Annotated in this window: 44 protein-coding genes; 21 read left to right on the forward strand and 23 right to left on the reverse strand. The window is 51.7% G+C overall.

The annotated features are described in order from the left end of the window. Positions 1–87 precede the first annotated feature (87 nt). The 5 genes from ACFMKP_RS23910 to ACFMKP_RS23930 all read right to left on the reverse strand — a co-directional run bounded on the left by ACFMKP_RS23910 (position 88) and on the right by ACFMKP_RS23930 (position 7,969). Positions 88–1,170: a M20/M25/M40 family metallo-hydrolase gene (locus ACFMKP_RS23910; protein ID WP_382296151.1), complete on the reverse strand. Its 1,083-nt coding sequence runs from the start codon at positions 1,168–1,170 to the stop codon at positions 88–90. Between the two features lie 21 nt (positions 1,171–1,191). Further along, positions 1,192–2,931 (reverse strand): peptidoglycan D,D-transpeptidase FtsI family protein, encoded by a 1,740-nt coding sequence (locus tag ACFMKP_RS23915; RefSeq protein ID WP_382296153.1) that lies wholly within the window; start codon positions 2,929–2,931, stop codon positions 1,192–1,194. 369 nt (positions 2,932–3,300) lie between these two features. Then, entirely contained in the window at positions 3,301–4,686 is a 1,386-nt protein-coding gene (locus ACFMKP_RS23920) for an MATE family efflux transporter (protein ID WP_382296156.1), read from the reverse strand. A gap of 503 nt (positions 4,687–5,189) precedes the next feature. Beyond that, complete coding sequence (malZ, locus tag ACFMKP_RS23925) at positions 5,190–7,043, reverse strand: maltodextrin glucosidase (protein WP_382296159.1); 1,854 nt, start codon at positions 7,041–7,043, stop codon at positions 5,190–5,192. Between the two features lie 320 nt (positions 7,044–7,363). Continuing rightward, complete coding sequence (locus ACFMKP_RS23930) at positions 7,364–7,969, reverse strand: MBL fold metallo-hydrolase (protein WP_382296291.1); 606 nt, start codon at positions 7,967–7,969, stop codon at positions 7,364–7,366. A 129-nt stretch (positions 7,970–8,098) separates the two neighbouring features. On the opposite strand from ACFMKP_RS23930, the gene ACFMKP_RS23935 reads away from it, so the two are divergent. Further along, the gene (locus ACFMKP_RS23935) at positions 8,099–9,655 is read left to right on the forward strand and encodes a choice-of-anchor Q domain-containing protein (protein WP_382296162.1); all 1,557 of its coding nucleotides are present in this window, start codon (positions 8,099–8,101) and stop codon (positions 9,653–9,655) included. Positions 9,656–9,708: 53 nt separating this feature from the next. Here ACFMKP_RS23935 and ACFMKP_RS23940 read toward each other — a convergent pair whose 3' ends face one another. The 7 genes from ACFMKP_RS23940 to ACFMKP_RS23970 all read right to left on the reverse strand — a co-directional run bounded on the left by ACFMKP_RS23940 (position 9,709) and on the right by ACFMKP_RS23970 (position 19,658). Beyond that, on the reverse strand, positions 9,709–11,040 hold the full coding sequence (locus ACFMKP_RS23940) for a heme o synthase (protein ID WP_382296165.1): 1,332 nt from the start codon (positions 11,038–11,040) through the stop codon (positions 9,709–9,711). Between the two features lie 558 nt (positions 11,041–11,598). Beyond that, the gene (locus tag ACFMKP_RS23945; protein WP_382296168.1) at positions 11,599–12,972 is read right to left on the reverse strand and encodes a glycosyltransferase family 39 protein; all 1,374 of its coding nucleotides are present in this window, start codon (positions 12,970–12,972) and stop codon (positions 11,599–11,601) included. Then, the gene (gene asnB, locus ACFMKP_RS23950) at positions 12,950–14,839 is read right to left on the reverse strand and encodes an asparagine synthase (glutamine-hydrolyzing) (RefSeq protein WP_382296171.1); all 1,890 of its coding nucleotides are present in this window, start codon (positions 14,837–14,839) and stop codon (positions 12,950–12,952) included. The genes ACFMKP_RS23945 and asnB overlap by 23 nt, the downstream gene beginning before the upstream one ends. After that, on the reverse strand, positions 14,803–15,918 hold the full coding sequence (locus ACFMKP_RS23955; RefSeq protein ID WP_382296173.1) for a glycosyltransferase family 4 protein: 1,116 nt from the start codon (positions 15,916–15,918) through the stop codon (positions 14,803–14,805). The genes asnB and ACFMKP_RS23955 overlap by 37 nt, the downstream gene beginning before the upstream one ends. Continuing rightward, positions 15,915–17,129, reverse strand: coding sequence for a glycosyltransferase (locus tag ACFMKP_RS23960; protein WP_382296176.1), 1,215 nt, complete (start codon positions 17,127–17,129; stop codon positions 15,915–15,917). The genes ACFMKP_RS23955 and ACFMKP_RS23960 overlap by 4 nt, the downstream gene beginning before the upstream one ends. 575 nt (positions 17,130–17,704) lie before the next feature. Next, a complete protein-coding gene (locus tag ACFMKP_RS23965) occupies positions 17,705–18,916 on the reverse strand; it encodes a 30S ribosomal protein S1 (protein WP_204753348.1) in 1,212 nt (403 codons plus the stop codon). Between the two features lie 496 nt (positions 18,917–19,412). Then, the gene (locus tag ACFMKP_RS23970; protein ID WP_152976684.1) at positions 19,413–19,658 is read right to left on the reverse strand and encodes a hypothetical protein; all 246 of its coding nucleotides are present in this window, start codon (positions 19,656–19,658) and stop codon (positions 19,413–19,415) included. 212 nt (positions 19,659–19,870) lie between these two features. Here ACFMKP_RS23970 and ACFMKP_RS23975 point away from each other — a divergent pair, with 212 nt between their 5' ends. Further along, the gene (locus ACFMKP_RS23975; protein WP_382296179.1) at positions 19,871–21,412 is read left to right on the forward strand and encodes an FG-GAP repeat domain-containing protein; all 1,542 of its coding nucleotides are present in this window, start codon (positions 19,871–19,873) and stop codon (positions 21,410–21,412) included. A 146-nt stretch (positions 21,413–21,558) separates the two neighbouring features. Here ACFMKP_RS23975 and ACFMKP_RS23980 read toward each other — a convergent pair whose 3' ends face one another. From ACFMKP_RS23980 to ACFMKP_RS23990, 3 genes are all read right to left on the reverse strand, one after another. Continuing rightward, on the reverse strand, positions 21,559–22,686 hold the full coding sequence (locus ACFMKP_RS23980; protein ID WP_382296182.1) for a hypothetical protein: 1,128 nt from the start codon (positions 22,684–22,686) through the stop codon (positions 21,559–21,561). Positions 22,687–22,961: 275 nt separating this feature from the next. Next, the gene (gene galK, locus ACFMKP_RS23985) at positions 22,962–24,092 is read right to left on the reverse strand and encodes a galactokinase (protein WP_382296185.1); all 1,131 of its coding nucleotides are present in this window, start codon (positions 24,090–24,092) and stop codon (positions 22,962–22,964) included. A gap of 193 nt (positions 24,093–24,285) precedes the next feature. Then, positions 24,286–25,677, reverse strand: a complete 1,392-nt coding sequence (locus ACFMKP_RS23990; RefSeq protein ID WP_204753596.1) for a cystathionine beta-synthase — start codon at positions 25,675–25,677, stop codon at positions 24,286–24,288. Positions 25,678–26,499: 822 nt separating this feature from the next. On the opposite strand from ACFMKP_RS23990, the gene ACFMKP_RS23995 reads away from it, so the two are divergent. From ACFMKP_RS23995 to ACFMKP_RS24005, 3 genes are all read left to right on the forward strand, one after another. Continuing rightward, entirely contained in the window at positions 26,500–27,408 is a 909-nt protein-coding gene (locus ACFMKP_RS23995) for a DMT family transporter (RefSeq protein ID WP_382296188.1), read from the forward strand. A gap of 115 nt (positions 27,409–27,523) precedes the next feature. After that, positions 27,524–28,474, forward strand: coding sequence for a thioredoxin-disulfide reductase (gene trxB, locus ACFMKP_RS24000; RefSeq protein WP_382296191.1), 951 nt, complete (start codon positions 27,524–27,526; stop codon positions 28,472–28,474). Between the two features lie 281 nt (positions 28,475–28,755). Beyond that, complete coding sequence (locus tag ACFMKP_RS24005; protein ID WP_382296294.1) at positions 28,756–31,137, forward strand: aldehyde dehydrogenase family protein; 2,382 nt, start codon at positions 28,756–28,758, stop codon at positions 31,135–31,137. A gap of 56 nt (positions 31,138–31,193) precedes the next feature. On the opposite strand, the gene ACFMKP_RS24010 is transcribed toward ACFMKP_RS24005, so the two are convergent. Both ACFMKP_RS24010 and ACFMKP_RS24015 read right to left on the reverse strand, forming a co-directional pair. Further along, on the reverse strand, positions 31,194–31,610 hold the full coding sequence (locus ACFMKP_RS24010; protein WP_382296194.1) for a hypothetical protein: 417 nt from the start codon (positions 31,608–31,610) through the stop codon (positions 31,194–31,196). A 17-nt stretch (positions 31,611–31,627) separates the two neighbouring features. Next, positions 31,628–32,836 carry a S1 family peptidase gene (locus ACFMKP_RS24015; protein WP_382296197.1) on the reverse strand — a complete coding sequence of 403 codons (1,209 nt, stop codon included), beginning with the start codon at positions 32,834–32,836 and terminating at the stop codon, positions 31,628–31,630. Positions 32,837–33,091: 255 nt separating this feature from the next. On the opposite strand from ACFMKP_RS24015, the gene ACFMKP_RS24020 reads away from it, so the two are divergent. Then, entirely contained in the window at positions 33,092–34,009 is a 918-nt protein-coding gene (locus ACFMKP_RS24020) for an NAD(P)/FAD-dependent oxidoreductase (protein ID WP_382296200.1), read from the forward strand. Here ACFMKP_RS24020 and msrA read toward each other — a convergent pair. Next, positions 33,996–34,451, reverse strand: a complete 456-nt coding sequence (gene msrA / locus ACFMKP_RS24025; RefSeq protein WP_382296203.1) for a peptide-methionine (S)-S-oxide reductase MsrA — start codon at positions 34,449–34,451, stop codon at positions 33,996–33,998. The genes ACFMKP_RS24020 and msrA overlap by 14 nt on opposite strands. Before the next feature lie 22 nt (positions 34,452–34,473). Next, positions 34,474–35,022, reverse strand: a complete 549-nt coding sequence (locus ACFMKP_RS24030) for a DUF1697 domain-containing protein (protein ID WP_382296205.1) — start codon at positions 35,020–35,022, stop codon at positions 34,474–34,476. A 632-nt stretch (positions 35,023–35,654) separates the two neighbouring features. Here ACFMKP_RS24030 and ACFMKP_RS24035 point away from each other — a divergent pair. The 11 genes from ACFMKP_RS24035 to ACFMKP_RS24085 all read left to right on the forward strand — a co-directional run bounded on the left by ACFMKP_RS24035 (position 35,655) and on the right by ACFMKP_RS24085 (position 47,805). Beyond that, the gene (locus tag ACFMKP_RS24035) at positions 35,655–36,926 is read left to right on the forward strand and encodes a BTAD domain-containing putative transcriptional regulator (protein WP_382296208.1); all 1,272 of its coding nucleotides are present in this window, start codon (positions 35,655–35,657) and stop codon (positions 36,924–36,926) included. 75 nt (positions 36,927–37,001) lie between these two features. Further along, positions 37,002–38,351 carry a substrate-binding domain-containing protein gene (locus tag ACFMKP_RS24040; RefSeq protein WP_382296211.1) on the forward strand — a complete coding sequence of 450 codons (1,350 nt, stop codon included), beginning with the start codon at positions 37,002–37,004 and terminating at the stop codon, positions 38,349–38,351. Between the two features lie 113 nt (positions 38,352–38,464). Further along, positions 38,465–39,268, forward strand: coding sequence for an ABC transporter ATP-binding protein (locus ACFMKP_RS24045; RefSeq protein ID WP_382296214.1), 804 nt, complete (start codon positions 38,465–38,467; stop codon positions 39,266–39,268). Beyond that, a complete protein-coding gene (locus ACFMKP_RS24050; RefSeq protein WP_382296216.1) occupies positions 39,252–39,956 on the forward strand; it encodes an ABC transporter ATP-binding protein in 705 nt (234 codons plus the stop codon). Before ACFMKP_RS24045 ends, ACFMKP_RS24050 begins: the two co-directional genes overlap by 17 nt. Positions 39,957–39,967: 11 nt before the next feature. Further along, positions 39,968–41,020 (forward strand): branched-chain amino acid ABC transporter permease, encoded by a 1,053-nt coding sequence (locus ACFMKP_RS24055; protein ID WP_382296219.1) that lies wholly within the window; start codon positions 39,968–39,970, stop codon positions 41,018–41,020. A 523-nt stretch (positions 41,021–41,543) separates the two neighbouring features. Continuing rightward, complete coding sequence (locus ACFMKP_RS24060) at positions 41,544–42,599, forward strand: alpha/beta fold hydrolase (protein WP_382296222.1); 1,056 nt, start codon at positions 41,544–41,546, stop codon at positions 42,597–42,599. A gap of 12 nt (positions 42,600–42,611) precedes the next feature. Further along, positions 42,612–43,643 carry a branched-chain amino acid ABC transporter permease gene (locus ACFMKP_RS24065; RefSeq protein ID WP_382296225.1) on the forward strand — a complete coding sequence of 344 codons (1,032 nt, stop codon included), beginning with the start codon at positions 42,612–42,614 and terminating at the stop codon, positions 43,641–43,643. Continuing rightward, positions 43,640–44,662 carry a 3-oxoacyl-ACP synthase gene (locus ACFMKP_RS24070; RefSeq protein ID WP_382296228.1) on the forward strand — a complete coding sequence of 341 codons (1,023 nt, stop codon included), beginning with the start codon at positions 43,640–43,642 and terminating at the stop codon, positions 44,660–44,662. Before ACFMKP_RS24065 ends, ACFMKP_RS24070 begins: the two co-directional genes overlap by 4 nt. 348 nt (positions 44,663–45,010) lie before the next feature. After that, positions 45,011–46,510, forward strand: coding sequence for a long-chain fatty acid--CoA ligase (locus tag ACFMKP_RS24075; RefSeq protein WP_382296231.1), 1,500 nt, complete (start codon positions 45,011–45,013; stop codon positions 46,508–46,510). Positions 46,511–46,731: 221 nt separating this feature from the next. After that, the gene (locus tag ACFMKP_RS24080; RefSeq protein WP_382296234.1) at positions 46,732–47,130 is read left to right on the forward strand and encodes a MaoC family dehydratase; all 399 of its coding nucleotides are present in this window, start codon (positions 46,732–46,734) and stop codon (positions 47,128–47,130) included. Positions 47,131–47,253: 123 nt separating this feature from the next. Continuing rightward, positions 47,254–47,805, forward strand: coding sequence for a hypothetical protein (locus tag ACFMKP_RS24085; RefSeq protein WP_382296237.1), 552 nt, complete (start codon positions 47,254–47,256; stop codon positions 47,803–47,805). 54 nt (positions 47,806–47,859) lie between these two features. Here ACFMKP_RS24085 and ACFMKP_RS24090 read toward each other — a convergent pair whose 3' ends face one another. Further along, a complete protein-coding gene (locus tag ACFMKP_RS24090) occupies positions 47,860–48,354 on the reverse strand; it encodes a ferritin (protein ID WP_382296240.1) in 495 nt (164 codons plus the stop codon). A gap of 452 nt (positions 48,355–48,806) precedes the next feature. Between ACFMKP_RS24090 and ACFMKP_RS24095 the strand changes: the two genes are divergently transcribed. The 4 genes from ACFMKP_RS24095 (at position 48,807) to ACFMKP_RS24110 (ending at position 54,026) form a co-directional block, all read left to right on the forward strand. Beyond that, a complete protein-coding gene (locus ACFMKP_RS24095) occupies positions 48,807–50,366 on the forward strand; it encodes a Gmad2 immunoglobulin-like domain-containing protein (RefSeq protein ID WP_382296243.1) in 1,560 nt (519 codons plus the stop codon). A 424-nt stretch (positions 50,367–50,790) separates the two neighbouring features. Continuing rightward, positions 50,791–51,912: a hypothetical protein gene (locus tag ACFMKP_RS24100; protein WP_382296246.1), complete on the forward strand. Its 1,122-nt coding sequence runs from the start codon at positions 50,791–50,793 to the stop codon at positions 51,910–51,912. A 62-nt stretch (positions 51,913–51,974) separates the two neighbouring features. Then, complete coding sequence (locus tag ACFMKP_RS24105; protein WP_382296297.1) at positions 51,975–53,117, forward strand: cytochrome P450; 1,143 nt, start codon at positions 51,975–51,977, stop codon at positions 53,115–53,117. Between the two features lie 297 nt (positions 53,118–53,414). Continuing rightward, positions 53,415–54,026, forward strand: a complete 612-nt coding sequence (locus tag ACFMKP_RS24110) for a hypothetical protein (protein ID WP_382296249.1) — start codon at positions 53,415–53,417, stop codon at positions 54,024–54,026. A 36-nt stretch (positions 54,027–54,062) separates the two neighbouring features. Here ACFMKP_RS24110 and ACFMKP_RS24115 read toward each other — a convergent pair whose 3' ends face one another. The 3 genes from ACFMKP_RS24115 to ACFMKP_RS24125 all read right to left on the reverse strand — a co-directional run bounded on the left by ACFMKP_RS24115 (position 54,063) and on the right by ACFMKP_RS24125 (position 57,386). Next, positions 54,063–54,626: a cob(I)yrinic acid a,c-diamide adenosyltransferase gene (locus ACFMKP_RS24115; protein ID WP_054535880.1), complete on the reverse strand. Its 564-nt coding sequence runs from the start codon at positions 54,624–54,626 to the stop codon at positions 54,063–54,065. Positions 54,627–54,635: 9 nt separating this feature from the next. Further along, complete coding sequence (locus tag ACFMKP_RS24120; protein ID WP_382296254.1) at positions 54,636–55,637, reverse strand: hypothetical protein; 1,002 nt, start codon at positions 55,635–55,637, stop codon at positions 54,636–54,638. 216 nt (positions 55,638–55,853) lie between these two features. Further along, on the reverse strand, positions 55,854–57,386 hold the full coding sequence (locus tag ACFMKP_RS24125; protein WP_382296256.1) for an aldehyde dehydrogenase family protein: 1,533 nt from the start codon (positions 57,384–57,386) through the stop codon (positions 55,854–55,856). Positions 57,387–57,671 lie beyond the last annotated feature (285 nt).

A 57,671-nucleotide genomic window follows, 5' to 3' on the forward strand; every position in this document is an offset into this window, starting at 1 on the left:
AAGAGCATTTGTTCGACGATTTGAGCCGCCCGTTGCAATTGCACAACCGGAATAAACTCATCGACTGAGTGAATATTAACGATCGATTTAGATCATCAAGAGCATTTGTTCGACGATTTGAGCCGCCCGTTGCAATTGCACAACCGGAATAAACTCATCGACTGAGTGAATATTTTCGTAGCCAATCGCCAAGTTGGCAGTTTCGATGCCGTTGTTGCTGATGATGCTGACATCGCTACCGCCGCCTGTCACCACCAACGAAGGCTCAAGGCCAATCGCCCGAATTGCTTGATTGAGTAATTGCACAATGGCAGCATCGGGGGCCAGTACGCTCGGGCCATAATGTTGTTTATGTTCAATTTCAACCGTTGCGCCAAATTTGGCTGCTGCTTGCTCCAAGGCGTTGCGCATGATTTGCCATTGAGCATCGAGCTTGGCTTGGTTGCGCGAACGGGCCTCGCCTTTGATCACCACCACATCAGGCACGATATTGTTGGCCTTGCCGCCCTGAATCGAGCCAATATTGGCGGTTGTTTCATCGTCGAGTCGGCCCAAAGGCATTGCGGCAATCGCATGCGCCGCCACTTCAATCGCGCTAATGCCTTTTTCGGGAGCAACGCCAGCGTGGGCCGAAACCCCAGTAATCGTGGCAGTAAACGAATCGTGGGCTGGCGAACCAACACAGATCGCGCCAACATCGCCATTTAAATCAAAGGCCAAGCCTTGTTTCGCTTGCAGCTTGCTATAATCGAGGGCACGTGCTCCATTTAAGCCAGTTTCTTCTTGCACCGTAAAAACTAATTCGATTGCGCGGTGCTGCTTGCCCGATTCAATCACTGTTTGAACACCTTCCAAGAAGGCGGTCACGCCAGCCAAATCATCGGCTCCAAGCACCGTATCGCCAGCGCTATAGATATTGCCATCGCGCAGAACTGGCTCTTTGCCATGACATGGAGCGACGCTATCCATGTGGGCGTTCAGCAATAACGGAGCGCCAGCCCCAGCCAAACGGGCAATCACATTGCCAATTGCATCTTGCTCGCAACTTAAGCCCAGTGCTTGGCAGCGCTCGATCAAATGCGCAGCCATGGCGGCTTCGCCACCAGATGGATTATCGATTCGAACCAAAGTAAAAAAGGTATCGAGCAGACGCTCTTGATTGATAGCCATGAAAAATCCTTCAAAAAACGCTTACGGATTGATTTCCAATGCAGCGGTCATGACAATGCCTGCCAACGAGCCGCCAACACTGGTGCCTTCGCCACCATTCTCAACCATCACCGCCACCGCGTATTTGGGGTCGTCGAGCGGAGCCAACGAGATAAACCAAGCGTGCGGTGCGCCCAGCGGATTTTCGGCAGTACCCGATTTGCCGCCAACGCTATAGCCTGGCACGCCAGCCACGGTTGCGCCCGACCAGCCTTGTTCAACGACAGCCTTCATCGAAACCCGAATTCGCTGCGAAACTTCGACGCTCATTGGATCGCCGATTTTGCGCGGGCGGGCTTGATACAACTCGCCGCCTTGAGGCGTGGTCACCCGTTCTACCAAATAGGGCTTCATCATATCGCCGTTGTTGCCAATCGATTGGGTGATCATCGCCATTTCAAGCGGCGTAACCAACAAGCGGCCTTGGCCATAGGCCGTGTCGGCAACTGCCACCGGCTGGCTCCACCACTCATCGCCGTCTTCGCCGCCATACAGTTGGCTTGGCGCTGATGGCAAGTCGGTCAAATCGCCAGTATCGGGCAATTCATCGGCGGGGTAAATATGGAAGCGCCGCGCTTGATCTTCAAGCAAATTGCGGCCCTCGCTTTGCAAGCGAATGCCATATTGGGCAAAGGCGGTGTTGCACGAAAAGGCATACACACCATCAAGCCCAAACTTTTGGCCAAATTTTTGAGCAATATAGCCAGCTTCGTCATCAACTGCATTGACCACGGGCACGCTTACGCCTTCTTGTGGGAACAACTCGTTGGGGCAGGTAATTTCCTCAGGCTTGCCAACATCGGGATTATTCAAAACCCCAATTGCCGTGACCGTTTTGAAGGTCGAGCCTGGTGGATATTGGCCTTGGGTCGAGCGAAATACTAAGGGCCGCGATTCATCGCTAATCAACGAGTTCCAATAATTAACCACCCGATCGCTTTCAGCAGCATAATCTTCTGCATCAAGCCGCAAGGTCAATTGCGAAGGATCGAAACTGGGCGTGCTAACCATAGCCCGAATTGCGCCGGTTTTAACATCCATTACCACGACCGAGCCAACCCGCCCATCGAGCGCCTTGAAAGCGCGGTCTTGCAATTGGGCATTGATTGTCAGCTGTACGTTATTGCCTTCGCGGGGGCGGCTAAACAGCTGATTTTGCAAATTCTGCCAGCTATTGCCCTTGCCACCAGCCAAATATTCGTTATAGCTACTTTCCAATCCATACAAGCCATAGATGCTGCTAACGTAGCCCAAGGTATGGCCAAACGCACGCATATCGTATTGATTGGCGATTGGATAGGTACGATACGAGCGATTATCCGAAACGATCACATTTTCGGCCATGGTTACGCCTTGCGAATCGAAAATCGCGCCGCGCTTAATTCGGTTGGTGCTACGCACAAGCCGAATATTGCTGGTAACATTGCCATCGTCCTCGGCCACGACCCGATTATAAATTTCATCGGCACGAATAACTTGCGTCCGCAGCAATTGCAGCGTCAACATCGTAAAGCCAATGATCATAAACAAGGCTAAGTTTTGGGTTGCAGTATAAATTCCGGTGGCACGTTGGGTGCGAATCGGCCAAATTGCAAAACCACCAAGCAACGTGGCAGCCCATAAACATGGCAGCCAATGCTCTTCTTTTGACCACGGCACCATGCCATAGATGATCAAGCCAACCGCGATTAACCCAGCTACTGATTTCAAGAAACGCTGCATGCGACCGCTCTCCTGTAACCAAAACGTAGTTCCATTATAAAGCTAAATGGATCAGCCGCAATGAAAGCAGGATGAAAAGGCAGTAGCAAAGGCAAAAATCAAAAGCCGAATTTGGCTACAGGCTATGGGCTATAGGCTATTGGATTGGCATGCCCTCACCCCCAGCCCCTCTCCCACTGCACGCGGGCGAGGGGAGTACCGACTCCGTGATTCCCCCTCGCCCGTCGAACGGGCGAGGGGGCTGGGGGTGAGGGGATCAATCCATGGTTAACGCAATGAACCAGTACATCTCTGTTCTATGTTCTTACGCTTCATCCTTCATCCTTCATCGTTTGCTCTCTGTTCTATGTTCTTACGCTTCATCCTTTGCTAGACTTTGGCACTTTGCCATTTGCCTTGGCGGAAGCGCCACCAAGCCAAGGTTCCTTGCACAGCAAAATCGGTGCACATCGCTAGCCAAATGCCATTCAAGCCAAGATCGAAGTGTTTGACCAGCAGCCAAGCCAAGGGCAAACGCACGCACCAAACACTCAGCATTTTGCTAATCAAAGGCCATTTTGGCTCGCCGCCGCCGCGCAAACTGCCGCTGAAGATAAAATTGGCCGCTAAGGCTGGCTGGGCAAAACCAACCATGCGCAAGGGCAAGGCCGCCAAACGCACAACTTCTTCATCGGCAACGAAAAAGCGCAAAAAGACTTCGGGCGCAATCACAAACAGCAAGCCAATCGCGCTCATAAAAATTGCGCCTAAACGAAAGGCTTCGAAGCCACTTTCACTGGCTGCTTGGGGCTGATTTGCGCCCATATGTTGGCCAACCAAGGTCGTTGCCGCCACCGCCATGCCCATGCCAGGCAAAAACGAGATGCTCTCAATCGTGATAATCGTGTTGTGGGCAGCGTAGGCCGCCGTGCCAATATCGTTGATCAAATGGATGAAAATCAACAATGCTGCTTGAAAGATAAATTGTTCAGCACCATACGGCAGGCCTTGGCGTAAAATCCGCCACATCAAACTGCGATTAGGCCGCGGGATTTGATTGAGTTGCAAACCTGAGCGCCCGCGAATCAAGGTTGCGAGCACGATTAAGCCGCCGACTCCTTGCCCGCTCATGGCCGCAAAGGCTGCGCCATTGATGCCGAGCGCCGGAAACCCAAGGTAGCCATTGACCAAGAGCAACGATAACACTGCATTGATGCCGTTGACCACCAGCATCACTTTGAGCGGCGTGCGGGTATCGCCCGAGCCACGCAAGGCGGCGTTGCCAACATAGAGCATCGCCATCAGCGGCATTGATAAGGATGAAATGCGCAAATAGCCAGCACCATAACGTCGCACTTGCTCGTTCGCACCAAGCAAATCCATCAGTTGCGGCGCAAAGGCGTAGGCTAAAAATAGGCCAAGCAAGCCCATTGCCAGCCCAATAATCAAGCCTTGGCGCAAGGTTTGGTTGGCTTGTTCACGCTCGCCAGCCCCTATAAAGCGCGCAATTACCACCGTGCTGCCAAGCGCAACTGCCATAAAAAAGGTAATTAATGTCCATGTAACTTGGCTCGAAATGCCAGTTGCCGCCAACGCAACTTGGCGGTCGTAGCCATTCGCAGTAGCAACTTCAAGGCTTAAGTGACCTACCACATAGGTATCCACCAAGCCCACCATCAAGCTCAATAATTGCTCGCCAACTGCTGGCAAGCCCAACTTTAATACAGCGCTGCGTTGGCTGCTGCGCCCCCGAGTCGCGCCTACTGGAATTGCCATGATTTGTCCGTTACCTCATGCAATATGTCGATATATGCATAATAGCAGAAGTCACGTAAAGTCAAAAGGCAGAAGGCAAAAATCAAAAGAGCTGAGCAGAGAGCATAGAGATCAGAGATTGGGAATCGGGGACGTTTAACGCAGAGGCGCAGAGGATGCATGGCTATTGGCTATTGGCTATCGGGGAGCAGGAACATAATCCCAAAATCTGTGTCAATCTGTGGCAAAAAATCGTGCTTCGTGTCCTTCGCGCTCTTCGTGGTTTCATGCTTCGTGCGCTTCGTGCCCTTCGTGGATCAATTACTAACGCAGCGGTGCAGAGATTCAAAAATATGAAGGATGAGGGATGAAGGATGAAATGCACAGACGAGGGAATGAGAAACCTTCGCGACCTTCGCGCTCTTCGTGGTTTCATACTTCGTGCCCTTCGTGAATCAATGCTGCCCCAATCCCCAACAACCGATCGCAAGATCTCTATGTTCTATGCTCTTTGTTCTCTGTTCTTACTTCATGCGCCAAATGCTTGCACCGATGCCAGTTTGCGGCAGTTGCAACCCGCCAGCCTCAATGGTAATTTCGTTTGCCTCGTCAACCTGCGCAAAAACAGTTCCATCGGCGAGGCCGGTTGCCAGCATGGGAATTGATGGAATGTTGGCGGCGGCTCGCTGCGCAACAATCAACAAACATTCATCAGCACTACGCCGCACAAACGCCACCGTATCGCCCTCGGCCTGCAATAATTGAAACCCGCCAACGCTTAGCGCACTCGAATTTCGCCGCAATGCAATCAAGCGCCGATAAAATCCGAGCAATTCGTGATCCCAAGCTTGAGCATCCCACGGCATACAGCCACGGCAATAGGGATCGCCGCCGCCTTGCAGCCCAATTTCATCGCCATAATAAATACACGGCACGCCAGGAAAGCTCATTTGCAAGGTTACCGCAACTTGGTGCAAGGCTCGGTTGCCGCCAACAATCGTCAGCAAGCGCGGCGTATCATGCGAATCGAGCAAATTAAATTGTTGTAAGGCGATTTGCCACGGAATAACCGCCAAGAATGCTAACCATTGCTCGCCCAAAGCTTCGCTTGGCAATAAGGCCCGATCTTCCCACGCCAAATTCCAGACCGAAGCCATATCGAAGCCAACCAACCACTGCAAAGTTGGAAAGGTAAAACCGCGATAATTCATGCTGGCATCGAGTTCGTCGCCCTGCAAGTGATTGCTGCCATCGTAGAAATGTTCGCCGAGCAAATAGGCCTCTGGGGCTTCGGCTTTGACCGCACGGCGCAAGGCGCGACCAATTTTATGCCCCAATTGGCTTGGGCCTTGGCGGGCCAACATATTTGCCACATCGATGCGCCAGCCATCAATTGCATATGGTTGGCGCAACCAATGGCGCACAATCGATTGCTCGTCGCCATAAATTGCATGCCGCAAGCCTTGGCTGGCATAATTGAGTTTGGGCAACGAACGATGACCAAGCCACGATTGATACTCGTTGGGATGCTCGATCCACGAAAAATAATCGGTGCTTGGCGCGTTGGCATCAGCTTGAGCTGCCGTAAACCAATGATGGGTATAGCCACAGTGATTGAGCACAATATCAAGCATTAATTTCATCTGGTAGCGCTGGCTAATTTGGCGCAACTCCACCAAGGCCGCTTCGCCACCAAAATGAGCATCGATCTGCAAATAATCGGCAGTATCGTATTTGTGGTTCGATGGCGCAGTAAAAATCGGCGTAAGATACAGCGCATTAATTCCCAGCTGATCAAGATAATCGAGCTTTTGGGTAATGCCCTGTAAATCGCCACCAAAAAACTCCACCCCACCAGTTGCTTTCTGCGGCGTTTCGCCCCATTGCCGGGCGATAGCTGGCACGCCATACACGTTGTACTCGCCAGCAACCACATTATTGCTCGGCTCGCCATCACAAAAACGATCGGGAAAAATTTGGTAGAACACTGCCGAATGCACCCAAGTTGGGGCGTGATACTCGGCCAACAGCTTAAAATCTGTCGCATCGGTTGGCGTTGAGCGTTGCATACCCGCTGCCGAAAGCCACCAACCGCCATGCTCAGTCATCAGCCAAAAGCGATAGCCAGTGCGCGGCATTGAGAGCGTAATACTGCCCTGCCACCATTGCTCTGTTGCCGTGCGTTCGGCAAGTTGCATCAGCACAAAAGTTTGCTCACCATCGGGGCAAAGCCGAATAAAGGCTTGGCTAATGGGTGCATCGAGCGAGCTGCGCAACCGCACTGTCACCGTTTGACCAAGTTGATAGGGCTGGCTTGGTTGAAGATAGAGCGCCGAACCATCGTGGTAGACAGCGCGTGTCCAAGTTGGATAGTGCATCGGTGTTTCTCGTTACTAATGGGAATCGGTTGTTAGGGGTTGGGGATCGGAGAGCATAAACGTAATGGTTCATTGGATGGCCAATCAATGACATGCCCTCACCCCCAGCCCCTCTCCCACTGAACGCGGGCGAGGGGAGCAGACTCTTTTTTTTACCACCCATTGCGGCAGAACCACGGCATTAAAGCCCCTCGCCCGCGCAATGAGAGAGGGGTTGGGGTGAGGGCATCAGGCCGTTGCTAATGCAATAAACTAATACATCTCTGTTCTATGCTCTTATAATTCCCGATCCCCAACAACCAATCCCCGACCCCCAGCTTTTACCACTCAGCGTCGCCGTAGAATTCGCCGTGATCGCGGGCAAGGAAGGCTTCGATTTTGGGCCGAATTGAGCCTAGGCTAAATTCTGGGCCATGGCCAGCATAACAAATCAGCTGATCATCCCAGCTGAGGATGATATTGCGCAGAGTTTGTAAGGTCGTTTGAAAATCGGCAGCCGACCACGTGCGGCCCGGCCCGCCAGCAAAAATCGTATCGCCAACAATCGCAATTGGGCTATCAGCGACCAAAAAACTGACCATATCGCCAGTATGCCCAGGCGTGTAGACGGCCTTGATCGTGTGGTGACCAACTGTCAAAAGCTGACCATCGTTGATGCCAGCATCAAGCGGCACTGGCCGAGTTTGCGGCCCGGGATGGCCGAGCACGGGCACATTCAGGCGTTGGCGAATGCTGGCAACTTCGCCAATATGGTCGTTGTGGGTGTGGGTTAGCCAAATTGCAATCGGCGTGGTGTTGTTGAGCATCACCTGCAAACGTGCTGGGTCAGCACCCGGATCGATCAACACACTTTCGTTAGTGTGGGGGCAAACCAAGGCATAGCTGTTCATAGGCCATGGCCCAACAGCGCGGTGGCGTAATTCCATCACAAATTTCCTCCTTGCTTCATTATAGATTCAAATTGGCTCAATGGTGATGATTGCACCAAAAAGCATTGTTTTGGTATGGTGCAGTATCATAAGCCATTGAATTAATTCATTATTAAGGAGTGTTCGATGGTTTTGTTATTTGGACGAATTCTCTTGCTGATTGGGTTACTGGCTGGAGTATGGCCGAGCAATTCTCAAGCCAGCAGCCCGCTTGTCGATTGTAATTCGGCAGCGGTTAGCGCAGCAATCAACGCAGGCGGCATCATCAATATGAATTGTAGCAACCCAACCGTGCTTATATTTAGCAACGAACTTGTACTTAACCAACATACCGAAATCAATGGCAATAACAACGCAATTTTTGATGGCCAGAATACGCGGCGCTTGCTGCGCAGTGCCAATCACCTCAACATTACGCTGCGCAACTTAACGATTCGCAATGGCCATACGAGCGATCAAGGCGCAGGCCTCAAAATTGGCTTTTGGAACACGCTGAGCATCAGCAATCTGCGATTTGAAAATAATCAAGCGACGAAAGATAGTGCAGCCTGCGATGGTGGTGGGGCAATCTTCATTGGTGGCGGCAGCCGGGCAACAATTGATCAGAGCATGTTTATCAACAATCGGGCTAATAATGGCGGCGCAATTAATAGTTTGCGCACAAATTTAGTTGTTAGTAATAGCAATTTTGAGCAAAATAGCGCCATGCATACTGCTGCAATCAATCAGCATGGCGATTGTGGCGGCGGTGGCGCAATCTACATCGATGGAACACGATCACCCGCCGATGGAGGCCCCGATGGCATTATGCTACAGAACAATAGCTATACGAGCAATACAAGCAACAATCATGGCGGCGCGATTTTTATTGGCTTGTATAGCAACGAAACCGCCACAATTGAGCGTTCGAGTTTCACCAATAATAGCGTAACCTACGCTCCATCAGCCGATTGGTCAGGCACTGGAGGCGCAATTTGGTATGGTTTTGCCGCAACTGTTGTAAGCAACGAACGCCTCATTATCAACAATTCGACGCTCGAAGGCAACAAAGCCATTCGTCAAGGCGGTGGATTGTGGGTTGATGCCCCAGCAACGATTCGCAACACAACCTTTTATGCCAATGATGCAACCGATCCGCGTAGTTATCCTGATGGCGAAGAATGGAAAAAAGGCAATGGCGGAGCCTTGGCAGTGAATAATAACGCAGCGGTGGATATTACTAACGCAACATTTGCCCAGAACCATGCTGGTTTCAATGGCGGCGCAATCGCAGGCCAAACGATCACAATTCGCAATACGCTATTTGCCCACAACTCAACCGATTGGAACATCAAGATTATGCAACATTGTACCAACGCATTGATTGATGGCGGCAATAATATGCAATATCCGCCCAAGAATCCCAACCCTAATTTCTGGAACGAAACCAACTGTACGAGCGGCATCCGCACTCCCGAGTTGAACCTTGTAGGCCTTGCAAATAACGGTGGCGCGACCAAAACAGCAGCCTTGCCTGCTGGGAGTCCAGCGATCAATGCAGGCAATCCGGCAACCTGTATTGGGCTTGATCAGCGTGGGTATACACGGGCGGGAACCTGTGACATTGGCGCATTTGAATATAATGGCGCTCCATTTAACCCAAGCCATACTATTTATCTGCCGCTGGCGCGCAAACCCAGCTAAAATGCAAAACCCGCTTGACTCGCTAAAAGCCAAGCGGGTTGCTTACGCATAATTTAGCCAAGCAAAGCGCGGTCGATGCCCATGGCCACAAATAAAAGCGCCAGATAGAGCAACGAATAGCGATAGAGCTTCCAAGCGGCGGCATGCGAATGGTCGCGCATCATGTTGGCAGCGTAATACAAGAAAATTGCACCCAGCACCATGGCCAAGCCAAGGTACAACAAGCCAACCACTTGCAACGAAACCAACATAAACGAAAGCGCAATCATAATGAACGAATAGAGCACAATTTGGCGACGGGTTTCGGCCTCGCCTTTGACAACTGGCAACATTGGCACGCCAGCTTTGGCATAATCTTCGCGCCGAATAATTGCCAAGGCCCAAAAGTGTGGTGGAGTCCAGTAGAAGACGATGGCAAACAGAAACACTGCGGGCAGCCACTTAATTGGGCTATCCACAAACAAGTTAATATCAGTGCCAGCTGCCCAACCAACCATTGGCGGAATCGCGCCAGCTGCGCCGCCAATCACAATATTTTGTACCGTGGTTCGCTTCAGCCACATGGTATAAATCACCACGTAGTAGAAAATGCCGCTCACCGCCAAAATTGCGGTTAACAAATTAACTGGCAAGAGCACCAAAAACGATAACACGCTGAGCGTCAGGCCAAAGCCCAACACTTCCCATTGGGTCAAGCGATTATTGGGCAAGGGCCGTTTTTTGGTGCGACTCATCACTGCATCAATATCGCGATCGTAGAACATATTGATCGCATTGGCCCCGCCTGCGGCCAACGTGCCACCAAGCAAAGTCAACACCACAATATAGAATTTAGGCCACTCGCCGCCATTCGCCAAATACATGGGAATCAGGGTCGTCAGCAAGAGCAGCGAAATAATCCGAAATTTCATCAAGACCCGAAAATCGGCCAATTTGCTGTTAGTTTGATTTTTAGGTGTGCTGATTTCGCTGTGATAGGCCAAATACGTAATCAAGCCAGTGACGATGGTGGTTGCCACGGCACACGCCAAATTGGCCCAACCAACCCAATCGGCGTAGGTGGTATTGACCAAGGCAATTACGGCAATGCCCAAGGGCTGGGCAATCCAGGTGAGCCATTGAATTGGCCGATGTTCAGCTCGCGCTGAGCCGACCACCGAGATCAAGCCCAACAAGCCACAAACCAACAACCAACCGAATACGACCGGAGCCAGCGTATGCTGTGGACTCAAAACCCACCATAGGCTATTGACGGTTGTTAATGCACTAAAAACCGCCGTCAAGGCTGCGGTCGGACGAAACGAATCGCGAGGCTTTGCAGGCAAGCGTTCACTGATTGCTGCACTGACCTCTTTTTTTTGTTCAGGGGTGGCAAGAGCCGGCATAGGCCTCGGTTCCTTTGTACGCGCTAACAAACAGACCGTTCCGCTTGAACGGTTGCTCGCTATGATACCATTGATTATGTTCTCTCAAAGATATAGCATAGCCAATTCGGAGTGTCAAACGCTTAGCAGATTTTAGGGGTCAGGGATCAGGGGTAAGAGCATAGCTGTACTAGTTCATTAGGTTAACCACGGCTTGATCCCCTCACCCCCCAACCCCCTCTCCCACGTGGCGGGCGAGGGGCTTTAAACGTGTGGTTCTCCCGCAATTGCTTGGCGAACAATGGTCGGCTCCCCCTCGCCCGCGTTCAGTGGGAGAGGGGGTTGGGGGGTGAGGGAACATGGTAGCCAACCCAATGAACTAGTACACATAGAGCATAGAGCGTAGAACATAATTCCACGAATCTGGGCAATCCGTGGCAAAAAATCATCATTCGTGTAATTCGTGGCTAAAAAATAATCGTGCTTCGTGTCCTTCGTGCCCTTCGTGGATCAAATCTTCGCGTGCTTCGCGGTTTCGGTTATTCTCGCCCCCGATCCCCGACCCCTGATCCCCCGCCCCTATGTTCTTTGCTCTATACTCGGCCCATAGTGCACGGTTCTTGCTTGGCGTTGCGCCACCTGAGCATCGCGCCAACGATACCAACAATAGCCAGCAAACAAAAAGAAGATTGGCCACAATTGCACCCGATGACGATAGGCCGTGCCAAAATTGCCATATTGCGGTGCGGCAGCAGCACTGCCAGCCAACAAATATAACCACAGCAACATCGTTTCGCGCCAACGGCTACGCCACGCCAACAGCATTCCAACCATCGCCAAAATCCACAACGGATACCACAGCAAGGCCGCTTCGGGAATCGTCAGCAACTGGGCGGTGCTTTTGGTTGCTTCCCAAGGCCAAGGCCGCAACCAAAAATTAATCAAAGCAATTGGCAAATAACGGGCAAAGCCAAGCGGCGTAGTCGTATCAATCGTATTTTCAATTGTGCCTGTGCCGGTCGAATTGGCCTCGCGCTTTTCGGCAATTGCACTCAGCGAAAGTCGCTCTTGCAAATAATTACTGCCCAAAAAGCCATAGCCACTGCTCGAAAGCACCAAACCGAGGGCCACAATCGTCACGGCGCTGAGGCTCAAGCGGATCAGCCAATGGCGAGTTTGCTGAAAGCCAATCGTCAAAGCGATCATCAAACCAATGCCAATCGAGGTTTCGCGGCGCACGCTCATCAAAGCCCCAATCAGCACCACCAACAAGGGAATTTGCCAGAGCGACGAGCGCAAACCTTGGCTGGCTACATACAAAACCCAGACCGAAAGCAGCACCACCGCGCTATCTTTGAGATTTTGCGAAGTCCAGAGCACCAGTGAGGGCATAAACAGCATCCAAATTGCGGCAAAACGCCCAACTCGCTGGTCGAAAAAGTGGTTGCCTAATTTGGCAGTGTAGACCGCCGCCATGCCTGCAAACAAGCCATTGGCCAATTTCACCAGTAAGGTATTTGGCTCGAACAGCCAAAAAAGCACTGCCGAAAAATAGACATAGCCAGGCGCACCAACTGGCATAGTCACCACTGCTTCGTAGCTGGCAAAATAATTAAGTCGCCACGCTTGGGCAATCGCCATGGCATGCGGGCCATAGGCTGCGCCATCGCTCAGCGATTCAAAACTGGGCCACAGAAACTCCAGCGCAAAGCTGGCTCCCCAACGCAAGCCCATCGCTGCAAAACACAACACAAGCATGCTACGCAACTCGGCTGGCTTGCTAATCAGCCAAACCCAGCCATACGCCAGCGCGGTTAGGCCAAGGCAAAATGCCATCCCAGCCAAATAACGCAGCGGCATCAAGCCCGCCACGCCGCCTAAGCCAAAGCAAAGGCAGGCAACCAACAATGAGCTAAGCCAACGATGATTCTTAATCCACATAATTGTGCGCATCTGGCCTCATTTGGTGATGAGTTTGCAGCCATAGTTCTAAACTGAGCAATGTCCAGAGTTGATGTCCTGCGTTGATTGTACCAGCCCAATGGGCTTTGCAGAGTTGTTCAAGCTTGGGTTTGGCCAACCATTGATGAAGTTTACTCGTATCAGCCAGCAAATAATCGTGCAGCATCGGCTTGAGTTGCTGGCGAAACCACGCATCAAGCGGCACGCCAAAGCCATGTTTTGGCCGCTCAAGAATTATTTTGGGCAGACGATCAGCGTAGGCTTGGCGTAACAACCATTTGCCGCGCCCGCCGCGCCAGAGTAAATTAGCGGGCAATTGCAAAGCCCACTCAACCAAATGCTGATCCAAAAATGGCGAGCGCACTTCCAAGCCATAGGCCATGCTCATGCGATCGGCCTTCACCAATAGATCATCGGGCAAATAGCTAGTAAGGTTATAACACAACAACTGCGCCAATGGATCGCTAATGCCAGCTGTGGATTGGCGATAGTGTTTGGCAGCGCTTGGCTGAAGCTCAGCTACACCCCAATCTGCCAATTCTTCTGGGGTAAAGGCCATGAGCCAGCGCGGAAAACCCTGCGCCAATGGCAATTTGATTTTTGCCACCACCCGTTTGATGCGGGCCAAACGCTGATTAGCTTTGGTTTCAGGCAGCAGCGCGATTGTTTGTTCAATGCTGCGGCGCAGCAGGCTTGGCAATTGGTGGTAGCGCTGCGTCCAGATGCCAGCGCCAAAGCGTTCGTAGCCTGCAAACACCTCGTCGCCACCATCGCCCGAGAAGGCCACCGTGCAATGTTCGCGGGTCATTTGGCTGAGCAAGGCCATGGGCAAGGCCGAAGAATCGAGAAATGGCTCATCATAGTGGGCCAGCACATGCGGCAATTCAACAATTGCATTTGGCTCGACCATAAAGCAATGATGTTTGGTGCCAAGCTGTTTAGCAACCAATTCAGCATAAGCGCTTTCGTCATACCAACCACCGCCAGCAAAGCCAATGCTGAAGGTTTGCAATTGTTGACCGAGCAATGCTTGAGCCTCAGCCACAACGATGCTTGAATCTAAGCCACCGCTGAGAAACGCGCCCAATGGCACATCGCTGATGAGGCGTTTTGCAACTGCATCTCTGACCAACTGGCGCGTTTGTTCAATCGCGGTTTTGGCCGAAATGCTGAGCCGTGGTTGCTGGGCAAATTGGCGAGCCTGCCACCAAGGCCATTCGCGAATGCTGCCAGCTTGCCAAACCAAGCCATGGCCGGGTGCAAGTTGCTGAATCTGGGCATACCATGTCGCTGGATTCGGCACATAGCCATAAGTTAAGTAGGCCGAGAGCGCTTGTGGATTCAAGCTGCATTCAAGCTCAGGATACGCCAACAAGGCTTTGATTTCCGAGCCAAAGACCAAGCCATTGCTGGTTTGGCTGTAGTAGAGCGGTTTTTTGCCCAAGCGATCGCGTGCCAGCCACAAACGCTGGCTTGGCTCGTGCCAAGCTGCAAAAGCAAACATGCCTTCAAGCCGTGGCAGGGCTTGTTCGCCCCATTCGATCAAGGCCGCAAGCAGCACTTCGCTATCGCTGTTGGTGCGAAATTGATGGCCAAGCCCACGCAATTGCTGGCGCAAGGCCCGAAAATTGTAGATTTCGCCATTGAATACCAATTGCCAAGCACCATCGGGGCTGCTCAATGGCTGATCGCCAGTTGCCAAATCGATAATTGCCAAGCGCCGATGGCCTAATTGACAGCTACTCGATTGCCAGATACCTGCCCCATCCGGCCCGCGATGGCTCAATTGCTGGTTCATTGCCTGAATGGTGTTTGGCTCGATTAGGCTTGTGCTGACGATGCCGCAGATTCCACACATAAACATTCCTTGAGTGCTGTCACAATGCTGGTTTGATAGCGCTGGACGCTGTATTCGGCCTCGATTTTTTGGCGCGCTGCTTGGCCCATTTGCTGACGCAATTGCCCATCTTCAAGCAAACGCCCCAAATATTCGGCCCATTCAGCGGTGTTATTGGCCAAAAATCCGGTCTGGCCATGCTCGATAATTTGTTGATTAACTCCAACTGCGCTACACACGCTGGGAATTGCCGCCGCGCCATATTGAATTGCTTTGAGGCCACATTTGCCCTCGGCCCACAAATCGGCTTCAATTGGGTATAGACCGATGTCAATTTGCTGAAAATCGTGCCATTCGCGGGCTTGCTGCCAATCGAGATTCAAACATTCAACACCTGCAATTTCGATTGCTTGCGCCGTGCCAACCACCAGCAAGCGAAAGCGATAGCGCTCGGCGAGCTGGCTCAATACTGGTCGCAGCTGCTCCAAATAGCGGGCGGTCGAGTGGCTGCCAATCCAGCCAAGCGTACAAATTTGGGAATTTGGTACAGAACGTGGCTGACACTGTTGGCAATCCACCACGGTGGGAATGACATGCACATGCTGATTGAAACGGCGGGCATAATCGGCCAAATAGCTATTGCCAGCCCAAACCATGCGGCTAAAACTCAATAATTGATCGGTTTTGCTGGTTGGTCGGGCCAAACGGCTCAGCCAGCCATTAATGCTACGCTTGGGATCGGTCGGCAAAAAAATCGCATCATCAAAATCGAAAATAACTGGCACGCGCCGACTAAACCAACGCTCAATTATTGGCGCGCCGATTAACGCCGCCTCGCGCTGCACAATCACTGCTGCTGGTTGGCGCGGCAATTTGGCCAGCCATTGAATCAACGAGCTAAGCAATGCCGCCATTTTCTGAGGGTAACGCTTGGGTTGATAGAGCAAGCGCTGAAGCCGTGGCGTGGCAAATGGCACATAGCGCAATTCAATTCCCGCTGCGGCCAAGGCTGGCGCATAGGGCATAATTCGATAGCGCACACTGGCTGTCAGCATTGGTTGATAGGCTGTCAGGCAAAGCACAGAGTGCGCTTGGTTCATCGTTCTAACTCACGATAACAGGCTGCATAGCGTTCGATTGCGCTAGCCAAATCAAACTCACGTTCGGCAAAATCTCGGCAGCGTTGGCCAAGATCGGGTTGTTGGCGCAAGGCTTGGTAGCTTTGCCAAGCCGCTTGGTAGGCTGCTCGATTAAAATCAGCAATTTCAATTGCCACAGCTTGGGCAAATAATTCTTCGCTATCGCCAATGCCGGCGTTGCTAAAAATCGGCAAGCCACAAGCCAAATATTCGCCAAATTTGGTTGGCGACGAGGCAATTTTGGCATAGCTGGGCGTAATTAATGAGATCGCAACATCGGCAACACTCAGCCATTGCGCCACGTCGTTGCTCGCCACACTGCGGATTGTATAAGATTCTGCGGGGACATTCAAATGCTGCAAGGCGTTGATCAGCGGCTGCGGATCTTGGTTGGAAAGCACCAACCAACGCAAATCTGGCTCGCTTTGCAGCCATGTGGCGAAGCATTCGGCCAGATCAGCGCTACGATAGCCGCCGCCAAGCGAGCCACTATAAACTACAACCTGCTTTGTTTGCCAGCCCAATTCGTGGCGAATCCGAGTTCGCGCTTGCTCGTCGCGCTGCCAGCGTTGCAAATTGGCGGCGCATGGAATAACTGAGGTTTTATTGGCAATTTGTGAATTGTGGCTATGCTCGGCCAAATAACTCAAACTTTGTTTGGTCAAGGTGACAATTTGCTCAGCTTGGTTGAGGCCAGTTTGCTCAAGTTTTTTGAGCAAACGATAGAGCAAGCCAGTGCGTGGCATACCCAAATCAGCCCGTTCATCGGCCCAAAAACCGCGCAAATCGAAGAGCAAAGGCAGCTTAAACCAGCGTTTGAGCAGCAGCCCAAGCGTGAGCGGCACCGTTGAACGAATGTGCAAGGCTTGAATCCGATAGCGCCGCACAGCGATGGTTGCCATCCACAGCCCCAGCATCAAATCATACAAGGTTGCGGGTAAGGTTGGGCGTTGATGATAGCTCAACGGCAGCCACACAACATTATGGCGTTGCAAATGCTCAATCAGCGCCTGGCGACGCGCAACGTCGGCCCAACGGGCAGCTTTTTCAAACGAGAGAATCACAAATCGATGGCCATGTTGGGCAGCCAAGCCCTCTAAATAAGGCAAAATCTGTGTTTGGCCCAGCGGGTCGAGCAAGCCATCGTAGGTTATATAGAGTGTTTTGAGCATAGAATTTGGTTGGGGCATAGAACATAGAGCATAGAAAATAGAACATAGATGTACTGGTTTATTGCGTTAACGACGGTTTGCCCCTCACCCCCTAGCCCCTCCTTTCAAGGGTCGGTTTTGAGCGATTGGTCGGCAGTGGAGCGTTCCCTCACCCCCAGCCCCCTCTCCCACGAAAACACGGGCGAGGGGGAGCAGACCATTTTTCGCCAAGGAATTGCGGGAGAACCAGCGCGTTAAAGCCTCTCGCCCGCCGCAGTGGGCGAGGGGGCTGGGGTGAGGGGATCTTATAAACCTACCCTTGAAAGCTAGCCCCCTCTCCCGTCGAACGGGCGAAGGGGAACCGCTGAGTCAGTGCTCCCCTCGCCCGCGTTCAGTGGGAGAGGGGCTGGGGGTGAGGGAATGATCCTAGTTGCTAATCCATAGCCTGTAGCCCATAGCCTATAGCCATTAATCCTTCGTGCGCTTCGTGTCCTTCGTGGTTAAATGGTCTGATCCCCAACCCCCGATCCCCAGTTAAAAAAACAACGAGCCGTGCCAAAACGACACAGCCCGTTGTCCAAAATCGTCAGACGATCTTATGCGCCGACTTCTTCTTCGCTGGTTGCTTCAGCAGCATCGCTAGCGGCTTCGGTGCTAGCTTCAACAACGTCAGCTACAGGAGCTGCGGTTGCTTCAGCGGCTTCACCATCGCCATCAACGCGGCGCAAGCTCAAGCCAAGGCGTTGGCGTTGGCGATCAAGGCTGATCACCTTCACTTGCACTTGTTGGCCTTGTTGCAACGAATCTGGCGATTGGCCATTTTCGGTCAATTCTGAAGCGTGGATCAAACCTTCAACGCCTTCTTCAACGCGTACAAACACGCCGAAAGGAGCGATGTTGGTTACTTCACCAACGATCAATTGGCCGAGGTCGTAGCGTTGATCGATGGTTGCCCATGGATCTGGCTGCAAACGGCGCAAGCTCAAGCCAATCCGTTCGCGGTCGCGATCGACTTCCAAGACATAGACTTGGACTTCTTGGCCTGGTTGCAAGACTTCGCGTGGGTGGTTAACCCGTTGCCATGAAAGCTCTGAAATGTGAGCCAAACCATCAGCGCCGCCCAAATCGATGAACGCACCGAATGGGGTAAGTTGGTTGACCCGACCAGTGACCACTGCGCCTGGTTCGAGAGTTTCGAGCAAGCGTTCCTTTTGCGATTGTCGCCAGCGTTGCATAGCGGCCCGCTCTGAAAGTACCAAGCGATTGCGATCGCGATCAACTTCGATAACTTTCAAAGGAATATTTTGGCCGACCATCTTGGTCATAGCGCTTTGTTGGCCTTCGGTACCGGTGCGGCTGTGCAAGTTGACAACTTGTGAGGCTGGTACGAAACCGCGCACACGGCCAACTTGAACCAACAAACCGCCCTTGTTGAAACCAACAACGCCAGCTTCGATGATTTGACCATTTTCGAGCATCGTTTGGGCTTCTTGCCAATCGCGCTCAACCTGCACCATGTTGAGTGAAAGAACCAGTTCGCCTTCTTTTGATTCTGGTTCCATCACGTACACTTGCAGTGTGTCACCGTTCTTGATGCCACTAACCATTTCTGGTGGCAAGCGCCGCAGATCTTGGTTAGGGATAACGCCCTCGTGCTTTGCGCCAATGTCAACCAAGATTTGGCTGTCTTCGACGCGCATAACGATACCTTCACGCAGTTGACCGCGTTCTGGGCGTTGATAATCGTACTCAGCAAGCAGTGTCGTCCAATCTTGAACGGCATCCATGCTTTCGGTGTCCACTGTCATCGGGTCTCCAATTAGTTTTGATGGGTCTGCGAGCAAGCTCACAGGGTTAGGCCAATGCGACCAAGTTAATATTCGGAGAGCTTCATTCGGAAGGCGTTGCGTAGAAATGAGGATTTACGTGCTGCCACACCAAAGTTGCATCTATAGTCAACGCCAAACAGCGAGGTCGCCCGCTGACTGTTCAGCTGAAAAAATGGCGTTAAAAAAGCGCATCACGTGATCGTGCTTTGCGCGAAATGCATCTTTGTTTGACGGTGATTTGGGGAAACACGAAACGCTGTGTTCTCCTTCGCTGGTTATCAGCACAACCACGACTCACAGAGACGTAAGGCTACGATCAACGAAATTTAATGGTTTTTACGCGCCTGCAATTATACGTAGGTTAGCAGCGAATGTCAAATCTCAATTAATCCTTGGGGCTAGCCATTTAATCCTAAGCTGGCCTAGTTCTAGCCCAAAAGGGTACGTCCAGCAACCGATGCTGGACGTTGAGGCACTACAAGGCCGGTTCGGCGCTGGCAACAGCGATTGGCTCAGCTTCTAAAACAGCAGTTTCACGCGCTTGTTGAATTTCTTCCGTCCATTGAGCCGCATACAGCTCGGTATAACCACAGGCGCTACAGACTTGGGCCGAAAGCGGGCGATGGCCGCTCGCCAAGGTGCCTAGCACCATAATTTCAACCCCATCTGGGGTCACCAAAGCCGAGGTGGTCATTGCATTTGTGCATTTTGGGCAGTGCATAAAGCCTCCTTGCTTATTCTAAGGTTGGCTATAGCAGAAGCAATGCCGTGATTTTTGGGCTTAATTATTAAAAATTCGTCGCTTATGTTAATCAAAGTTCATAAGTTTCAGCATAATCCATGCTACACTCCCTAGTACATCCAACAACCCAATTTAGAAGAGACAATGTTGTTTCCATTGTTCCCCATCATCTCATCAATAGGAGGTAAGGAGTGTTGTATCGACGCTTAGGGATGTTGTTCTGTGTGTTGTTAATCGGTTTATTAATTCAGCCAGTCCACGCTCAATCTACAATCCCCTATCAAGCAGGATTCCCCGATTCCGAGCCATATGGCAGTTTTTTTGCCTCACCCAGTGTTGTCGATTTGAATAATGATGGTAATTTAGAGGTCTTGACCGCCGATAGCACCGGTTGTATTTGGGGCTGGGATCATTTGGGCAAGGAGTTAGCAGGCTTTCCATGGAAAACTGGCACGGTCTGCGATAACGATCCGCGCATCAATAGTTCGCTGGCAATTGGCGATATTGATAATGATGGCAAGCTCGAAGTGGTAGCTGGAACCCGTGGCAGCGCCGCAACCGCTGGTAAACGCGGCAAAGTATTTGTCTTTGATTATCAGGGCAACATTCGCAGCGGCTGGCCGCGTGAAATGGCTTGGGCCAACATCACCAACGGCAACGAGCCAGAGTTTATGAGCGTGACAATTGCCAATATTGTGGGCGATTCGCGCATGGAAGTGATTGGGATTACCACCAACGAAGCTGGGAGCGATACCAATTATGCACCCAATTTGTATGCTTGGTCGCATAATGGCGCAACTGTGACGGGCTTTCCAACCTCGTCGCACAAAGGCTCTGGTGCGTTTGGCCAAGTGAGCGCTGCTGATATTAATAACGATGGCTACGCCGAAATTTTGATGGGCCGCGATGAGCTATATTTTTATGCCTACAATGGCAAAGGCCAATTGCTACCTGGCTGGCCCATGCAAACCTACCTCGACGAAAATAAACGCACCTGGGGCAAAGATAAATACATCGAATATACTCGGGTTGCGCCAGCAATCGGCGATTTAGATAACGATGGCAAGCAAGAGATCGTCTTTGCGGGCAAGGTGCGCGACCCACTGAGCAACCACGAACAAACTTCAAGTGCCTTGTTGGTCGTTGGCGCTGATGGCAAACGTAAAACCGGCTGGTCGGTTGGCAAAACTGTCGGCAGACCGCTCAAAGCCAATTATTTCACGCCTAACAATCCTGTGGCCTTGGCCGATTTTGAAAACGATGGCAAATTGGAAATTGTCGTGACCTACGATGATGGTACAATTCGCGCCTACAAGCACGATGGCAGCCAATTGTGGTCGTTTAATTACACCAGCGGCAAAAAACTCTATGCCAGCGAGGTGGCGATTGGCGATGTAACTGGCGATGGCAAGGTCGATATTGTCTTTGGAACCTATAGTTTTGATACGACCGCCAATACTTACGTGCGCTTGTATGCGCTCAACACCAGCGGCGTAAACCAAGCACCATACCCGCTGAAATTTACCTACGAGCCAAATAGCACCAATTTCAAAGGTATTTCTGCTGGCCCAACCTTGGCCGATTTGGATCGCAATGGCAAGACTGAGATTTTGGCTCATAGCAAGGGCGGCGTGCTATACGTTTGGGCTACGCCCGCAACCTATCGGCTGGATCGGATGCCATGGCCAACCGCACGCCAAAATAATTATCGCAACGGCAAATATACCCGTTAACTGATTATTGTTCCCTCACCCCCAACCCCTCTCCCAGTCACTGGGCGAGGGGCTTTAACCTTGTGGTTCTAGCGCAATGCTTCGGTCAAAAAATGAGTGGTTCCCCCTCGCCTCGCGTGCGGGCTAGGGGGTGAGGGAACTATTGGTTAAATCGAGCCAGTTGGTTCTTTGGCTAAGTGGCGGCGTTTGTTGCCAAAACGGGGCATGTTGAAACAGAGTGGCAACGGACGTTCGCCAGTCCATGGCGCTGGTGGCGCAGTCACCAATTTGGCCAATTCGATCAACACCTGATCATAATTAACCCGCCAGCCAACAAAATCACGCCAGGCTTGATCGCGGTCGGCTTTGAGCGGCACACCAATCTCAGCCAATTCAGCATACGCCGCATCAAACTCAGCCCGGGTGATGCTAATTGGGTCGTCGGCGTGGGGCGTAGCATTGTAGGGAATCATATATAAATCGGCGATCCGCCGCAGCGCCAAATAGCCAGCTCGAATGCACAAATCAGCATCAGGTTGGCGCGGAATATCGAGCGTCGAAACTGCCAAGGCAGCAGCATCTAAGACCGCCGCCGAAGCCGTAATCCACGAGCGATAGGGCTGAGGCGAACGAAAAAACGCCAATGCTGCAAAAGTCGTATGGCTCTCCTCAAGCTCAGCAAACCAAAGTTCCCAAGCAGCCCACTGCTCAGGCATGCGCTCCAAATTATGAATCCGTTGATAGCGCTGAATCATGGTAATTGCTGATGGTGGCGTGCCAGCCCGCACTTCGAGCAAGGTTACAGCTTCTTCGCGCTTGGAAAACGCGCCATACATCGTTGGCAAATAGGCAATCAACAACGCGACGATGCCCAAGCCCACCGTCGCCGCCAAAAAGGCCAAAATCGTTTCAATCGTTGAATCGACCGGCGCAAAGCCCAAGGTCAACATCGAAGAGCCGCTAAGCAAAAAAGCCTTGCTCCATGGATGTTCGCCAACTGCCCAAAACATACAGGTAAAGCCCGTAATCGCCAACACCATCCAAACGACGGGAATAATTAACAAGGCGACTGGCGCATAAAACGCCAACACCCGATCAGCTTGTTCGTAGTGGTGGATGCGGCGCAAACGCAACAGAAAGCAGCCATACACCAGCCGAAATGTGCTGCGCGTCAGCCAAACATTATCGCCACGTGGCAACACAACCATGCGAATGGCGCTAAATAGCGTGAAGGCCACAATTACCAACCCGATCAAAAACACCCCAAGATTGATTAATCCCTCGATCATTGTCATAGCACCCTCGACGCTTGCCGATCCTTGGGGATATTGTATACCTTGAAGAACATAGAACAAAGAGCATAGAACATAGGTGTATTAGTAATGAGGTTGACAATGGCATAGTCGCCTCACCCCCCAGCCCCCTCGCCCACTGGACGCGGGCGAGGGGGAGCACGCGTTTCTACCACGCAGTGCGGCAGAACCATGGGATTAAAGCCCCTCGCCCGCCACGTGGGAGAGGGGTTGGGGTGAGGGGATCAGGCGGTGGTTAACCTGATGTACCAGTACCTCTATGCTCGCTGTTCTTCAACGGTTAATGCTGAGGCTTTAGTGCTAAATGCTTCGCATGTACGGCCGGTTGCTGCTTGATACGCCGGCCCCAAGGCGGCAATCACCGCATCGACCTGCGGCGCTTCGACCAAAGCCACACAGCAACCACCAAACCCAGCGCCCGTGAGCCGCGCACCCCACACGCCAGGCATAGCGCGCAACAACGCGGTCAGCAGATCAAGCTCTGGGCCGCTGACCTCGTAATCATCACGCAGGCTCCAATGCGATTCGTTCATCAACATGCCAACCGAGCCAAAATCGCCAGCCCGAAATGCAGCGGCGGCCTTATGCACGCGCTCGTTTTCGCTAACAACATGGCGGGCACGTCGATAAATGACATCATTAAACAGCTTTTGGGCGGCAGCTTGGGCTAGCAAATCGCTGCTCACATCGCGCAAATCTTGAATGCTTGGATCAAGCTGTTGCAAAATTGCCACTGCTTGTTCGCATTCAGCGCGGCGTTGATTGTAGGCCGAGCCAGCCAAAGTGCGTGGCACGTTACTATCAATCACCAAAACCGCCACTTCAGCAGGAATCGGCACAGCCTCGATGTCCAACGAACGGCAATCGATCAAAGTGGCGTGGCCAACAACCCCTGCAGCAATCGAGAGTTGATCCATAATCCCACAATTGACGTGGGCATATACAATTTCGGCGCGTTGGGCAATTTTGGCCAATTCAGTTGGGGCAATCGTGATGCCTTGGGCGTGCAAAAGGCTAAATCCCAAGCCAACTTCGAGCGAGGCCGATGAGCTTAAACCGCCACTTAAGGGCAAATCGCCATCGATACTAATCTCAGCACCTTGTAATTGATAACCAGCATCAAGCAATGCTTGGGCCGTGCCGCGCACATAATCGCGCCAATCGCCATGGGTTCCAGCAGCCAAATTGGCTAAATCGGCCTGATCATGGGCATTGAAACGCAACGCATGGACAATCAATTGTTGATCGGCGCGCGGTTGCACTTGAAAGGTCGTGCCACGCTCAAGCGCCAGCGGCATCACAAAACCTGCGTTGTAATCGGTGTGTTCGCCAATTAAATTAACTCGCCCAGGCGAACGAACAAAAAAGCCAGCGTTAACCTCGGTCATAACCAAATGCTCCAAATATCTATTGATGAGTACGTTAGCTGGCCAAGGAGCAATGTCTATTGAGGTGGAATACAGCAGAGGATTAATCGAGAATCAGCACCCAAACTTAAAGCTGGGTGCTGATCGCGAATGTCTGATGATTTGAGCCAAAGCTGATCTTGCAAGCCAACGCACGAAAGCGATCGGCTAGATCTTATGCCTTATTGGCTAAATAATCAATCATGTCAATTTTGGTGATGATCCCGCGCACAACCTCGGATTCATCGACCACAACCGCCACTTGACCACGGCTAAATACTTCGGTCAAGGCATCAATACTGGTGTCGGGACCGACGGTTGCCACGGCGCTGCTAACAATATCGCTAATTTGGTGATCCATCTGACCAGCGCCCGAAAGCAGGTAATCCAACAAATCGACTTCGGTGATCAAGCCGACCAACGTGCCATCGTCGCGGACGACTGGCATTTGTGAAATATCGTTGGCCTTCATATCTTGGATAACTTGGGCAACCGTGTGGGTTGCCTTGGATGAAATGACCGAGCGAGGCCGAATATCGAGCAATTGGCTGATTGGTTCGCTTTCCAAGAAACCGTTTTCGCGCATCCAGTCGTCGGAGAAGATTTTGCTAATGTAGCGCACGCCAGAATCGGGCAGCAAAATGACTGCGGTTTTGCTTTCATCCCAATTTTGGGCCCGCAACCAGCGCATCGCTCCAGCCACAGCCATGCCACACGAGCCACCAACAAACAAGCCTTCTTCGCGCACCATGCGGCGGGTCATGACGAACGATTCTTTATCGCCAACTTGCACCACATCATCAACATATTGGAAGTGCATGGTGGTTGGCAAGAAATCTTCGCCGACACCTTCGACTTTATAGCCAAAGGCTGGGCCAAGCTGGCCAGTGCGGAAATAGTCGGTATACAACGAGCCAACTGGATCGATACCAACAACTTGAATATTAGGATTTTGCTCTTTCAAGAATTTAGCTGTGCCGCTAATCGTGCCGCCCGTGCCCATGCCGGCAATAAAGGCATCGATTTTACCAGCAGTTTGCCGCCAAATTTCGGGGCCGGTTGAACGATAGTGGGCATCGGGATTAGCTTGATTCCAATATTGACCAGCCAAAATTGCGTTGGGCGTTTCTTCAGCCAAGCGTTTAGAAACCGAGTAATACGAGCGTGGATCATCTGGCTCGACGGCGGTTGGCGTAATGACAACCTTCGCGCCTAAAGCACGCAAATAACGAATTTTTTCGTCACTCATTTTGTCGGGCATAACAAAAATCGTTTTGTAGCCACGAATTGCCGCAGCGATTGCCAAGCCCGCACCGGTATTGCCGCTAGTTGGTTCAACAATCGTGCCACCTGGCTTGAGGCGGCCAGAGCGCTCGGCATCTTCGATCATGGCAATCCCAATTCGGTCTTTAACCGAACCACCTGGATTCATGTATTCGACTTTGGCCAAGACTTGGGCGCGAACGCCACGATTGACGCGATTTAACCGAACCAACGGTGTGTTACCGATTGCGTCCAAAATGGAGTCGTGAATTTGCGGCATCGCCATTGTTGCCGTCTCTGTCATTGGGTGCTCCTGCGGTGATTGATCAGTCATGCTTCTATCCTAATCGTAAAAATTCATTGCTGCAAGCCAAAGCTTCGCCTCATGGTAGCACAAACCAAGTATGAAGGAAGAATTATGAGGGATGAAATTTTGATTTGATTGCTTAACACGGAGGCGCAGAGAAAAGGAGGAAGGATGAAGGTTAGAGCATAGAACATAGGATTTGGGGATCATATTTTTAACGCAGAGGCGCAAAGAAGCGAAGGATCAAGTTAAAGCCCAAAGCCAATAGCTGTATTAGTTCATTGCATTGGCACCCATGTTCCCTCACCCCCCAACCCCCTCTCCCACTGAACGCGGGCGAGGGGGAGCACGGGTTTTTACCGCCGTATTGCGCAAGAACCACGGCGTTAAAGCCCCTCGCCCGCCACGTGGGCGAGGGGTTGGGGTGAGGGGATCAAGCCGTGGTTAACCTCATGAACTAGTACAGCTGTACTGATACATGAGATTGGCACCCATGTTCCCTCACCCCCCAACCCCCTCTCCCACTGAACGCGGGCGAGGGGGAGCACGGGTTTTTACCGCCGTATTGCGCAAGAACCACGGCGTTAAAGCCCCTCGCCCGCCACGTGGGCGAGGGGTTGGGGTGAGGGGATCAAGCCGTGGTTAACCTAATGAACTATTATATATAGCCTATAGCCAAGAGCCTCATCCCTGAATCCTGACCCCTTTTGATTTTTGACTTCTGACTTTTCCTTGCGCTCCGCTCTTCATGGTACACTGGCCATATTGACCTATGCAAATACGTGCACAACCTAGGGCGTGCAGATAGCGGGTACTTCGATGCAGGCAGTGCAAGTTTCAACCAATCAAAATCGAGCCGAAATTCCGTGGCGGGCCTATGTGGCGCTGGCAATTGGGATTGTTTGTATCGCGCTATCGGCGATTTGGGTCAAATGGGCAGCTGTGCCCGGGCCGGTTTCGGCGTTTTATCGCATGCTCATTCCAGCGGTTATTTTAGTGCCCTGGTGGTTTGCCAAACGGCCTAAACATCTGCCCAAGCAGGCCACGCGGCTTTCGCTACTGGGCGGCGTTTTTTTCGCCTTCGATTTGGCTTTGTGGAACACGGCAATTTTGCTGACTTCGGCAGCCAACTCAACCTTGTTTGCCAATAACGCGCCGTTGTGGGTTGGCTTGGGGGCGTGGCTAATTTTTCGCGAACGCTTGCCGCAGCGCTTTTGGTGGGGCATGGCAATTGCGCTAATTGGCGTGGTGGTGATTATGGGCGAGAATTTGCAGCAGCTCACGATCAGCCGTGGCGATTTGCTGGCGATCTCGGCTGGTGGTTTTTATGCTGCTTATTTGCTGACAACCCAACGCGCCCGCGCCGAGCTTGATACGCTGACATTTATGACGTTGGGCATCGTGGTAAGTGTTGTAATTTTGGGCTTGTTGTGCTTAATCGGTGGCTTTAGCATTATTGGCTTCAGCGCCAAAACGTGGTGGTCGTTGCTTGGCTTGGGCTTGGTTTCGCACCTCGGCGGCTGGCTGGCAATTAATTATGCGCTTGGTCACATTAAAGCAGCCACTGCTTCAGTCAGCTTGTTGGGCCAGCCTGTTTTGACCGCGCTGATCTCAATTCCGCTGTTAAACGAGCCTTTGCAGATCTTTCAAATTATCGGTGGCAGCTTGGTGATTGGCGGCATTTGGCTGGTAAATACCCAAAAAGAAACATCAAATAATAAAGTGTAGCGTTTATTACAGAATTGATGTATACTAGCAATAAGTCGTGCTATACTGATGCGACATGCAGCGACCATGCCAACTGGAAATGCGGGGATGCTGCCAACAAAGGAGCCTTATTCAGATGGAAAAGCAAAAAGTAACCGTGATTGGTTCGGGGCCAGCAGGGTTGACGGCGGCGCTGTATGCTGCGCGGGCCAATTTAACCCCGTTGGTTATTCGCGGGATTCAGCCTGGCGGCTTGATTGCCACCACCAGCGAAGTTGAAAATTATCCTGGCTTCCCCGATGCAATTAATGGTTTTGATTTAGCCGATAAAATGGAAAAACAAGCAGCGCGTTTTGGCACCCACTTTTTAGATGGAATTGTCGAAAAAGTTGAGTTGGGCGAACGGCCTTTCAAGCTGCATATTGATAACGGCACGATTGTCGAAACCGAAACCTTGATTATTTCAACTGGCGCTTCGCCCCGCAAATTGGGTGTGCCAGGCGAATTAGAATTGGCTAATCGCGGCGTTTCCTATTGTGCTGTGTGCGATGGCTTCTTCTTCCGCGATAAAACCTTGGTCGTGGTTGGTGGCGGCAATAGCGCCTTGGATGAAAGTTTGTTCTTGACTCGCTATGCCAAAGAAGTGCACGTCATCCATCGCCGCGACCAATTGCGCGCCGACCCAGTGTTGATTGAACGTGCCCAAAATAACCCAAAGATCAAGTTTATTTGGGATACCGTGGTAACCAAAGTCGAAGGCACAGTTAAGGTCGAAGGCGTAGGCCTGCAAAATGTCAAAACCGGCGAGGAATCAACCTTCGCTGCCGATGGCGTGTTCCCCTACATTGGGCATATTCCCAACACATGGTTGTTCAAAGATCAAATCGATTTGGATGAAAATGGCTATATCGTTAGCCCAGGCCGTGCCCGTACCAACATTCCTGGAGTGTTCGTGGCTGGCGATGTCGAAGATCACGTCTATCGCCAAGCAATCACCGCCGCTGGCAGTGGCTGTATGGCAGCCATGGAAGCCTCGTGGTTCTTAGACCAAATCGAGCACGAACAAACCAGCTTGGCGCAATGGTAGTGCCAAGGGGCTAGAATTCAGTTGTCAGGGGTCAGGAATTAATATGTTCTTGGCCCTCGTTTTGTTTTTAGTTCCCTCACCCCCCAGCCCCCTCTCCCACTGAACGTGGGCGAGGGGGAGCACCTGTTTTTACTATCGAATTGTGCAAGAATCACAGCGTTAAAGTCCCTCGCCCGCACCACGGGAGAGGGGTTGGGCTGAGGGGAGATACCTTTGCGTGAATCGCTTAAGCCTGTTAGGATGGCACAAAACGACTGAATAACACACACGAGGACTCGATGATGAGCACATTGCTGGAGATTTACGAAACAATGAGCTATGGCCCTGCCCCAGAAGCAGCTGCTCCTGCCCACGAGTGGCTAGATGCCCATAGCCGTCGTTTCGGGCTATATATTAATGGTACATGGACTGAAGCCGCCAACGAGCGCTTGTTTGATTCGATCAATCCTGCTAATCGCAGTGTATTGGCGCAAGTGACCCAAGCCAGCAGCGATGAAGTTAATGCTGCTGTGGCCGCTGCCAAGGCGGCTTTTCCTGCATGGTCGCAAACCAGTGGCCATGTGCGTGCACGCTATCTGTATGCCTTGGCACGCCAAATCCAAAAGCATTCGCGACGCTTCGCAGTGCTCGAAACGCTCGACAATGGCAAGCCAATTCGCGAAACCCGCGATATTGATATTCCGCTGGTTGCCCGCCATTTCTATTATCACGCTGGCTGGGCGCAGTTGCAAGAGAGCGATTTGGCAGGCTACGAGGCGCTGGGCGTGGTTGGCCAAATTATTCCGTGGAACTTCCCCTTGTTGATGTTGGCCTGGAAGATTGCCCCAGCCTTGGCCATGGGCAACACGGTGGTCTTGAAGCCCGCCGAATGGACTTCATTAACCGCCTTGGCGTTTGCCGAAATTTGCCATGAAATTGGCTTGCCCAAGGGCGTGGTCAACATCGTCACTGGCGATGGCAAAGTTGGCGAGCAAATCGTCAAGCATCCTGATATTGCCAAAATTGCCTTTACTGGCTCGACCGAAGTTGGCAAAATTATCCGCAGCGCCACCGCTGGCACTGGCAAAAAGCTTTCGTTGGAGCTTGGCGGCAAATCGCCGTTTATCGTCTTTGATAGCGCCGACCTCGATAGCGTGGTCGAAGGCGTGGTCGATGCGATTTGGTTCAATCAAGGCCAAGTTTGTTGCGCTGGCTCACGCTTGTTGGTGCAAGAAAATATCGCCGATAAGCTGATTGGCAAGTTGCGCACCCGCATGGAGCAATTGCGCATTGGCGATCCCTTGGATAAAGCGATTGATATTGGGGCGATTGTTGCCCCAGCCCAATTGCAAAAAATCGAGCAATTGGTGGCCGAAGGCGAGCAAGAAGGCTCAGTCAAATGGCAACCATCGTGGGCATGCCCAACCGATGGCTATTTCTACCCACCAACCTTGTTCACCAACGTGGCTCCCGCCTCAACCTTGGCTCAAGTCGAAATTTTCGGGCCTGTGTTGGTCACGATGACCTTCCGCACGCCCGATGAAGCGATTGCCATCGCCAACAACACCCGTTTTGGCTTGGCTGCCAGCATTTGGAGCGAAGATATTAACGTGGCGCTCCACGCCGCAGCGCGGGTCAAAGCAGGCGTGGTTTGGATCAACAGCACCAACTTGTTTGATGCAGCAGCAGGCTTCGGCGGCTATCGCGAAAGCGGCTATGGTCGCGAAGGTGGCAAAGAAGGCTTATACGAATACCTCAAAAAATCCGAGGTCAAAAAGCTCAAAACTAAGGCCAGCCCTGCCACAGCAGCAGTTACAACTCCAGTCAGCAATGGCATGCCAGCGCTTGATCGCACGCCAAAAATCTATATTGGTGGCAAGCAAGCCCGCCCCGATTCGGGCTATAGCCGCATTGTGGTTGGCAGCAATGGCGAAACGCTGGGCGAAGTTGGCGATGGCAGCCGCAAAGATATTCGTAATGCGGTCGAAGTGGCTCGTAGCGCCGCCAACACATGGTCGGCAGCAACCGCCTACAATCGCGCGCAAGTGCTCTATTTCTTGGCTGAAAACCTTGGCGCACGCGCCAGCGAATTTGCTCAACGCATTCGCCAGCAAACAGGCCGCAACGATGCAGAGCTTGAAGTTGAAACTGCGATCGAGCGCTTGTTCACCTACGCTGCTTGGGCCGATAAATATGATGGCGCGGTGCATGCCACGCCAGTGCGCAACGCAACTCTCGCCATGGTCGAGCCAATCGGCGTGCTTGGCTTGGTTTGTCCAAGCGATTATCCATTGTTGGGCCTGATTTCGCTGCTTGCGCCAACCATCGCCTTGGGCAATAGCGCAATCATCATTCCATCTGCCGAACATCCGCTTTCAGCCACCGATTTGTATCAAGTGCTGGATACCAGCGACGTGCCTGCTGGCGTGGTCAACATCATCACTGGCGACCGCGATAGTTTGGCCAAAGTGCTAGCCGAGCACAACGACATTGATGGTTTGTGGTATTGGGGCAGTGCTGAGGGCAGCGCCTTGGTTGAACGCAGTTCAATTGGCAATCTCAAACAAACTTGGGTCAACTACGGCGAAAGCCGCGATTGGCTCGATCGACGAGTTGGCGAGGGCGAAGAATTTTTGCGCCACGCCAGCCAAATCAAAAATATCTGGGTTCCCTACGGCGCATAATCGCCGAATTGAACCAAGCAAGCCCGACTCCAATCAAGGAATCGGGCTTGTTCGTTTTAGTTTGGAATAATCTCGCTGGCAAACCAATATGGGCCGCTACAGGCATTATTGAGTGGAGCCACCAAATGCGTGAAAAATTCTGGCTGAACTTCGCCACCGCCCAGCCGTACCTCTGAACCAACAACCACCTGCTGAGCGGTTTGGAGGTCGCTGATCATCGTTTTTTCAAGCCGAAATTGCTCATTCCAGATAATCAGATAGCTTGCTTGATTATTGGCAGGTTCAAGGCGCAGGCAATTACCACGAATAATCAGTTCGCCGCTGGCAATGGCTTGCGGCACTTGACCAATGCTGTTCGGTCGCACTTGGGGAAAAACCAATCCAACGGTTGGTTGGCTGGTTGGGTTTGAGGCAGCGCAACCACTAATGATTAGTAATAACAAGCTCAATGCCAGATAGATCTGTTTTATCATATATGTTCGCATCGCAGTTATGGCACTAACAGTGGCGAATAGCCATGATCAAAAATCTTTGCAATAGGCATAAAGTAACCGAGGCTACTATTAATGCCACATGGCACGTTATTGCCAGCAGTATGAACACCATAGGCTATTTGCCCTGCATACCATGGAGAACCGCTATCGCCATAACACGATAATGCACTACTAGTATTTGAGCGCAAAACCTCAATATAGCTGGCTGGGGTTGTGCCATTTAAGCTAAAAGTTGTACTTGTAATCGTGCCGCATGTATAGCCTGTTGTTTTACCATATTTGCAAAGATAGGTACCAATGGTTGGGGTCATAAATCGGTAGCCAGTAATTGAATGATTATAAAAAGGCGGTGCGTTATCACGAACTAAATTTGTGATTGTATCGCTTGCTTGTGGCTTTGTGAGCACTTTATAATCATAACCACTGCCGTTTTGAAAACTATAAGAAAGCACAAGATTGCCACCTGATGCTACCGGAAGGGGATTAAATGGTGGCGAAATAGAGCTATCTTGGCAATGGCCAGCGGTCATTATATAACGTACACCAGTCGCATTATTCTTGATCGAGAAGCTCGTGGTGCAGCCCGGCAACGAATTTCCTGCATACCACTGGGTTTGAGCAACGGGTAATGATTGCTCTTTAATCACAATATCTACAGGAAGATTGTTATTCTTTGTTTGTATCTGGCTAATAAGTAGCGATTTATTTTCTGTATAGACTTCAACAATATTTTCTTTAATAGTAATTGATGATGCAATTGGTTGCTTGAGAACCTTCGAGAGGGCTTGAATCTGTGCTTGGGTTGCTACAAGATCGTTATACGATCTTTTTACGAATTGGATATCAATCAGTGCATATAATTTATGAGCTTTTAAATAAGTAGCAATCCGTTGATTTGGATCGGCAACGAGATGCAGAATAATGCTATATTTGGGCTGATGCTGAATCCATATACCTGCAAATACAGCCGAATTTTTTGTTTGTAAATCTTGCTCCAAGATCCCTATTTCTTCTTGAATATTCAATCGATAGATGGCTTCATCGAGGCTAACTTGATAATCCTTCGCATATGTCTCTGCATCGCCAGTATAAGCACTATGCGCCGATAATACAGTATTTGGATGACTTGAAATGGCCCAAAGACTTACAAATATTAATCCTATTTGTAAAAAACGCTTCCCCAATAGGCTCCATGTAATCGTCATGAAATAAGCCTCACTAATCAATAAGCTAAGACCAAAAAGCGGATGTCGAAAAAGAGTTTGAGGCGAAAACGAGGAGATTGTGGCTCTCTATCACCAAGAGCATAAACCAAAAAAACGGATTGTCAATCCAATACTACTTAAAAATAAACCATTGTTCCAGATTTTAAGAGTAATCACTATAACGATCATTACAGATTTGACAATTCAACAAAACCCTTATATATTGATATTAAGTATCAATAAGGAGTTTATGGAATGTTTGATGTGATTATTGTTGGGGGCAGCGTCGCTGGTTTGAGTGCAGCCTTGGTGTTAGGTCGGGCGCGACGTACGGTTGTGGTGCTCGATAGCCAACGGCCGCGCAATGCCCAATCGCCTGGCGTGCATAATTTTCTCTCACGTGATGGGATTTTGCCGGCTGAGCTACGCCAAATTGGCCGCGATCAGCTTAAGCCGTATCCAAGCGTGGAAGTGCGTTTCGCCACCGCCGAGCAGGCTCAAGCGATCGACGGCGGTTTTGTGGTGACGCTTGATGATGGCAGCGAATTACGCAGCCGCAAATTATTAATTGCCTCAGGTGTAATCGATGAATTGCCAGCAATCGACGGTATCGCCGAATTATGGGGATCAAGCGTGTTTCACTGCCCCTACTGCCACGGCTGGGAAGTGCGCGATCAACCGTTGGCCGTCTTAGTATCCGATGCTGATCGCCTGTTTCACGTCGCAACCTTGCTGCAAAATTGGAGTAGCGATTTAGTGGTTTGTACCAATGGCGAGGCCCAACTTAGCCTAGAACAACGCCAAATCTTGGCCAAACTCAATTTGCCAATTCGCGAAGATCGCTTGGTGGGGATTGAGCAAGCTAATGGCCAACTGACGCATTTGATTTTCGACCAAGGTGAGCCATTAGCTCGCAGCGGCTTGTTGATTGGCGTGCCCCAACGCCAACGCAGCCAATTGCCAGCCCAATTAGGCTGCGAAGTTTCCGATAATCCCCAAATGCCAAACTTAATCAAAGTGCAAATGCTTGGTCAAACCAGCGTGCCAGGTGTATATGCAGCTGGCGATGCCACCGCAGGCATGCAACAAGCCATCAATGCCGCCGCTGGGGGAGCAATGGCAGGCGCTGGCATCAATCACGAACTGATTCAAGATTTGATTAAACAGCTTTAGCCCTGCGCTCGAAGCGCGTGCGCCATTTGCTGTAGCATTGTTGATGATACTCCTCGGCGGGGTAAAACGGCAAATCAATTAAGATTTCAATGCTGAGATCAGCCAGCCGCGGTTGCGCTAGCTTACTGGCCAGAGCTAGCTCCAACTGCGCAGCGGTACTGCAAATAATCAGCGGGCGATATTGCGGATCGGAATCTAGCGGCGGCTCCAGCATTGCCCAAAATTGGTTCAATAGCTCAACCAAACTGATGATCGTTGGATCAAATTGTAATTCGATGACCTCTGCATGGCCGGTTGTGCCAGCACAAACATCCTCATAGCTTGGATGCTCAGTCCAGCCGCCAGCATAGCCCGCTTGGGTTTGGATGATGCCCTTGATCGAGCGCAAGGCTTCTTCGACACCCCAAAAACAGCCAGCCCCAACAATAATTCGCTCATGCATAGAACCACCTTTGGCTTGATGTTTAGGCCTTTGTAAAGCCATATTTAGTGATCATAGCACGAATTGTGGTGATATTGCGGGCGGTTCCTGCTTGTTTGAGTGCCCGCTCTAATTTTGCGCCGCTAAATTTACTCTCGCCAACCTGTTTATGGCGCAACCACCAAACATGCCGCCCAGTAATGCGAAACGTATCCAATTCGTTTTGGTGTTTGGCTAAACGGGCTTGGGCCTCTGCATCAGGCTCATGGCGCACAAAGGTCACATATAACGCAGCTTTGGGATCGATTTCGCTTGGTTCGAATGGGCAAGCCTGTTCAAGCTCGACCAACTCGCTGGCTGAGCGCAAAAATGTTTCGACTGCAAAGCCCAAACGGGCCTCAAGCTGGCGATTAATCAATGTTTCAGCCTCTGGATAGCTGATCGTTGGATCAGCGAAGACCACATTGCCCGATTGAATGTAGGTTTGGACATTCTCAAAGCCTTGGCCAACCAACACCGCGCGCAAATCTTCCATCTTCACAAAATGGTTGGTAATGTTGATCGCGCGTAAAAATGCAATCGTCGTCATCATCGCCTCGCTTTTTAGCAAATATGTACGAGTATACCAGAGAGCGAGATTTTAACGCACAGTTTTTTATCCACGAAGGACACGAAGCGCACGAAGGACGGAAACCACGAAAAACACGAAGGCCGCGAAGGTTAAATTTTTAGCCACAGATTAGTGCAACATATTCCTTCCCCAAAGCCAATAGCCCATAGATGTAATGGTTCATTAGGTTGGCAATATGTTTCATGCCCTCACCCCCCAGCCCCCTCTCCCACTGGACGCGGGCGAGGGGAAGCACGCATTTTCACCCATTGTTATGGGAACACCCGAAAAGACTGAAGCTAACTCCCACTGGACGCGGGCGAGGGGGAGCACGCATTTTCACCAAGCATTGCGCAAGAACCACAGCGTTAAAGCCCCTCGCCCGCGTCCAGTGGGAGAGGGGTTGGGGTGAGGGGATCAGGCCGTAATTAACCTGATGTACCAATAGCCTATCGCCTATCGCCTATAGCCTTATTCCCTATGTTCTATGCTCTATGCTCTAATTTCATCCCTCATACTTCATCCTTTTCACAGCTCTGCTATAATATTGTTTCAATGCTTAAATAACCTCAACTGCTTCGACCAACCATCACCTCACTGCTGAGGAGTAGCGTATGCAACAGGTAGTACGTGTTTTTCACCAACTCTTGCCCGATTTTGTTGACCATGTTTCTGCGCAAATTGTTGCGAACCATGTGCCTGTGTATGCCAGTTTGCCGCAGCAGCATGTCAAAATGGCGCTCTACAACGCGATCCATTCAATCGAGATTGATTTGGCCCAAGGCACAACCTCGGTGTATGCAGATTATTGGCGCAATGTGGCAGTGCAGCGGGCACAACAAGGCATTTCGCCAGTTCATAGCATGTTGGTGACCCATCTCTCGACCAATGTCATGACCCAATTTTTAAAACAAGCCTTGCAACGTGAGCCAGATGCCTTGGCTTGGTGGCTCGAACGCACTCACACCATCATCTCGCTTGGCATGTTGGTGATGACCGAAGCGCGGATTAATGCGCTGCAACAGCTTGGACAATTGGGCAGCGAGCCAGCCAGCAGTGGCATTATTATTCAGGAACAGCCAAACTTGATTTTGCCACCAAGCCATTGGCAAGCCCCGCATGTGTTGCATGTGCAGGCGTTTGGCCAACTGCGAGCATGGCGTGGCTCAAGTGAGATCATCAATTGGGGCCGCAAATCGGCAATTGCTTTGCTCGGTGTGTTAATTACCCAGCGTGGCCAATGGATACAGCGTGAGCAAATTTGCGAGCTATTTTGGCCTGATTTAGCGCCGAGCCAAGCAGAAGCCCAATTTAAAGTGGCGCTAAATGCGCTCACCGCCGTGTTGGAGCCAGAGCGCCCGACGCGTCAAGCCTCAAGCTATATTCAACGCCGCCATACTGCCTATCGCTTGGCCCTCGATACCGCGCCGATTCAGCTTGATCTGCTGCGTTTTGAGCAATTGCTACAACGGGCAACCCACGCCAGCAATCGGACAGAGGCGATTAATTACTATCGCCAAGCGCTCAATCTGTATGCTGGCGATTTTTTGGGCGATTGTTTGTATAGCGATTGGGCCAATGGCCTACGCGAGCAATTGCGGGCGAATTATGTGCAAGCAGCATGCGATCTGGCCCACTTATTGCTGGCCGAACAGCAGCCAAACGAGGCTTTGGAATGGACAGAGGCGGCGCTCCACGCTGATCCCTATCAAGAAACCGCCTATCAAGCTAGCTTTATGGCCTATGCTCAGCTTGGCAATCGCCAACAATTGCAACGCAGCTATCAGCGCTGCCAACAAACCTTGGAGCACGATTTGGGCTTAGCGCCGTTGGCTACGACCAAAGCGGCCTATCAACAAGCAGAACAAACGCTGCAACGAGTGTAACTCAAGTGTAACTGGCCTTTGCTATGCTGAAGTGAGAGCTACTTCAATTGCATAGTCCAAAGGAGGACGCACGTAATGAAGCGTTTGATTTCGATGTTGATCATTCTGGTTACTGCAATTCAGCTTTTGGCTGCTTGTAGCAGTGGCACCGGAGTTGAGCCAACGACCACCAATCCGACCAGTGAATCGGCCCAAGCCACCCAAGCTCCTCCCGCGACGACCGCACCTGCCGCAACCACAGCAAGCACCGACCCAACCGCCGCGCCAACCAGCGCTAGCGCTGCTGCAACTGGCAAGCCAATCAAAATCGGCCTAATCACCGATCAATCCAAAGCCTTGTCGTTGTATGGCAGCCAAGAAATCAATGGCTTTATGTTGGGCTTGGAATATGCTACCAACGGCACGATGCAAGTGGCTGGCCGCCCCATTGAAGTGATTGTCAAAGATGATGAAAATAACCCAGAACGCGCTCGCCAATTGGCCCGCGAGCTGATTGAAAAAGATGGCGTTGAATTATTGCAATGCTGCGCCTCGACCTCAAGCGCCTTGACCGTGATTGAAATTGCCAAAGAAAACAACATCATTGCGATGATTGATCCTGCGGCTGGGCCACAAATTACTGGCTCGAATTTCAATCGGTTTGTTTTCCGCACTGGCCGCAACACCTTGCAAGATGCCTTGACCGCAGGCCCGTATATGGTCGAGAACGTTGGCAAAGAGTTTGTGCAATTGGCTCCTGACACCGATTTTGGCAAAGGCTCAGCCGCCTCGTGGCGCTCGATCATCGAGACCAACGGTGGCACCTTCGTCGCCGATGATGTGTTTATTCCCGCCGATACGACCGACTTTACGCCCTACTTGCAAAAATTGCTTGATGCCGCCGACGAAAAACAGGCCAAAGTCTTGATGGTCACCTGGGCTGGCTCGAACTTTCCACGCTTGTTCCAGCAAATGCAAGAGCAAGGCGTGCTCGATAAATTAACCTTGGCAACCGGCTTTGGCGATAACGTGACCATGCCAATGGTTTATGCCGATGCAGTTGGCTCGGTTGGCATGATCGCCTACCACTACACTTTGCCCAAGAACGAGGTCAATGATTGGTTAGTTGAGGAGCACAAAGCCAAATATGGCTCATACCCTGATCTCTTTACCGCTGGCGGCATGGCCTCGGGCATTGCAACCGTGCGCGGTTTGGAAGCAACCAAGGGCCATACCAACGCCGATGCCTTGATTGCGGCGCTCGAAGGTATGAGCTTTGAGGGGCCAAAAGGCACCTACACCTTCCGCAAAGACGATCATCAAGCGCTCCAGCCGATGTATATGGTGAAATTGATTAGCACCAGCGATCCTGATGCAAAATTCTTTGAGTTGCTGCAAGAACGCAGCGCCGAACAAACCGCCCCGCCAGTGATGGTGACGAAGTAAGCCGAGGGGTCAGTAATTTAGAGATCAGGGGCCAGTAGTTGGGGAATCGTACAGGCAAGCTTCTGGCTCCTAGCCCCTGATCCCTGACCCCTCGCTCAATAAAGGAACTTCCAATGCCAAACGTTTTGCTGAAAACTGACCATCTTTCGCGCTCGTTTGGTGGTTTGCAGGCGGTGCGTGATGTAAGCATCGCAGTTGAAGAAGGCTCGTTTCATTCGGTTATTGGGCCAAATGGGGCCGGAAAAACGACCTTCTTCAACATGATTAGTGGCGCGATTAAGCCCAGCAGCGGCAAGGTATTTTTTGCTGGCAACGAGATTACCGGCCAGCCCTTGCACCGCATGATTCACCTTGGCATTGGCCGCGCCTACCAAATTACTAGTTTATTTCCCTCGCTGAGTGTGGCTGAAAATGTCCGGTTGGCAGCTCAAGCGCGGGGCCGCGATACCTTCAAATTTTGGCAGCACAGCGATCGCTTCCAGCGCTACCACGAACGAGCACAAACCGCGCTCAAGTTGGTTGGGTTGCGTGGCGTTGAGCATATGCTCGCCAGTGCCTTGCCCCACGGCGATAAACGCAAGCTCGAATTGGCCTTGTTGCTGGCTAGTGAACCACGCTTGCTCTTGCTCGATGAGCCAACCGCTGGCATGGCTGCCAACCAAGTGCCCGAATTGATCGAGATTATTCAGCAACTGCGCCAAAGCGGCCAACATACCATCATCTTGGTCGAGCATCGCATGGATGTGGTGATGAGCATTTCGGATCAAATTACGGTGATGCATGGTGGCAGTGTGCTGGCCGAAGGCACGCCCCAAGCGATTGCAGCAGATAAACGCGTGCAGCAAGCCTACCTTGGCGAATTGTATGACGATGTGCTAAGTCAGCCTCACGAGGTCGCCCATGACACCAATTCTTGAAGTTGAGCAAATTCAGACCTTCATCGGGCAATACCATATTTTGCACGATGTCTCGTTGCAGGCCGAGCAAGGCACAATTACCGCGCTGCTTGGGCGCAACGGCGCAGGCAAAACGACCACCCTCAAATCGATTATGGGCCTTACACCGCCCCAAACTGGCACAATTCGCTTTGCTGGCCAACGCATCAATGGCTTGCGCACCTTCAAAATTGCCCAATTGGGCATTGGCTATGTGCCAGAGCATCGGGCAATTTTTCGCGATCTCACGGTAACCGAGCATTTAATATTGGCTGAGCGCAAGCGCGGCGATTTACGGCGACGTGGCGATTTGATCTTCAGCCTATTTCCCGATTTGCAGCGGCTCGAACGCTTGCTCGGCAGCCAACTTTCTGGTGGTCAACAACAGATGTTGGCGATTGCACGGGCCTTGGTTCCCGAAACCCAATTGCTATTGATTGACGAGCCAAGCGAGGGCCTTGCACCAGTAATTATCGAACAAATGATGCGGGCAATTACCGCGCTGAGCGAACATACCACGGTGGTGTTGGTTGAACAAAACTTTCGCATGGCCAGCGCCATCAGCCAAGCCTACTTTATGCTCGATGATGGCCGAACCGTCGATCATGGCACGATGACGGAACTGCGGGCCAATCCGCAATTGATTCAGCGCTATCTTGGCGCTGCCTAAAAGGTGATTGTATGGCAGTTGCTGCTCCTCCCACAATTCAAGCCAAGCCGTTGCGCGAGCGTTTAGCGCCGTTGGTTATTCCAGCAGTATTTGTGCTGATTTTCGCCACAGTGTTGGTGGTTGCGCCTGCAAGTTGGCCCAAATTAATCACTGGCATTTTGTTGCCTGGCCTGACCTTGGCGGCAATTTATTTTATGCTCTCTGCTGGCTTATCGCTGATTTTCGGCCTGATGGATGTGCTGAATTTTGCTCATGGCTCGCTGTTTATGCTCGGTGGCTACAGCGCCTGGACATGCAACCAATGGCTTGACCCAGCTTACCCAGGCCATTGGCCGCTCACCATCGCCAGCGGTAATCTGCGTTTTATCATCGGCTTGATTGTGGGAGCCTTGGTGGGTGCAGCGGTTGGCAGCCTGATCGAAATCAGCCTGATTCGCCCACTTTACAAACGGCCAATTTACCAAGTGCTGCTGACCTTGGGCTTAGTATTTGTGTTTGATGCCTTGGTACGCACAATTCCAGCGTGGGGTTCGCTCAGCCGTGCGCCAATCAAGCCGCCGATGCTCACCGAAAGCCTCAGCCTGTTGGGCCGCCGCTTCCCCAGCTATAGCCTATTTTTGATCTGCTTGAGCGTTTCGCTTGCCGTAATTATCGCCTTGGTGCTGCGCCGCTCACGGATTGGCCTGACGATTCGGGCTGGCGTGCAAGATAGTGCGATGGTCGAAGCGATGGGCATCAACGTGCGCCGCGTTTTTACTGTAGTCTTTGGCTTTGGCAGTGGCTTGGCGGCCTTGGGCGGCGCGGTTGCAGCCTCGTTCATTGGGGTCTACCCCGAGATGGGCTTGGAATACCAGCTTTTCGCTTTTATCGTGGTGGTGATTGGTGGCTTGGGCAGCTATAGCGGCGCGGCAGCAGGAGCCTTGTTAATTGGGCTGGCCCGCACCTTCAGCGACCATTTGGTGCTCGAAACAGGCTTGCCCACCGCCATCGCCTCGGCCTCGACCGTGCTGGTCATGGCGGTTGTGCTATTGCTCAAGCCCGGCGGAATTTTCAATAAACAATAGGGGTGGAAACCGCGAAGAGCGCGAAGAGCGCGAAGGTTTGATCCACGAAGAGCACTAAGAGCACGAAGGGGAGAATAATGGAAACCACGAAGAGCACAAATGATGGGGTGAAGGAAACTTAAAAATAATCCACAACCCAAATATTAGGCGGTGCAGGGGGATGAAAACCCCCTGCGTTTCCCTCCAGCGGAGGGACGGAAGGGTGGAGAAATCTAATTGCAAGAAAAACTAGGCATCGAGGACCGGAACCGCGAAGAACACGAAGGGCACGAAGGGGAAAAGTAGATGAGGCTCTAGGCTTTTGGCTAGCGGAAAATCATTGGAGTTGGCAACAGATGGTTGGCAGTGAACGAGATACCGATCCCCAGCCCCTAGCGCGATGCGAGGGGAAACCATGGAATTAACGCTCCCCTCGCCCGCGCTCAGTGGGAGAGGGGCTGGGGGTGAGGGCATGTCCTTGGCTGCCAATCCGATGAACCAGTACACTCAATCCCCCTACCCCTATCAATAACGGAGAACGATCATGCTCAATCCACCATTGTTAGCCGGATTAACCGCCCGTGTAGTTCAAACGCCGCGCTTGGCAATGCATGTGATTGAGCGTGGCGACCCCAAGAATCAGCCTATTGTGCTGGTGCATGGCAATGTTTCAGCCGCCCGTTTTTGGGAAGAATTAATGCTGGCCTTGCCCAACGATTATTATGTCATTGCTCCTGATCTGCGTAGCTATGGCCGCTCGGAGCGCTTGCCGCTTGATGCAACTCGTGGCGTGCGCGACTTCAGCGATGATCTCGATAGTTTGCTCCAAACCCTCGCCATTAACCAACCACACTTGGTTGGCTGGTCGCTGGGTGGCAACATCATTGTGCAATATGCGCTTGATCACACCGCGAATGTGCGTTCGCTGACCTTGGTCGCGCCTGGCTCGCCCTATGGATACGGCGGAACCCAAGGCCTCGACGGCCAACCCAACAGCCCTGATTACGCTGGTAGCGGCGGCGGAACTGCCAATGCAGCCTTTATCGAAGCGCTCAAAAACCAAGATCGCGGCGATGGCCCAGTTTCGCCCCGCACAATTATGAATACGTTTTATTTCAAGCCACCGTTCCGCTCCAGCCGCGAAGATGTGTTTGTTGATGAAATGCTCCAGATGTATTGCTCGCCGCAAAATTACCCAGGCGATTTGGTGGCTTCAGCAAACTGGCCGCTGGTTGCACCAGGTACAGGCGGCGTTAACAATGCGCTATCGCCCAAATATCTGAACCAAAGCGATTTTGCCAGCATTCAACCGCAACCACCAGTGCTCTGGATTCGTGGCGATGCCGACCAAATTGTCTCCGATGCCTCGATGTTTGATTTGTGCATGCTTGGGCAATTGGGCTTAGTACCAGGCTGGCCTGGCGCGGAAACTCATCCAGCTCAGCCAATGGTTGGCCAAATGCGAGCAGTGCTTGAAAACTACGCAGCCCACGGCGGCGAATACCAAGAAACGGTGTTGGCCAATTGCGGCCACTCGCCGCATATCGAACAACCAAGCTTGTTCAACACGGCACTGCTTGATTTTCTCACTCAGGTTTAGGCGAGGTTTGCTATGCAGCGTTTGCGCCCACTGCTGCCACTTGTGGCGATTGGCGGCTTGGCAAGTTTGCCATTTGCCTTTGCAGCCGATACGACCCGCTTTTGGCAAGGGGTCTTTATTCAGATTTTCATTCTGGCGATTTATGCTCTGAGCTACGATTTGTTGATGGGCTACACCGGCATGATTTCGTTTGGCCATGCGCTGTTTTTTGGCGCTGGCGGCTATACCGCCGCGATTTTGCTGCGCCAAACAGAGCCGCCCTCAATGCTGATTGTCTTAGCAGCGGTGATCGTCGTTGGCGCAACCCTTGGGGCAGCAGTCGGGGCTTTATCGCTGCGGGTAAGCGGGGTTTATTTTTCGATGATTACCCTTGCGCTGGCCGAAATTTTCTTCATCTTGTTCAAAGCCGATGATCCCAAGCTCAAGCCAATTACAGGCGGCGAAATTGGCTTGCAAGGAATTGTCGTGCCAGCGGCAATCGATGCCACAACCTATCGTTTGCGCTTCTACTTTTTGACCTTGGCTTGTATGGTTGGGCTGTATTACGCGGCGCGACGCTTGATCAACTCGCCAACTGGCCGCGTGTTTGTGGCAATTCGCGAGAACGAGCCACGCGCCACGGCCTTGGGCTATAACACGCTGCATTTCAAACTGCTCGCAACCGCAATTTCATCGACGATTGCCGCCTTAGCTGGCATGTTGATGGTGCTCTACGAAAAAAGCGCCAGTTTCGAAATGCTCAGCGTCAATCTGACCATCCAAGCCTTGTTGATGACGATCATCGGCGGGATTGGCACGCTGATTGGGCCAATGCTCGGTGCTGCGACCATCCGCTTGCTTGATCACGGCCTCAAAGGCGAATTTATGCAAGCGCTCTTACCAGCTTGGTTGCGCCCCGATCTTGTATTTGGCATCGTGTATGTGGTGCTGGTGTTGTTCTTCCCTGCTGGCTTGATGGGGGCGATTCGCAAATTGCGCGGTAAAGCCAGCCGCAGCTCAGTCGAACGCCTGCGCCAAGCCATGAAACCAAAGGCAGAATCATGAGTTACGAATTTCCGCCAATTGGCATTGCTGCGATTGCGACCTACCTGCCAGCAGCCGTTGAAACCGCGTGCCAAATTGGCATCGCCGCCAACATTCCCGAAGCCGTGGTGATCGAAAAACTGGGCATTCGCCAAAAACATGTGGCCGAAGCTCACGACACACCATCGGCAATGGCAGCCGAGGCAGCGCGCAAAGCCTTGGCAAGCGCCGAGCTTGATCCGTTGGATGTTGATTTGATTATCTATCACGGCAGCGAGTACAAAGATTATGTCGTGTGGTCGGCAGCGGCCAAAATTCAACATCTGATTGGGGCCAAAAACGCCTATGCCTACGAAATTTATGCCTTGTGTGCAGGCTCGCCAGTCGCCATCAAAACTGCCCGCGATCAGATGGGCGCCGACCCAATGTTGCGCAATGTGCTGCTGGTTTCGGCGGCCCGCGAAAACGAACTAGTGCGCTACAACAACCAACAAGCGCGCTTTATGTTCAACTTTGGGGCTGGCGCTTCGGCCATGCTCTTGCGCCGCGATTATGCAACCAACCAAGTGCTTGAATCGGCGGTATTAGTTGATGGCTCATTTAGCGAAAACGTGGTGATGCGCGGCGGTGGCGCACGTTTCCCCACCAGCCAAGCCACGGTCGAAGCTGGCTACCACCAACTTGATGTCTTGCAACTTGAAGATATGCGCGATCGCTTAGGCTTGGTTTCGCAGCCCAATTTTGTCAAGGTGATTGATCAAGCGGTCACGCGTTCGGGCTATCAGCGCTCGGATATTGCCTTTTTGGCAATTACCCATATGAAGCCATCATTTCATAAAGGCTTGTTGCACGATTTGGGTTTACGCCCTGAGCAAGCAATCTACCTCGATGACTATGGCCATATTCAATCGGTCGATCAGCAATTGGCACTTGATTTAGCGCAGCAACGAGGCTTGCTCAAGGCTGGCGATTTGGTAGTGTTGGCGGGCGCTGGCACTGGCTATACCTGGGCCGCAAGTGCCGTGCGCTGGGGAAAGTAGAGCATAGAACATAGATGTACTGGTACATTGCGTTAACGACGGTTTGCCCCCTCACCCCCTAACCCCCTCTCCCGTCGAACGGGCGAGGGGGAACTGCTGAATCAGGGCTCCCCTCGCCCGCGTTCAGTGGGAGAGGGGCTGGGGGTGAGGGCATGCACCTGGTTGCCAACCCAATGAACCAGTACACATAGAACATAGAGATCAAGGCAAAACATAAATTATGAAGGAGAAGAATTTAAAGAGCATAGTGCATAGAATTTTTTCATCGAAATGCATTCAAGCAGTTTTTTAAAGATACGGATTATGTTCTATGTTCTATGCTCTATGTTCTTCTAAAGGAGCATTGCAATGTACATTGGTGACTGGCTTGGCAAGCGCGAGTTGCTTACGCCAGAGCGAATAGCGCTGGTTGACGACCGCGATGGCGAGCGCTATAGCTACCGCCAATTGAATAGTCGCGCCAATCGCTTGGCCGCCAGTTTGCGCCAGCGTTTTGGTGTACGCAAAGGCGATCGGGTGGCGATTTTGGCCAAAAATCAAGTTGGCTACCTCGATGCCTTATTCGCCACTGGCAAGCTTGGGGCGATTTTAGTGCCCCTGAATTGGCGCTTAACTGAGCACGAATTGATTTATATGATCAAAGATAGCGCCGCCAGCGTGTTGCTCTACGATAGCCAATTTGGCTCAATGCTGCCAACATTGCGCAGCCAAAGCCCGCTCAAGCATTGGATTGAACTAGGTGCTGAGTACGATCAACTTGTGGCTCAAGCCAGCGATCTCCCAATCAGCGAAGCGGTCGATCTCGATGATCCGCACTTGATTTTGTATACCTCGGGCACGACTGGCGCGCCCAAAGGCGCTGTGCTTTCGCATCGGGTGCTGGTGTGGAATTCGCTGAATACGAATGTGGGCTGGGATTTGCACGCCGATGATGTGAGCATTATTCACACCCCATTATTTCACACTGGCGGCTTGAATGTGCTGACGTTGCCAATTTTGCACGCTGGTGGCACGATGGTCTTGATGCACGATTGGCAGCCAGCGCGCTGTTTAGAGTTGATTGAGCGCGAACATGTGACGATCTTTTTTGCCGTGCCAACCATGTTTGAAATGCTGCTGCAAGCGCCGAATTTTGCCCAAACCAACCTCAGCAGCCTGCGCTTTTGCATTGCTGGCGGCGCGCCTTGCCCAATTCCGTTGATTGAGGCCTATCAACAACGCAATATTCCGTTTCGCCAAGGCTATGGCCTCACCGAAGTGTCGGTTAATTGCTTCACACTCAACCCTGAGGATGCGATTCGCAAGGCTGGCTCGGTTGGCAAGCCGATTTTCCACCTTGATGCGCGAATTGTTGATGAGGCTGGCCGCGACATGCCAACCAACAGCATTGGCGAATTGATTTTATGTGGGCCGACGGTCTGCAATGGCTATTGGCGCAATCCGGTGGCAACCGCCCAAGCCTTGCAAAAAGGCTGGTTCTACACCGGCGATCTGGCGCGAGTTGATGCAGAAGGCTATTTCTACATCGTCGATCGCAAAAAGGATATGTACATTTCTGGCGGCGAGAATGTCTACCCTGCCGAAATTGAAAACGTGCTTTATCAGCACCCAGCCGTACAAGAATGCGCGGTAATTGGCATTCCCGATGGGCGTTGGGGCGAAGTTGGGCGGGCCTTAGTGGTGTTGCGGCCAAGCATGCAGCTTGATGAGGCCACGTTGATTACCTTCTGTCGCGAACGCCTCGCCAGTTACAAAACCCCCAAATCAATTTATTTCCTACCTGAGCTACCGCATAACGCTAGTGGCAAGGTCGTCAAGCCAGAGCTACGCAAGCTGTTTGGCTATTAGATTAGAACAAAGAGCATAGAACATAGAGCATAGGGTTCAGGTTCAACGTAGCGGCGCAGAGCTTCAAAAATATGAATGATGAGGGATGAAGGAGGAAATGCATGGACGCGGGAATAAGAAATCTTCGCGACCTTCGCGCGCTTCGTGGTTTCATGCTTCTTGGATCAAGTTTCCTGATTCCTGAATCCTAGCCCCTGATGCCTTATTAAAGGATTTCAACTATGAGCTATAGAATTGGCCAAAGCGCAACGTTGCGCAAAACCATCACCGAAGCCGATATTATTTTGTTCGCGGGCATTTCGGGCGATGCCAACCCTGTCCATATCGACGAAATTGCTGCCCGCGAATCGCGCTTTGGGCGGCGCATCGCCCACGGCATGCTTGGAGCTGGCTTAATTTCGGCAGTGATTGGCATGCATTTGCCCGGCCCAGGCACAATTTATCTCAACCAACACTTGGCCTTTCGTAGCCCGATTTACATTGGCGATACGGTCACGGCCTATGCCGAAATCAAAAGCCTGCGTGACGACAAACCAATCGCCACATTAATCACCCAATTGCTCAACGAAGAAGGCAAAACTTTGATCGAGGGCGAAGCTATCGTGCTGCTACCAAGTTAATTGCCGATTGCTGCTCAGCTCCAAGGCCGCTCAATTCGAGCGGTTTTTTCATGCTTGACAGGCGTTTGCTCAGATCGCTATGCTCTGAATTGCAATAATTCTGTGAATATTGAGGAACGAGCAATGCCCAAATTTCTGCATAAATTTGCCCAACCACGCCTGATTTGGTGGGCCTTTGGGATAGCGATGGTCTTATTGCTCATTAGCAATCTGCTGGCAACCCTGTTTCATTCGTGGACTGGCGGTTATGGCTTATTGGATTTGGGCGGCGGGGCGAATGCTTTTTCGGCCAAAACTAGCGTTAGTCCAGCGTTGGCCTACGAATTAATGAGCAACTATGGCACGCAGCGCAGCAGCCATTTGTGGCTCATTCTGCCCGATATGCTGCTGCCAATCGGGGTTTGGCTCTTTTTCGGTCTAACGCTGCTCTGGCTTACTCGTGAGCAGGCTGGTTGGCAACGCTGGCTGCCAGGCTTAGCCAGCCTCTATTTGCTTGGCGATTATAGCGAGAATATCTGCGAAGCGCTGCTGTTGAGCCAATATCCTGAACAATTGCCAAGCGTGGCAAGCCTCTGGACGGCGAGCTTTATGTTCAAAAATATCTCAATTGGCTTGAATAGCATTGCAATTGTGCTGCTGCTAGGGTGGCGTTGGCGGCAAGCGCAGCAAAACTAAACAGCAAAAAAGGCACGCAGATTAATGCGTGCCTTAGGATGCGAGCGCTGAATGTTAATCACCAGCGCGGCTGCCCAATTGTTCGTTCAACAAGAACAAGGCTCCTGGGTGATCGCCAGCCATTTTGAGCTTTTCGACCACATCCGAGGCGCTTTTTTCTTCCTCAACTTGCTCGGTAATAAACCATTGCAAGTGAATTTGGGTCGCATGATCGTTCTCTTTGATTGCCAAATCGTAGAGCGAATTGATCAACGCCGTAACTTTTTCTTCGTGGTGCAAGGCCAACTCAAACACTTCAAGCGATGAGTTGAACGTTGATTGAGGTTGTTCAAAGCCTTGCAAAACAGCGCGACCGCCGCGATCGTGCAGATAATCGAACAACTTCATGGCGTGTTCGGTTTCTTCTTCGTATTGCAAGCGCATCCAATGAGCGAAGCCGCCCAAATTAACCGATTCGAAGTAGGCCGACATCGAGAGGTATAAGTAGGCCGACTCAAATTCATGCTTGATTTGATCGTTAATTGCGGCTTCAATAGTTGGATTAATCATAGGTTGCGAACTCCTTCGCTAGCAAGATTCTTGCGACTCTAGCTAGTTTAGGCCATCTAGCGCTGAAAAACAAGGCCTTTTTTGATCCACGAAGCGCACGAAGAGCACGAAGGATCGCAACCGCGAAGGTCGCAAAGAGCACGAAGATTCGTTTTTTGCCACAAATTACACGAATGGTCAATATTCATCCCTCATCCTTCATCCTTCCGTTTCATCCCTCATCCCTCATCCTTCATCCTTTATTTTCCCTCTGCGCCGCTGCGTTAAAACTCCCCCTGAATCCTCTGTTCTTAGCTTCATCCCTCATCCTTCATCCTTCATCCCTCATAATTCATAATTCATAATTCCGTTTCATCCTTCATCCTTTTATCAGATGCACTTCAGTTGCCAGCCATGGCCTAAATTGTGATTAATCGCTAAAGTAAGTGTGTATTTGTAGGAGGAATTACTCAATGCGTTCATTGAAATATATTAGCTTGGCCTTATTGCTGGCAGCCTGTAGCAGCCAAACCCCAGCAACCAACACGCCAGCAGCAACCAGCAATTTACCAGCCCAAGCCACAGCCACCATCGCAAGTGGCTCGGCGGCAACCAGCATTCCAACCACCGCGCCGCAAGCAACCACCAACCCCCAGGCCACGGTTGCCACGGCTAATCAAATTAACTTAAGTGCCCCGCCAGCAGATGCATTATTACTCACATCGGTACGCGTTGCAGGCACGATTGTGCTCACGCCATTCGAAAAAACCTTGCGCTTGCTGATTCAAGCAGAAGATGGCAGCACCGTCTACGAAGGCCCAATTAGCACGGTTGGCGAATATGGCAGCAGCGCAACCTTCGATGTGACGGTCGACTTCACACCGCCAGCAGCAGGCAAAGGTGTGATTAAGGTCATCGAAGACGATATGAGCGGCGAATTGCCCTATCGCACGATTGCCGAGCAAGCGGTGCAATTTGCGCCAGTTGGCGCGGAAGCAACCCAAGCCCCTGAGCAATCGATTTTGATCGAATTGACTGAGCCAGCAATGCACTCGGTCGTTGGCAATCCCTTGAATTTCAAAGGCACGCTCTCGGCCATGCCATTTGAAAAAAATGTGGTCGTTGAAGTGTACGATAGCGAATTACATTTGCTGGGCCAAACCAGCGTCACCGCCGATGGCGAATATGGCTCGGCAGGAACATTTAGCGGCAGCATTAATTTCCAAGCCCCATTAACCAAACGCATCGGTCGCGTAATTGCTTATACAACCTCGCCCAAAGATGGTGCGGTCGTTGGCCAAGCTGAATCAACGGTTACCTTGCCACAATGGGAAGGCACCGGCGCATATATGGCTCAACCAGCACCCGAAACCAACGCCTTCTTGCCATTGCACGTTGAGGCAGTTGGCTTGAGCAGCGATAATTACACTGTGCGCTTGCGCTATGCCGATGGCACCTTGTTGGAGCAAAACACCCAAGCCTATAACGGCTATTTGGCCCTCAGCTTGATGTGGGAAGGTTCAAACGCTCCAGCATTGCCAACCCAAGGCGCAATTCTCGAATTGGTCAAAGCTGATGGTTCGGTTGAATTAACCCAAAATTTGCGCATGCTTGATCTGACCAGCCAACCAACCACCGAAGTCGAAGTTTCGTGGTTAGCAGGCGAAGGCTCAATCAACGGCGTTCGAACTTTGCCCAAAACTGCAAGCGTTGCCAGCGCCGCCCTGCGTGAATTGGTTTGGGGTCCAGTTGGCGAAGATGCAGTCTATAGCACCGCCATTCCAAGCCCCAAAGCAGTTGCCGACTATACTGGCGATAAAACTGGCTGGACTGGACGGGTCTATCTGCGCTCAGTGCGCATCGAAGGCGATACCGCCTATGTCGATTGGAGCCGCGAAATGCGGGCATGGGGCGGTGGCGCAATGCAACTCGAATCACTCCAAGCTCAAGTCGACTTTACCTTAAAGCAATTTCCCCAAGTTAAAAACGTGGTTATGACCGTCGAAGGCGACGAAAACGTCTTGCAACCATAAGTAAATCTACACCTTACAGTGGTCGCCCCCTCACCCCCCAGCCTTACAGTGGTCGCCCCCTCACCCCAACCCCTCTCCCATTCGATGGGCGAGGGGCTTTAACATGGCGGTTCTTTCGGCATTTTGCGGTGAAAACGGGTGCTCCCCCTCGCCCGAGTTTTCGAGGGCAGGTCGATAATTTCCCGTTGATTCTATGGAATGGCTGCTCCCCCTCGCCCGCGTCCAGTGGGAGAGGAGGCTGGGGGGTGAGGGGAACCATAGTACACCAACGTATCACGCAAAAACCACCGTGTTAAGCCCCTCGCCCGCTCCGTGGGAGAGGGGTTGGGGTGAGGGAATCCATAAATCCATAAAAATCCATAGGCAAAGTAGGGTTGCTCGTGGTAGCATACAGAGAAGTGGTTTTGTTGCTACGAGTAACCCTATGTTGCAATCGCAAGCCCAACGTCGGTCTGAACGCAAAGCCAGCCTTGTCCAAAGCTATTTGCCGCTCGTTGTGCCGAGCCTCTCGCCGCACCAACAATTGGTGATTTTCGATGGTGAAGCGGGCGCGGTGCAGTATGGCAACGGACGTTTGGCAACTGCTGGCGCAGCGATTCACTATCAACAGCTTGCCAGCAAACTCAAAGCCTCAGTCCAAATCATCGTGCGCACCACCAGCCCCCAAAACCAGGCGGAATGGCAGCAAGCCAGCGAGCAACAGTTCACATGTTGGCTCCCCGATCAGCTTAATCTCAACCAACTAACCAGCCATTTGGCCGCTAACCCAGCCCTGATTCTGCTTGATGGCGATATTGGCCTGATTCCAATCAGCAATGGCCTCGATCAATTAGCACGGCGATTGGCCCGCACCGATCTGCTGCTACGTTTTGATCAAGCAGCCCTTGCCGACCTACTTGCCCAGCGCGAACAGCAACCAACTCAAACCGAGCGCCAGCTTGATCAGCTGTTTGCCAGCCGCAATTGGCGAACAATTGTGAACGAATCGCCAAGCGAAACTGTGCTCGCAGCCTTGCAAAGCTTCTATCTTCAGCAACTTAGCGAACTCAAAGGCTCGCGCTGGCGTTGGGCTGCTGCTTGTGCAATCCATACCACATGGGGCCAAAAATTGTACGATCTGCTGATTGCAACCAGCGATCGTTCGTTGGTTTTGCCGCTCAACCAAGCCTTGTATCAATTTGAAGGCGCATTATTTGAAAACCCCGAAGCTCAAGCCCTGCTTAATAATGCTGGCAATCCGCAACAAATCGGCTTATTCGACCCAGCGCTACCTAGCAAAAGCCAACTGCGCCGCCAGCAACACGAGCAGATCGTCGCTGCCTTGCGCAATTTGGCGCTGCAACAACCACGCCTCTGGAGCTATGGCGATTTGTTCGATACGCTGTTGCGCCAAGGCTGGCTTGGCAAAATCACTGAAGCTCATTTTCAAAAAGCATGTAACGAATTGCTGGGCCAAAAATTGATTACGCGCCTAGGCCCAAGCAGCCAATGGCAAACCACAACGCTCTTGCGGCTTGGCCAAGCCCCAATCAAGCCAGATTCATAATCTAGCAGTAGAATACTAAAGATTGTGTTGTTTCAGTCGGAAGGAGAACCCTCGTGAGTTTCATGCAATCACTGTTGAATCCGTATCCATGGTTCAAAACCATGCGCGAGCAAAATCCGGTCTATTTTGATCAAACGATTGGCTCGTGGGTGGTCTTTCGCTATGCCGATGTCAAGCAGGTCATGACCGATTACGAACATTTCTCCTCGGCTCCACCAGACCGTGGCGATGGCATGAATATGTTTGCTAATAGCATGTTGATGACCGACCCGCCACGCCATCGTCAGTTGCGTTCGTTGGTCAATTTGGCCTTCACGCCACGCATGATCGAGCAAATGCACGAGCGGATCGATGGCTTGGTCAATCGCTTGCTCGACGATATGTTGGCCCAAAGCGAGCCAGATTTCATTCGCGATTTTGCCACGCCCTTGCCCATGACCGTGATCGCCGAAATGCTGGGCGTGCCCACCGAAGACCAAGATAAGTTCAAATATTGGACCGAACAAATCATTACTTCGTCGAACAACCCCAATATGGCCGAAATTGTGCCCATCTACCAAGAATTTGGGGCCTATTTGTATGGCATGATCGAGCAGCGCCGCGCCGAACCACAAGCAGATTTGATTAGCGATTTGCTCAAAGCCCAAATCGATGGCGAATCGCTCTCGGATATGGATTTGATTGGCTTTTGCGCTTTGTTGTTGGTCGCAGGCAACGAAACCACCACTAACTTGTTGGGCAATGCAGTACGGGTATTTAGCGAGCAGCCAGCAATTTATGCTGAATTGCGCGCCAACCCAAGCCTGATTCCAAATGTTTTGGATGAAACGCTGCGCTATTATTCGCCAGTTAAAGCCATGCCCCGCCACACCCATGCCGAGCAACAAATTGGCGATGTAACGATTCCAGCGGGCCAACGGATTATGGCGGTGATTGGTTCGGCCAACCGCGACGAAAGCCAATTCCCCAACGCCGATAGCTTCGATTTGCATCGCAAAGGCAACCAACATATTGCCTTTGGCCATGGTATTCACTATTGTTTAGGCGCGCCGCTGGCTCGGCTCGAAGGCAAATTGGCCTTGGAAGCTTTGATTAAACGTGTCGAAACAATTGCGATTAAACCAGATGCCCAATTAGAGCCAATTCCAACCCCAATTACCTTTGGGGTCAAAAATCTGCCAGTGTTAATCACCACCAACGAATAAAGCCACAATAAGCAAATTCATGGCAGATAATTAAAAATATTAACCAATCCGTTTAAATCATAGCCCAAATGATTTAAACGGATTGGGATTCATACCAAAATTCACCTATGTTTTTTTGCTGGCTCATCCTATAATTAGCAATATCCTAAAGCTCTAGATCAGTGAATAGACGATTTGGGGTTCGTTCTTTTGCAAGGATGAGGCTATGGCTGTGTGTAGTCGAAACATTCTCGTTTTGCGTGCTCAGTTAATGGACTACTGCTGGCTCGCTGACCTGCAAACGATCGCAGGTGATCTATGATTATCAATTTAGAACTCGCCTTGTTGGTCAGTGGTGGAATTGTGCTTGAAGTGCCGTTGCCGCCGCCACAGGCTGCTTGGAGCTTTGCGGCGCTGCTTGATTATCATGGCGATGCGCGGTTTTTATGCTGGTGGTGGCATACAGCATACAATCATCTGATTGCGATTGCCAACGATGGCTGGCTGGTGGCTGAGGCTGGGTTATGGCACATGAACTTCATCCAAGATTTACGCGACGCTTGTTTGTTGAACCCGCAATTGGCCTTTGGTAATGTCTTTGGTGAGCAACCAACCCACGCCCTTTTGTATGATCGTGAGCGTCATTGTTTGCTGGCGGTGGCCTTGACCGCCGTTTTAGAGCTGCTTGATCATTCGCTCCACGAATTAGAGCCACGCCTGATTCAACAGCAGGAAGTGCGGCGCATGGTCGCAGCGCTGACCGCAACCCCCGATTTAGTGCGCTATGCAGTCAACAAACTTCACATTTACGAGGCCAAAACTGGGGCTAACGCTTTTAATTTAATGTGCGAGCCATGCAACGATTGGCGTATGTGTCAATTTAGCGCTTGGCTCAACGCCGCGATTCGCCAGCAAATTGGCTATAACTAAGCCGATCATGGGTTTTAGCCATGATCGGCGTATGCCTCAGGCGCGGCTATCCCAAATCACATCGGGAATATTGCGGGCAAAATTCTCATAGCGGGCCATCACAAACAACGCATCGGAAAGCCGATTGAGATACTTAATCACAAAGCTGCCGATGGTTTCCTCGCGGCTTAGCGCCACCACGTCGCGTTCGGCGCGGCGACACACAGTGCGCGCAACATGCAAATGGGCCGAAGTTTGCGAGCCACCAGGCAAAATAAAATTCTCCAACGGGCCAACTTTGTCCATCAATTCATCCATCAAGTGTTCAAGCGCATCAATATGCCGCGCCTCAATTTGCGGTATCGGCCATTTCTGCTTGTCTTCTTCGAGCATACACAGGTCGGAGCCAAGGTGAAACAATTCGTTCTGGATGGCTTGCAACGGCGCTTGCAGCCGCTCGCTCACGCCAACCGCCAAGGCTACGCCGAGATGCGAATTAAGCTCATCGACCGTGCCAAAAGCAGTTACCCGCAACGATTCCTTGGGCACTCGTTGGCCGCCGCCAAGCGCTGTCGTGCCACTATCGCCAGTTCGTGTATAAACTTTGGTTATTCGGGGCATGATTTGTCCTCACCATGTTTCAGGATTCAAGATTGAAAGATGTATTTCTGGTTGGCCAAGAATTGGTTGGCTCAGCAACGGGCTACTGGCCCGAGGATTGTGAAAAATTGTAAGCGCTGGCTGGCCGCTGCGCAAACTTGCCAGCTCGATTCGAATTACTGCACTCAAGCGATGATGTGCGCCCATGCGCAGCATATCGCTTAATGGCGTGAGCCACGCCTCAAGCGGCGGCGCAGGCTGCGCATGATCAACCACAATAATCAGCGCAGGCTCGCCAGCAGGCAATTGGGTATAGCCACCGCGAATCGCGCGCCACAAACGGTCGCACCAAGCCCGATGCGCGCGCCGCGCCAGACCAGGATAATCATCTTGATGCAGCACAATTTGTAAATGCTCGGCTTCAGGCAAGGGCTGGCAAGCAACAGGCCGCAGATAAATGCCCGAGCTATGCGTATAAGCAGCAGGATGCGTCCAGCCGCTCAACATTTGCTCAGCTGAGACATGCAAATAGCGTCGCACCTCGCGATGGCTAATGCCGCTACTCGGATGATGGGTAATTTCGAGGGTTAAGCGGGCCGCCAACGGAATAGTGCTGGCCAAATCGCGCAAACGAGCCAAGGTTGTTTGGGCCAAAACCACCGCTTCTGCTGGCAACAACGACTTAACTTCAACAAACGAGCGCAAATCGCCCCGTTCGATCAGCAACTCGCCGACGTGCCGACCTTCGCCAGGCGGGTTAAACTGCAAACTATAGTTAGCCCGATCCAAGGCTTGAGCAATCAACAATTCATCGAGAATCGACAGCACCACTGCATCGTCGCCGGCTCGCAGGCGGCCAAAAACATCAGGCGTAAGCCAACCACGGCTGCCTGCTTCCTGCAACGCTGCATCAAGAATCAATCGATGTTGTTGATTTTCGGGCGTACTATCAGTCAGCAAGGCATACACAATGCTGCCAAAGCGCAAGCGCCGCAAATCGGGGTAAAGCTCGCTCAACGACTGTATCATCATGGCTGCCATCATATCATGGCCCACCAATCTGCAAGTTTAGGCTTGGTTAAGCATGTTGTATGGCTCTAGGCAGAAGGCTATTGGCTATCGGAATCATTAATTAAACCATGAAGAACACGTAAGCAGCACTGAATTGGCCTTCGTGTGCTTCGTGTTCTTCGTGGTTAAAAACGTTGCTCCTTCATCCTTCATCCCTCAACCTTCATCCTTCATAACTTAGTCGTCGAGGCGAGGAGTGACAATATCGACCCAAATGCGGCGGGTGCGCTCTTGGGTCAAGTCAGTATGAATATGCTTAACTTCGCTATAGGCATCAAGCGCATTCGGCCCCAACTCGCGGCCAATACCACTATCTTTGTAGCCCCCAAATGGCGCTTTGGCATTGATTAAATGATGATCGTTGATCCAAACTGTGCCAGCCCGAATTGCCCGCGCCACTTCTTGGGCATCTTGCAAATCGCGGCTCCAAACGCTGGCAGCCAAGCCATAATTGGTATCGTTGGCAATGGTAATCGCCTCGCCAACCGTTTGATAGCGAATAACTGAGAGCACAGGCCCGAAAATTTCTTCTTGGGCGATGCGCATGCGATTATTGACATCGGTAAAAATCGTTGGCCGCACAAAATGGCCATTGGCAAGCGCAGGATCATCGCTGCCAACGCCGCCACAGCGCAAGGTCGCACCCTCTTGAATGCCCAGCTCGATATAGGCTTCGACGGCGCGTTTTTGAGCCGCAGAAACCAACGGGCCTAAATCAGTCGTCAGATCAAGCGGATCGCCAAGTACCAATTGTTCAACCCGCGCAACCAAGCGCTCAACAAACTCATCGTGTAGCGAATCGGGCAACAACAAGCGCGTGCCAGCTTCGCAGCTTTGGCCAGAATGCATAAACGCCGCCCAAATCGCACCATCAACCGCCAAATCAAGGTCGGCATTGGGCAACACAACCACTGGCGATTTACCACCAAGCTCCAAGGTAACCCGTTTGAGATTGCGACCTGCAACTTCGGCAATCTGGCGGCCAACCTCAGTCGAGCCAGTAAAGGCAATTTTATCGACCTTTGGATGGCTGGTTAGGCGTTCGCCAACCAAGCTGCCCGGCCCAGTCACCACATTGAAAACCCCATGCGGCAACAAATCGGCCTCGTGGATCAATTCGGCCATGCGCAAGGCGCTCACTGGGGTTAACGAAGCAGGCTTGAGGATAAGGCTATTGCCAGCGGCCAAGGCTGGGCCAATCTTCCAAATCGCCATCAAAAAGGGATAATTCCACGGGATAATTTGGCCACAAACCCCAATTGGTTCGCGCCAAACAGCGTTGGCACTTGGCGAAGGAAAATCGATATAGGGCAAAGTTTGCATTGGATGTTGGCGCGCCAAATCGGCAAAGTAGCGCAAATGCTCGATGCCAACTGGAATATCGAGCCATGAACTTTTGCGTAGCGTTGCGCCGCCGTTGAGGGTTTCGAGTTCAGCTAGTTCGTCGGTGTTTTCTTCGAGCACATCGGCGATTGCTTCGAGAACTTTGGCGCGTTCGACAGGCCGCATTTGCGACCATGCGCCAATATCAAAACTCTTTCGCGCAGCATCAACCGCTCGATCAATATCGTGGATGGTTGCCCGCGCCACCTGAGCGATTGGCTCGCCCGTCGCAGGGTTATACAGGGTTTCGCTCGCAGCATCGCTGGCCGCGACCCAAGCTCCGTCAATATACAGGCCAAAAGCGCGCAGGCTATCTGATTGAGTCATCTTGGCGTTCTCCGTTGAAGGCGCACAGTCGTTATGCCTTGATCATACCCTAAGCAGGTTTATGACGCAAGGTGTCACGTAAAGAAGAACAAAGAGCATAGAGCATAGAGCATAGAACATAAGGGCAAAAGTCAAAATGAGGTCAGGGGCAGTTTTAACGCAGAGGCGCAGAGGAATCATGGCTCCAGGCTATAGGCTTTGGACTATTAAGAAATAAATCCTAAAAATCTGTGGGAATCTTTGGCAAGAAAACTTAACCTTCGTGATCTTCGCGTTCTTCGCGGT

It is taken from the genome of Herpetosiphon sp. NSE202, assembly GCF_042688385.1.
In the GTDB taxonomy this organism is placed as follows: Bacteria; Chloroflexota; Chloroflexia; order Chloroflexales; family Herpetosiphonaceae; genus Herpetosiphon.

Excerpts from the sequence above, each read along its gene's own strand:
- ACFMKP_RS23910 (WP_382296151.1), bottom strand. The coding sequence starts at position 1,170 with ATGGCTATCAATCAAGAGCGTCTGCTCGATACCTTTTTTACTTTGGTT.
- ACFMKP_RS23915 (WP_382296153.1), bottom strand. The coding sequence starts at position 2,931 with ATGCAGCGTTTCTTGAAATCAGTAGCTGGGTTAATCGCGGTTGGCTTG.
- ACFMKP_RS23920 (WP_382296156.1), bottom strand. The coding sequence starts at position 4,686 with ATGGCAATTCCAGTAGGCGCGACTCGGGGGCGCAGCAGCCAACGCAGC.
- malZ (WP_382296159.1), bottom strand. The coding sequence starts at position 7,043 with ATGCACTATCCAACTTGGACACGCGCTGTCTACCACGATGGTTCGGCG.
- ACFMKP_RS23930 (WP_382296291.1), bottom strand. The coding sequence starts at position 7,969 with ATGGAATTACGCCACCGCGCTGTTGGGCCATGGCCTATGAACAGCTAT.
- ACFMKP_RS23935 (WP_382296162.1), top strand. The coding sequence starts at position 8,099 with ATGGTTTTGTTATTTGGACGAATTCTCTTGCTGATTGGGTTACTGGCT.
- ACFMKP_RS23940 (WP_382296165.1), bottom strand. The coding sequence starts at position 11,040 with ATGCCGGCTCTTGCCACCCCTGAACAAAAAAAAGAGGTCAGTGCAGCA.
- ACFMKP_RS23945 (WP_382296168.1), bottom strand. The coding sequence starts at position 12,972 with ATGCGCACAATTATGTGGATTAAGAATCATCGTTGGCTTAGCTCATTG.
- asnB (WP_382296171.1), bottom strand. The coding sequence starts at position 14,839 with ATGTGTGGAATCTGCGGCATCGTCAGCACAAGCCTAATCGAGCCAAAC.
- ACFMKP_RS23955 (WP_382296173.1), bottom strand. The coding sequence starts at position 15,918 with ATGAACCAAGCGCACTCTGTGCTTTGCCTGACAGCCTATCAACCAATG.
- ACFMKP_RS23960 (WP_382296176.1), bottom strand. The coding sequence starts at position 17,129 with ATGCTCAAAACACTCTATATAACCTACGATGGCTTGCTCGACCCGCTG.
- ACFMKP_RS23965 (WP_204753348.1), bottom strand. The coding sequence starts at position 18,916 with ATGACAGTGGACACCGAAAGCATGGATGCCGTTCAAGATTGGACGACA.
- ACFMKP_RS23970 (WP_152976684.1), bottom strand. The coding sequence starts at position 19,658 with ATGCACTGCCCAAAATGCACAAATGCAATGACCACCTCGGCTTTGGTG.
- ACFMKP_RS23980 (WP_382296182.1), bottom strand. The coding sequence starts at position 22,686 with ATGACAATGATCGAGGGATTAATCAATCTTGGGGTGTTTTTGATCGGG.
- galK (WP_382296185.1), bottom strand. The coding sequence starts at position 24,092 with ATGACCGAGGTTAACGCTGGCTTTTTTGTTCGTTCGCCTGGGCGAGTT.
- ACFMKP_RS23990 (WP_204753596.1), bottom strand. The coding sequence starts at position 25,677 with ATGACAGAGACGGCAACAATGGCGATGCCGCAAATTCACGACTCCATT.
- ACFMKP_RS23995 (WP_382296188.1), top strand. The coding sequence starts at position 26,500 with ATGCAGGCAGTGCAAGTTTCAACCAATCAAAATCGAGCCGAAATTCCG.
- trxB (WP_382296191.1), top strand. The coding sequence starts at position 27,524 with ATGGAAAAGCAAAAAGTAACCGTGATTGGTTCGGGGCCAGCAGGGTTG.
- ACFMKP_RS24005 (WP_382296294.1), top strand. The coding sequence starts at position 28,756 with ATGAGCACATTGCTGGAGATTTACGAAACAATGAGCTATGGCCCTGCC.
- ACFMKP_RS24010 (WP_382296194.1), bottom strand. The coding sequence starts at position 31,610 with ATGATAAAACAGATCTATCTGGCATTGAGCTTGTTATTACTAATCATT.
- ACFMKP_RS24015 (WP_382296197.1), bottom strand. The coding sequence starts at position 32,836 with ATGACGATTACATGGAGCCTATTGGGGAAGCGTTTTTTACAAATAGGA.
- ACFMKP_RS24020 (WP_382296200.1), top strand. The coding sequence starts at position 33,092 with ATGTTTGATGTGATTATTGTTGGGGGCAGCGTCGCTGGTTTGAGTGCA.
- msrA (WP_382296203.1), bottom strand. The coding sequence starts at position 34,451 with ATGCATGAGCGAATTATTGTTGGGGCTGGCTGTTTTTGGGGTGTCGAA.
- ACFMKP_RS24030 (WP_382296205.1), bottom strand. The coding sequence starts at position 35,022 with ATGATGACGACGATTGCATTTTTACGCGCGATCAACATTACCAACCAT.
- ACFMKP_RS24035 (WP_382296208.1), top strand. The coding sequence starts at position 35,655 with ATGCAACAGGTAGTACGTGTTTTTCACCAACTCTTGCCCGATTTTGTT.
- ACFMKP_RS24040 (WP_382296211.1), top strand. The coding sequence starts at position 37,002 with ATGAAGCGTTTGATTTCGATGTTGATCATTCTGGTTACTGCAATTCAG.
- ACFMKP_RS24045 (WP_382296214.1), top strand. The coding sequence starts at position 38,465 with ATGCCAAACGTTTTGCTGAAAACTGACCATCTTTCGCGCTCGTTTGGT.
- ACFMKP_RS24050 (WP_382296216.1), top strand. The coding sequence starts at position 39,252 with ATGACACCAATTCTTGAAGTTGAGCAAATTCAGACCTTCATCGGGCAA.
- ACFMKP_RS24055 (WP_382296219.1), top strand. The coding sequence starts at position 39,968 with ATGGCAGTTGCTGCTCCTCCCACAATTCAAGCCAAGCCGTTGCGCGAG.
- ACFMKP_RS24060 (WP_382296222.1), top strand. The coding sequence starts at position 41,544 with ATGCTCAATCCACCATTGTTAGCCGGATTAACCGCCCGTGTAGTTCAA.
- ACFMKP_RS24065 (WP_382296225.1), top strand. The coding sequence starts at position 42,612 with ATGCAGCGTTTGCGCCCACTGCTGCCACTTGTGGCGATTGGCGGCTTG.
- ACFMKP_RS24070 (WP_382296228.1), top strand. The coding sequence starts at position 43,640 with ATGAGTTACGAATTTCCGCCAATTGGCATTGCTGCGATTGCGACCTAC.
- ACFMKP_RS24075 (WP_382296231.1), top strand. The coding sequence starts at position 45,011 with ATGTACATTGGTGACTGGCTTGGCAAGCGCGAGTTGCTTACGCCAGAG.
- ACFMKP_RS24080 (WP_382296234.1), top strand. The coding sequence starts at position 46,732 with ATGAGCTATAGAATTGGCCAAAGCGCAACGTTGCGCAAAACCATCACC.
- ACFMKP_RS24085 (WP_382296237.1), top strand. The coding sequence starts at position 47,254 with ATGCCCAAATTTCTGCATAAATTTGCCCAACCACGCCTGATTTGGTGG.
- ACFMKP_RS24090 (WP_382296240.1), bottom strand. The coding sequence starts at position 48,354 with ATGATTAATCCAACTATTGAAGCCGCAATTAACGATCAAATCAAGCAT.
- ACFMKP_RS24095 (WP_382296243.1), top strand. The coding sequence starts at position 48,807 with ATGCGTTCATTGAAATATATTAGCTTGGCCTTATTGCTGGCAGCCTGT.
- ACFMKP_RS24100 (WP_382296246.1), top strand. The coding sequence starts at position 50,791 with ATGTTGCAATCGCAAGCCCAACGTCGGTCTGAACGCAAAGCCAGCCTT.
- ACFMKP_RS24105 (WP_382296297.1), top strand. The coding sequence starts at position 51,975 with ATGCAATCACTGTTGAATCCGTATCCATGGTTCAAAACCATGCGCGAG.
- ACFMKP_RS24110 (WP_382296249.1), top strand. The coding sequence starts at position 53,415 with ATGATTATCAATTTAGAACTCGCCTTGTTGGTCAGTGGTGGAATTGTG.
- ACFMKP_RS24115 (WP_054535880.1), bottom strand. The coding sequence starts at position 54,626 with ATGCCCCGAATAACCAAAGTTTATACACGAACTGGCGATAGTGGCACG.
- ACFMKP_RS24120 (WP_382296254.1), bottom strand. The coding sequence starts at position 55,637 with ATGATGATACAGTCGTTGAGCGAGCTTTACCCCGATTTGCGGCGCTTG.
- ACFMKP_RS24125 (WP_382296256.1), bottom strand. The coding sequence starts at position 57,386 with ATGACTCAATCAGATAGCCTGCGCGCTTTTGGCCTGTATATTGACGGA.